This window comes from Salmonella sp. A7 (genome assembly GCF_020181675.1).
In the GTDB taxonomy this organism is placed as follows: domain Bacteria; phylum Pseudomonadota; class Gammaproteobacteria; order Enterobacterales; family Enterobacteriaceae; genus Salmonella; species Salmonella enterica.
This window is the reverse complement of sequence record NZ_CP084001.1, coordinates 1553299-1610969: the sequence shown is the minus strand read 5'-3', so window position 1 is coordinate 1610969 and position 57671 is coordinate 1553299. Positions and strand designations below refer to the sequence as shown.

The 57671-nt window shown below is 53.7% G+C and carries 51 protein-coding genes, 1 tRNA gene and 1 pseudogene (2 of these 53 only partly in view); 21 read left to right on the top strand and 32 right to left on the bottom strand.

Annotation, left to right across the window (positions count from 1 at the left end):
• The 3 genes in view from LCS67_RS07645 to yejF are tightly spaced (at most 1 nt apart) and all read left to right on the top strand, a layout consistent with a single transcriptional unit that may run on beyond the window.
• A protein-coding gene (locus LCS67_RS07645; RefSeq protein ID WP_000501623.1) for a microcin C ABC transporter permease YejB crosses the window boundary here: on the top strand, nucleotides 1-293 show its end. It extends 802 nt beyond the left edge of the window; the window shows 293 of its 1095 coding nt (coding positions 803-1095); the start codon falls outside the window, past its left edge; its stop codon occupies nucleotides 291-293.
• On the top strand, nucleotides 293-1318 hold the full coding sequence (locus LCS67_RS07640) for an ABC transporter permease (protein WP_031567693.1): 1026 nt from the start codon (nucleotides 293-295) through the stop codon (nucleotides 1316-1318). The genes LCS67_RS07645 and LCS67_RS07640 overlap by 1 nt, the downstream gene beginning before the upstream one ends.
• Nucleotide 1319: 1 nt before the next feature.
• Nucleotides 1320-2909 (top strand): microcin C ABC transporter ATP-binding protein YejF, encoded by a 1590-nt coding sequence (gene yejF, locus LCS67_RS07635; RefSeq protein WP_031567690.1) that lies wholly within the window; start codon nucleotides 1320-1322, stop codon nucleotides 2907-2909.
• 3 nt (nucleotides 2910-2912) lie between these two features.
• Here yejF and LCS67_RS07630 read toward each other — a convergent pair whose 3' ends face one another.
• The 3 genes from LCS67_RS07630 to rsuA all read right to left on the bottom strand — a co-directional run bounded on the left by LCS67_RS07630 (nucleotide 2913) and on the right by rsuA (nucleotide 5561).
• Nucleotides 2913-3257 (bottom strand): YejG family protein, encoded by a 345-nt coding sequence (locus LCS67_RS07630; RefSeq protein WP_001094639.1) that lies wholly within the window; start codon nucleotides 3255-3257, stop codon nucleotides 2913-2915.
• Between the two features lie 390 nt (nucleotides 3258-3647).
• The gene (locus LCS67_RS07625; protein WP_000213349.1) at nucleotides 3648-4838 is read right to left on the bottom strand and encodes a Bcr/CflA family multidrug efflux MFS transporter; all 1191 of its coding nucleotides are present in this window, start codon (nucleotides 4836-4838) and stop codon (nucleotides 3648-3650) included.
• Between the two features lie 27 nt (nucleotides 4839-4865).
• Nucleotides 4866-5561: a 16S rRNA pseudouridine(516) synthase RsuA gene (gene rsuA, locus LCS67_RS07620; protein WP_001234836.1), complete on the bottom strand. Its 696-nt coding sequence runs from the start codon at nucleotides 5559-5561 to the stop codon at nucleotides 4866-4868.
• 151 nt (nucleotides 5562-5712) lie between these two features.
• Between rsuA and LCS67_RS07615 the strand changes: the two genes are divergently transcribed.
• Nucleotides 5713-7473: a DEAD/DEAH box helicase gene (locus LCS67_RS07615; RefSeq protein ID WP_000578115.1), complete on the top strand. Its 1761-nt coding sequence runs from the start codon at nucleotides 5713-5715 to the stop codon at nucleotides 7471-7473.
• Nucleotides 7474-7597: 124 nt separating this feature from the next.
• Complete coding sequence (rplY, locus tag LCS67_RS07610) at nucleotides 7598-7882, top strand: 50S ribosomal protein L25 (RefSeq protein WP_000494192.1); 285 nt, start codon at nucleotides 7598-7600, stop codon at nucleotides 7880-7882.
• Nucleotides 7883-8002: 120 nt separating this feature from the next.
• On the opposite strand, the gene yejK is transcribed toward rplY, so the two are convergent.
• Complete coding sequence (gene yejK / locus LCS67_RS07605; protein ID WP_000050806.1) at nucleotides 8003-9010, bottom strand: nucleoid-associated protein YejK; 1008 nt, start codon at nucleotides 9008-9010, stop codon at nucleotides 8003-8005.
• Nucleotides 9011-9189: 179 nt separating this feature from the next.
• On the opposite strand from yejK, the gene LCS67_RS07600 reads away from it, so the two are divergent.
• The 5 genes and pseudogenes from LCS67_RS07600 to LCS67_RS07580 all read left to right on the top strand — a co-directional run bounded on the left by LCS67_RS07600 (nucleotide 9190) and on the right by LCS67_RS07580 (nucleotide 11604).
• A complete protein-coding gene (locus tag LCS67_RS07600) occupies nucleotides 9190-9417 on the top strand; it encodes a YejL family protein (RefSeq protein WP_001135904.1) in 228 nt (75 codons plus the stop codon).
• A gap of 31 nt (nucleotides 9418-9448) precedes the next feature.
• A complete protein-coding gene (yejM, locus tag LCS67_RS07595) occupies nucleotides 9449-11209 on the top strand; it encodes an LPS biosynthesis-modulating metalloenzyme YejM (RefSeq protein ID WP_001629999.1) in 1761 nt (586 codons plus the stop codon).
• 73 nt (nucleotides 11210-11282) lie between these two features.
• Nucleotides 11283-11359, top strand: a tRNA-Pro gene (locus LCS67_RS07590).
• Nucleotides 11315-11407: pseudogene (locus LCS67_RS07585) on the top strand (hypothetical protein); the annotation flags it as partial. The gene LCS67_RS07590 and the pseudogene LCS67_RS07585, both read left to right, overlap by 45 nt.
• Complete coding sequence (locus LCS67_RS07580) at nucleotides 11401-11604, top strand: DinI-like family protein (RefSeq protein WP_001110923.1); 204 nt, start codon at nucleotides 11401-11403, stop codon at nucleotides 11602-11604. The pseudogene LCS67_RS07585 and the gene LCS67_RS07580, both read left to right, overlap by 7 nt.
• A gap of 192 nt (nucleotides 11605-11796) precedes the next feature.
• On the opposite strand, the gene pagL is transcribed toward LCS67_RS07580, so the two are convergent.
• Nucleotides 11797-12360 (bottom strand): lipid A 3-O-deacylase PagL, encoded by a 564-nt coding sequence (gene pagL, locus LCS67_RS07575; protein ID WP_000281871.1) that lies wholly within the window; start codon nucleotides 12358-12360, stop codon nucleotides 11797-11799.
• Nucleotides 12361-13178: 818 nt separating this feature from the next.
• Between pagL and narP the strand changes: the two genes are divergently transcribed.
• Nucleotides 13179-13826, top strand: coding sequence for a nitrate/nitrite response regulator protein NarP (gene narP / locus LCS67_RS07570; protein WP_001115500.1), 648 nt, complete (start codon nucleotides 13179-13181; stop codon nucleotides 13824-13826).
• Between the two features lie 43 nt (nucleotides 13827-13869).
• On the opposite strand, the gene LCS67_RS07565 is transcribed toward narP, so the two are convergent.
• The 15 genes from LCS67_RS07565 to napF form a co-directional block, all read right to left on the bottom strand.
• Nucleotides 13870-14913, bottom strand: a complete 1044-nt coding sequence (locus tag LCS67_RS07565) for a cytochrome c-type biogenesis protein CcmH (protein WP_031571841.1) — start codon at nucleotides 14911-14913, stop codon at nucleotides 13870-13872.
• Nucleotides 14910-15467, bottom strand: coding sequence for a thiol:disulfide interchange protein DsbE (dsbE, locus tag LCS67_RS07560; RefSeq protein ID WP_000828293.1), 558 nt, complete (start codon nucleotides 15465-15467; stop codon nucleotides 14910-14912). The genes LCS67_RS07565 and dsbE overlap by 4 nt, the downstream gene beginning before the upstream one ends.
• Complete coding sequence (locus LCS67_RS07555; RefSeq protein ID WP_031571846.1) at nucleotides 15464-17395, bottom strand: heme lyase CcmF/NrfE family subunit; 1932 nt, start codon at nucleotides 17393-17395, stop codon at nucleotides 15464-15466. Before LCS67_RS07555 ends, dsbE begins: the two co-directional genes overlap by 4 nt.
• Nucleotides 17392-17871, bottom strand: a complete 480-nt coding sequence (gene ccmE / locus LCS67_RS07550) for a cytochrome c maturation protein CcmE (protein ID WP_001053601.1) — start codon at nucleotides 17869-17871, stop codon at nucleotides 17392-17394. Before ccmE ends, LCS67_RS07555 begins: the two co-directional genes overlap by 4 nt.
• Nucleotides 17868-18080: a heme exporter protein CcmD gene (gene ccmD / locus LCS67_RS07545; RefSeq protein WP_000074110.1), complete on the bottom strand. Its 213-nt coding sequence runs from the start codon at nucleotides 18078-18080 to the stop codon at nucleotides 17868-17870. The genes ccmE and ccmD overlap by 4 nt, the downstream gene beginning before the upstream one ends.
• Complete coding sequence (locus LCS67_RS07540) at nucleotides 18077-18814, bottom strand: heme ABC transporter permease (RefSeq protein ID WP_031571853.1); 738 nt, start codon at nucleotides 18812-18814, stop codon at nucleotides 18077-18079. The genes ccmD and LCS67_RS07540 overlap by 4 nt, the downstream gene beginning before the upstream one ends.
• 51 nt (nucleotides 18815-18865) lie before the next feature.
• Nucleotides 18866-19525 (bottom strand): heme exporter protein CcmB, encoded by a 660-nt coding sequence (gene ccmB, locus LCS67_RS07535; RefSeq protein WP_000990033.1) that lies wholly within the window; start codon nucleotides 19523-19525, stop codon nucleotides 18866-18868.
• A complete protein-coding gene (gene ccmA / locus LCS67_RS07530) occupies nucleotides 19522-20139 on the bottom strand; it encodes a cytochrome c biogenesis heme-transporting ATPase CcmA (protein WP_071624735.1) in 618 nt (205 codons plus the stop codon). The genes ccmB and ccmA overlap by 4 nt, the downstream gene beginning before the upstream one ends.
• A gap of 20 nt (nucleotides 20140-20159) precedes the next feature.
• Nucleotides 20160-20762: a cytochrome c-type protein NapC gene (gene napC / locus LCS67_RS07525; RefSeq protein WP_000431778.1), complete on the bottom strand. Its 603-nt coding sequence runs from the start codon at nucleotides 20760-20762 to the stop codon at nucleotides 20160-20162.
• Nucleotides 20763-20771: 9 nt separating this feature from the next.
• Entirely contained in the window at nucleotides 20772-21221 is a 450-nt protein-coding gene (gene napB / locus LCS67_RS07520; RefSeq protein ID WP_000835182.1) for a nitrate reductase cytochrome c-type subunit, read from the bottom strand.
• A 115-nt stretch (nucleotides 21222-21336) separates the two neighbouring features.
• Nucleotides 21337-22206: a quinol dehydrogenase ferredoxin subunit NapH gene (napH, locus tag LCS67_RS07515; RefSeq protein ID WP_023231230.1), complete on the bottom strand. Its 870-nt coding sequence runs from the start codon at nucleotides 22204-22206 to the stop codon at nucleotides 21337-21339.
• Nucleotides 22193-22888: a ferredoxin-type protein NapG gene (gene napG / locus LCS67_RS07510; protein ID WP_000091679.1), complete on the bottom strand. Its 696-nt coding sequence runs from the start codon at nucleotides 22886-22888 to the stop codon at nucleotides 22193-22195. Before napG ends, napH begins: the two co-directional genes overlap by 14 nt.
• A gap of 6 nt (nucleotides 22889-22894) precedes the next feature.
• Nucleotides 22895-25381 (bottom strand): nitrate reductase catalytic subunit NapA, encoded by a 2487-nt coding sequence (napA, locus tag LCS67_RS07505; protein WP_000778097.1) that lies wholly within the window; start codon nucleotides 25379-25381, stop codon nucleotides 22895-22897.
• The gene (gene napD / locus LCS67_RS07500; protein ID WP_001260056.1) at nucleotides 25378-25641 is read right to left on the bottom strand and encodes a chaperone NapD; all 264 of its coding nucleotides are present in this window, start codon (nucleotides 25639-25641) and stop codon (nucleotides 25378-25380) included. Before napD ends, napA begins: the two co-directional genes overlap by 4 nt.
• The gene (gene napF, locus LCS67_RS07495) at nucleotides 25631-26122 is read right to left on the bottom strand and encodes a ferredoxin-type protein NapF (RefSeq protein WP_000228072.1); all 492 of its coding nucleotides are present in this window, start codon (nucleotides 26120-26122) and stop codon (nucleotides 25631-25633) included. The genes napD and napF overlap by 11 nt, the downstream gene beginning before the upstream one ends.
• Before the next feature lie 413 nt (nucleotides 26123-26535).
• Here napF and eco point away from each other — a divergent pair, with 413 nt between their 5' ends.
• On the top strand, nucleotides 26536-27030 hold the full coding sequence (gene eco / locus LCS67_RS07490; RefSeq protein ID WP_001550295.1) for a serine protease inhibitor ecotin: 495 nt from the start codon (nucleotides 26536-26538) through the stop codon (nucleotides 27028-27030).
• A 208-nt stretch (nucleotides 27031-27238) separates the two neighbouring features.
• On the opposite strand, the gene LCS67_RS07485 is transcribed toward eco, so the two are convergent.
• From LCS67_RS07485 to LCS67_RS07465, 5 genes are all read right to left on the bottom strand, one after another.
• The gene (locus LCS67_RS07485) at nucleotides 27239-28882 is read right to left on the bottom strand and encodes a multidrug ABC transporter permease/ATP-binding protein (RefSeq protein ID WP_000421584.1); all 1644 of its coding nucleotides are present in this window, start codon (nucleotides 28880-28882) and stop codon (nucleotides 27239-27241) included.
• Between the two features lie 75 nt (nucleotides 28883-28957).
• A complete protein-coding gene (gene alkB / locus LCS67_RS07480) occupies nucleotides 28958-29608 on the bottom strand; it encodes a DNA oxidative demethylase AlkB (protein WP_000884991.1) in 651 nt (216 codons plus the stop codon).
• A 2-nt stretch (nucleotides 29609-29610) separates the two neighbouring features.
• Nucleotides 29611-30672, bottom strand: a complete 1062-nt coding sequence (gene ada / locus LCS67_RS07475; protein WP_000975967.1) for a bifunctional DNA-binding transcriptional regulator/O6-methylguanine-DNA methyltransferase Ada — start codon at nucleotides 30670-30672, stop codon at nucleotides 29611-29613.
• Between the two features lie 80 nt (nucleotides 30673-30752).
• On the bottom strand, nucleotides 30753-31805 hold the full coding sequence (gene apbE / locus LCS67_RS07470; protein ID WP_000784297.1) for an FAD:protein FMN transferase ApbE: 1053 nt from the start codon (nucleotides 31803-31805) through the stop codon (nucleotides 30753-30755).
• A gap of 114 nt (nucleotides 31806-31919) precedes the next feature.
• The gene (locus tag LCS67_RS07465; RefSeq protein ID WP_000865526.1) at nucleotides 31920-33056 is read right to left on the bottom strand and encodes a porin OmpC; all 1137 of its coding nucleotides are present in this window, start codon (nucleotides 33054-33056) and stop codon (nucleotides 31920-31922) included.
• Nucleotides 33057-33783: 727 nt separating this feature from the next.
• Between LCS67_RS07465 and rcsD the strand changes: the two genes are divergently transcribed.
• Complete coding sequence (gene rcsD, locus LCS67_RS07460; RefSeq protein WP_000083205.1) at nucleotides 33784-36453, top strand: phosphotransferase RcsD; 2670 nt, start codon at nucleotides 33784-33786, stop codon at nucleotides 36451-36453.
• Nucleotides 36454-36469: 16 nt separating this feature from the next.
• A complete protein-coding gene (gene rcsB / locus LCS67_RS07455; RefSeq protein WP_001061919.1) occupies nucleotides 36470-37120 on the top strand; it encodes a response regulator transcription factor RcsB in 651 nt (216 codons plus the stop codon).
• 102 nt (nucleotides 37121-37222) lie between these two features.
• Here rcsB and rcsC read toward each other — a convergent pair whose 3' ends face one another.
• The 4 genes from rcsC to LCS67_RS07435 all read right to left on the bottom strand — a co-directional run bounded on the left by rcsC (nucleotide 37223) and on the right by LCS67_RS07435 (nucleotide 45775).
• Complete coding sequence (gene rcsC, locus LCS67_RS07450; RefSeq protein ID WP_023225810.1) at nucleotides 37223-40069, bottom strand: two-component system sensor histidine kinase RcsC; 2847 nt, start codon at nucleotides 40067-40069, stop codon at nucleotides 37223-37225.
• A gap of 117 nt (nucleotides 40070-40186) precedes the next feature.
• A complete protein-coding gene (gene gyrA / locus LCS67_RS07445; protein WP_001281271.1) occupies nucleotides 40187-42823 on the bottom strand; it encodes a DNA topoisomerase (ATP-hydrolyzing) subunit A in 2637 nt (878 codons plus the stop codon).
• 409 nt (nucleotides 42824-43232) lie between these two features.
• A complete protein-coding gene (locus LCS67_RS07440; RefSeq protein WP_000705581.1) occupies nucleotides 43233-44435 on the bottom strand; it encodes a mandelate racemase/muconate lactonizing enzyme family protein in 1203 nt (400 codons plus the stop codon).
• Nucleotides 44436-44449: 14 nt separating this feature from the next.
• A complete protein-coding gene (locus LCS67_RS07435) occupies nucleotides 44450-45775 on the bottom strand; it encodes an MFS transporter (RefSeq protein WP_000098085.1) in 1326 nt (441 codons plus the stop codon).
• A 49-nt stretch (nucleotides 45776-45824) separates the two neighbouring features.
• Between LCS67_RS07435 and LCS67_RS07430 the strand changes: the two genes are divergently transcribed.
• From LCS67_RS07430 to yfaE, 5 genes are all read left to right on the top strand, one after another.
• Nucleotides 45825-46709, top strand: a complete 885-nt coding sequence (locus tag LCS67_RS07430; RefSeq protein ID WP_000944714.1) for a GntR family transcriptional regulator — start codon at nucleotides 45825-45827, stop codon at nucleotides 46707-46709.
• An 82-nt stretch (nucleotides 46710-46791) separates the two neighbouring features.
• Nucleotides 46792-47520, top strand: coding sequence for a bifunctional 2-polyprenyl-6-hydroxyphenol methylase/3-demethylubiquinol 3-O-methyltransferase UbiG (ubiG, locus tag LCS67_RS07425; RefSeq protein WP_001091009.1), 729 nt, complete (start codon nucleotides 46792-46794; stop codon nucleotides 47518-47520).
• Nucleotides 47521-47875: 355 nt separating this feature from the next.
• Nucleotides 47876-50161: a class 1a ribonucleoside-diphosphate reductase subunit alpha gene (nrdA, locus tag LCS67_RS07420; protein ID WP_001076491.1), complete on the top strand. Its 2286-nt coding sequence runs from the start codon at nucleotides 47876-47878 to the stop codon at nucleotides 50159-50161.
• A gap of 112 nt (nucleotides 50162-50273) precedes the next feature.
• A complete protein-coding gene (gene nrdB / locus LCS67_RS07415) occupies nucleotides 50274-51404 on the top strand; it encodes a class Ia ribonucleoside-diphosphate reductase subunit beta (protein ID WP_000332026.1) in 1131 nt (376 codons plus the stop codon).
• Entirely contained in the window at nucleotides 51404-51658 is a 255-nt protein-coding gene (gene yfaE / locus LCS67_RS07410; protein ID WP_000533921.1) for a ferredoxin-like diferric-tyrosyl radical cofactor maintenance protein YfaE, read from the top strand. Before nrdB ends, yfaE begins: the two co-directional genes overlap by 1 nt.
• Before the next feature lies 1 nt (nucleotide 51659).
• On the opposite strand, the gene LCS67_RS07405 is transcribed toward yfaE, so the two are convergent.
• The gene (locus LCS67_RS07405; RefSeq protein ID WP_000660247.1) at nucleotides 51660-52850 is read right to left on the bottom strand and encodes an MFS transporter; all 1191 of its coding nucleotides are present in this window, start codon (nucleotides 52848-52850) and stop codon (nucleotides 51660-51662) included.
• Between the two features lie 161 nt (nucleotides 52851-53011).
• Between LCS67_RS07405 and LCS67_RS07400 the strand changes: the two genes are divergently transcribed.
• On the top strand, nucleotides 53012-53890 hold the full coding sequence (locus LCS67_RS07400) for a LysR family transcriptional regulator (protein ID WP_000176719.1): 879 nt from the start codon (nucleotides 53012-53014) through the stop codon (nucleotides 53888-53890).
• A 115-nt stretch (nucleotides 53891-54005) separates the two neighbouring features.
• Here the strand turns inward: LCS67_RS07400 and glpQ are convergent, their stop codons facing one another.
• Both glpQ and glpT read right to left on the bottom strand, forming a co-directional pair.
• Nucleotides 54006-55076, bottom strand: coding sequence for a glycerophosphodiester phosphodiesterase (gene glpQ / locus LCS67_RS07395; RefSeq protein ID WP_000858943.1), 1071 nt, complete (start codon nucleotides 55074-55076; stop codon nucleotides 54006-54008).
• Between the two features lie 4 nt (nucleotides 55077-55080).
• Nucleotides 55081-56439, bottom strand: a complete 1359-nt coding sequence (gene glpT, locus LCS67_RS07390; RefSeq protein WP_000948739.1) for a glycerol-3-phosphate transporter — start codon at nucleotides 56437-56439, stop codon at nucleotides 55081-55083.
• A gap of 272 nt (nucleotides 56440-56711) precedes the next feature.
• On the opposite strand from glpT, the gene glpA reads away from it, so the two are divergent.
• On the top strand, nucleotides 56712-57671 hold the 5' portion of the coding sequence (gene glpA / locus LCS67_RS07385) for an anaerobic glycerol-3-phosphate dehydrogenase subunit A (RefSeq protein ID WP_000857205.1). It continues 669 nt past the right edge of the window; 960 of the gene's 1629 nt are visible here — the first part of the coding sequence; the start codon lies at nucleotides 56712-56714; its stop codon lies off the right edge, out of view.

Below are 57671 nucleotides of genomic sequence, written 5' to 3'. Positions count from 1 at the left end.
TGAGTGAAAAAAACATTCTCTGGAAACATGTTTTTCGTAACGCCATGCTGCTGGTGATCGCCGGGTTTCCCGCCACTTTTATCAGTATGTTTTTCACCGGCTCGCTGCTAATTGAAGTCATGTTCTCGCTCAACGGCCTGGGGCTGCTGGGTTATGAAGCAACCGTTTCGCGCGACTATCCGGTGATGTTCGGCACGCTTTATATCTTTACCCTGATTGGCTTATTACTGAATATCCTGAGCGATATCAGCTATACGCTGGTCGATCCACGCATTGATTTTGAGGGACGATAATGCCGCGATTAAGCCCGGTCAATCAGGCCCGCTGGGCGCGTTTCCGCCATAATCGCCGGGGCTACTGGTCACTATGGATTTTCCTGGTAGTGTTCAGCCTGAGCTTATGCGCGGAACTGATTGCTAACGATAAGCCATTGCTGGTGCGCTATGAAGGCCAGTGGTATTTTCCGCTAGTAAAAAATTACAGCGAGCGCGATTTCGGCGGCCCGCTGGCGACAACGGCAGATTATCAGGACCCCTGGCTACAACGGCAGCTTGAGAATCGGGGCTGGGTGTTGTGGGCCCCCGTACGCTTTGGCGCCAATACCATTAATTTTGCCACCACGCAGCCTTTCCCCTCCCCGCCTTCGGCGAAAAACTGGCTGGGCACCGATGCGAATGGCGGCGACGTTTTCGCCCGCATCCTGTACGGCACCCGCATTTCTATTTTATTCGGCCTGATGTTAACGATTTGCTCCAGCGTCATGGGCGTACTGGCGGGCGCGCTACAGGGCTATTATGGCGGCAAAGTCGATTTATGGGGGCAACGTCTCATTGAAGTCTGGTCGGGAATGCCGACCCTGTTTCTGATTATTTTACTTTCCAGCGTAGTGCAGCCTAACTTCTGGTGGTTGCTGGCCATAACCGTACTGTTTGGCTGGATGAGTCTGGTGGGCGTGGTGCGCGCCGAGTTTTTACGGACCCGCAATTTTGACTATATCCGCGCCGCGCAGGCGCTTGGCGTCAGCGATCGTGACATTATCCTGCGCCATATGTTGCCTAATGCGATGGTCGCTACCCTGACATTTTTACCGTTTATTTTATGTAGCTCCATCACCACCCTGACGTCGCTGGATTTTCTGGGATTTGGTCTGCCGCTTGGCTCCCCTTCTCTCGGCGAACTTCTTTTACAGGGGAAAAACAACTTACAGGCTCCCTGGCTGGGGATCACCGCCTTTCTGTCTGTCGCCATTCTGCTATCGCTGCTGATTTTTATCGGCGAAGCGGTACGCGACGCCTTTGATCCTGCTAAGGCGGTATAAGATGACATCTCCATTGCTTGCGATTGAAAATTTATCGGTAGGTTTCCGTCAGCAACAGCACGTACGTCCTGTCGTTAACGCCATTTCGTTACAGGTGAACGCCGGGGAAACGCTGGCGCTGGTCGGCGAGTCCGGGTCAGGAAAAAGCGTGACGGCGCTTTCCATTCTGCGTCTTTTGCCTACCCCTCCCGCCGTCTACCTCTCCGGCGATATTCGCTTTCACGGCGAATCATTGCTTCATGCCAGTGAGCAGACGCTACGCGGCGTGCGCGGCAATAAAATCGCCATGATTTTTCAGGAACCGATGGTTTCACTTAACCCGCTGCATACGCTGGAAAAACAGCTCTATGAAGTGCTGTCGCTCCATCGGGGAATGCGTCGGGAGGCGGCAAGGGCGGAGATGATCGGTTGTCTGGATCGGGTCGGTATCCGCCAGGCGAGCCAGCGTCTGCGCGATTATCCGCATCAGCTTTCCGGCGGCGAACGCCAGCGCGTCATGATAGCCATGGCGCTGTTAACACGGCCGGAATTACTGATCGCCGATGAGCCGACCACCGCCCTCGACGTCTCCGTACAGGCGCAGATTTTATCTCTACTGCGGGAACTCCAGCGCGAGCTCAATATGGGATTGCTGTTTATCACCCATAACCTCAGCATTGTAAAAAAACTGGCGGATTCAGTGGCGGTAATGCAACACGGCAAGTGCGTAGAGAACCAACACGCCGACACGCTGCTCTCCGCGCCGACCCATCCGTACACGCAAAAACTACTCAACAGCGAACCCACAGGCGATCCGGTTCCGCTCCCCGCCGGGCAGACGCCGTTGCTGGAGGTGGACAGGCTGCGCGTCGCCTTCCCGATCCGCAAAGGCATTCTGAAGCGCGTCGTGGATCATAATGTGGTGGTTAACAATATCAGTTTCACCCTGCATCCAGGCGAAACGCTGGGTCTGGTCGGCGAGTCAGGATCGGGAAAAAGCACCACCGGTCTGGCGCTGTTACGGCTTATCCGCTCCGAAGGCCGCATCGTGTTTGACGGTCAATCGCTGGATACGTTAAACCGCCGCCAGCTTTTACCTGTTCGCCACCGTATCCAGGTCGTATTCCAGGACCCGAACTCATCGCTAAACCCGCGTTTAAACGTGTTGCAAATTATCGAAGAAGGCCTGCGCGTCCACCAGCCTACGCTTTCAGGCGCGCAGCGCGAACAGCAGGTGAAAGCGGTCATGATGGAAGTCGGCCTGGACCCGGAAACACGGCATCGTTACCCCGCTGAGTTTTCCGGCGGCCAGCGTCAACGTATCGCCGTCGCCAGGGCGTTGATTTTAAAACCGTCGCTTATTATTCTGGATGAGCCGACCTCATCGCTGGATAAAACCGTTCAGGCGCAGATTCTTGCCCTCCTGAAATCGCTCCAGCAAAAGCACCGTCTGGCCTATATCTTCATTAGCCACGATCTGCATGTAGTACGCGCGCTGTGCCATCAGGTTATCGTGCTGCGACAGGGGGAGGTGCTTGAACAGGGGCAATGCGAGCGCGTGTTTACCGCACCGCAACAGGCCTATACGCGTCAGCTACTCGCGTTAAGCTGACGCCTAAAAAGGATTATTGTTAGAAAAAGGTTCCGCTATCGCCACGCCGAAATTTTTCAGCCGACAGGTGGCGGCAAACTCATCCTGACGATTAACGAACAGGCACGGTTCCCCTTCGCACTCCAGCACGGAGCAAGGAACTTCAATATCGCTTAGCGCCTGGCTGAGCTTATGCATCACTGACCACGCGCTATCGCCTGCCGGACTCAACAGTTTAAGCGCCACCAGACTATTCTCGGTGCTCTGCCCGTTTTGCGGAATCGGTTCAACCTTTGACCCCGCAAAACCCGCCGACCAGCGATAGTTTTGCGGCAGACGGTGAACAATTGAGAGCTGTAATGTATTCACTTTCTTTCCCCGGAAGCACAATTACTTCACAATTTAATTACATTTATATTAACACATCATTGACAACCCGTCCTTAAACAGATTGCTAACGCCCTACTCTCCGTCAGTGGCTCTACAGCAAGCGGGAGTTAAAATAGTTTTACCGACGCGGAGATAGCGGCGGGCTATATGTACCCGTTTCTGCGATCTAACTCAACCTTTTTAACTACAATGATGTGACTTTTTACATAAATGGATTTTACATAAAATAAACATAAATGAGGAAAATGATGAATTGGTAATTGATATGCATCAACTATGAAAGCCGTTTGGCTTTGCCATCGTGTAGCGGATAGCGCCCCCCAACGCCGCCTGCGCATTTTTCGGCGCCATTGAGGGACACCGCGCCCGTCACCGTTTTTTGGGACGGCTGGCGTAGAGATAAAACAGAATGGAACAGGCGGCGCAAAGCGCAATCGACCAGATCATCGGCCACGCACTGGTAAAGGTAGCCAGCGACAGCAACGCGCCGACGATAGCGCCAATACCAAAGCGGAAAGTGCCCGCCAACGAAGACGCCGTTCCGGCCATATGCGGAAACTCATCCAAAATGACCGCCATCGCATTGGACGAAACCATCGACACACAGCCGACAAACGCCGCAACGCCGACCACCAGCGCCCAGAATCCAATGCCCATCAGCGCACTGAAAACCATCCACACCGCCATCGCAAACTGAATCCATAGCCCGGCCCGAAACATGTTTAGCGCCCCTACCCGTCTGACAAAACGGCTGTTGATAATCGTCATCACAAACAGAAATACGATGTTCAACGCGAAGTAGTAGCCGAAATCCTGCGGCGGAACATGATTAATTTCGATATAAACAAACGGCCCCGCGCTCAAAAAAGAGAACATACCGGCAAAACTAAACCCGCTCGCCAGCATATAGCTCAGTACGCGTTTGTGGCGAAACAACGCGGCAAAGTTACCTATTGTGGTACGAATATGAAAAGGCTGACGCCGCTCAACGGGCAGCGTCTCTTTAATCAGAGCAAAGATCATGACTGACGCCAGAATCGCCGCAATGGCCAGTATCCAGAAGATATAGTGCCAGCTTAACCATACCAACACCCAGCCGCCGACAATGGGCGCCATTAACGGCGCTATCGTAGTGACCAGCATGACAAATGACATCATGCGCGAAAACTCTTCCTTTGGATAAATATCCCGCATCAGCGCATTGATGACGACGCTTGCCGCCGCGGCCGCTAAACCGTGGAAAAAACGCATCACGATCAGTTGATCGATAGTCTGCGCCAACGCACAGGCGACCGCAGCAGCGGCAAATACCAGCGTCCCGCCCAGGATGACCGGCTTACGCCCGAGGCTATCCGCCATCGGTCCATAGATAAGCTGACCCAGCGCAAACCCCAGAATATAGGTGCTGAGCGTCATCTGCGCGCTACCGGCAGGCACGCCGAATTGCGCAGAAATCACCGGCAGCGCTGGAAGATACATATCAATCGACAGCGGCATTAACATGGCCAACAGGCCAAGGATAAAGACAATGGCAAAGGAAGAGTGCTGCCGGGTGGTCACATCGAACTCCTGAAATTAACGAGATAGTTAGCCGACGCTGGCGATTTCTTCTTCAGTCAACGGGCGGTACTCGCCGGGAGCCAGATTCTCATCCAGCGTAATGGCGCCAATCCGTTCGCGGTGCAGTTCCACAACGCGATTGCCTACTGCGGCAAACATCCGCTTTACCTGATGATAGCGGCCTTCGCTGATGGTCAGACGGACCTGCACAGGCGTTATCACCTCCAGCGTAGCGGGTTTAGTGAGATCTTTTTCATTATGCAACTGCACGCCTTTCGCAAATTGCGCTGCCGTATCGTCGGCCACCGGCGACTCCAGGGTCACCAGATAGGTTTTTTCACAGTGATGGCGCGGCGACGTAATACGGTGCGACCACTGACCGTCATCTGTCATTAACACCAGACCGGTAGTATCGATATCCAGACGTCCTGCGGCATGCAGCTTATACGCCACCGGCTCATCCAGGAAATACAGCACCGTTGGATGATCGGGATCATCGGTTGAACAAACGTATCCCTGCGGCTTGTTAAGCATAAAATAGCGTGGCCCGTGTTGCTGCGCTAAGGGATTGCCGTCATACGCAACCGCATGTTCCGGGAGCAGTTTGAAGGCCGCATTTTTAATGATGTCGCCATCGACGGTAACGCGGTTACCACGAATTTCACGCCCGGCAATAGCGCGGCTGACGCCAAGCTGCTGAGCGATAAATTTATCAAGTCGCATGTGTGTGATTTAGCCTGTAATAATACGGAAATCGGGCATTCTACCCGAAAAAAGGGAATTGCTATCCGCTCAGTATAGCGGGCTAACTATATCCCTCAAGGGAAATGATTCATGGCATACTATTCCCGGAACCGTTTAACGTAGTGAGACCATGATTTTTACACTCCGCCCCTACCAGCAAGAAGCCGTAGACGCCACGCTCAGCCACTTTCGCCGCCACCGTACGCCCGCCGTGATTGTTCTGCCGACCGGCGCAGGTAAAAGCCTGGTGATCGCCGAACTGGCGCGCGTCGCCCGCGGACGGGTACTGGTGCTGGCGCATGTGAAAGAGTTGGTCGCGCAGAACCACGCCAAATATTGCGCGCTGGGGCTGGAAGCGGATATTTTCGCCGCCGGACTCAAACGTAAAGAGAGTCAGGGCAAAGTCGTGTTCGGCAGCGTACAGTCGGTGGCGCGTAATCTTGACGCCTTCCAGGAGGAGTTTTCGCTGTTGATTGTCGATGAATGCCACCGCATCGGTGACGATGAAGACAGTCAGTATCAGCAAATCCTCACTCACCTGAGTAAAGTTAATCCTCACTTACGTCTGCTTGGGCTCACCGCCACGCCCTTCCGCCTCGGAAAAGGCTGGATTTATCAATTTCATTATCACGGTATGGTGCGCGGCAACGACAACGCTCTGTTTCGCGACTGTATTTATGAACTGCCGCTGCGCTATATGATTAAACACGGCTATCTGACGCCGCCTGAGCGGCTTGATATGCCAGTGGTCCAATACGATTTCAGCCGCCTGCAGGCCCAAAGCAATGGGCTGTTCAGCGAAGCCGACCTGAACCGCGAGCTGAAAAAGCAGCAGCGGATTACGCCGCACATCATCAGCCAGATTATGGAATTTGCGCAAACGCGCAAAGGCGTGATGATTTTCGCCGCCACGGTCGAACATGCGAAAGAGATTGTCGGTCTGCTTCCGGCGGACGACGCGGCGCTGATTACCGGCGATACGCCAGGGCCCGAGCGCGACGCGCTGATTGATAATTTCAAGGCGCAGCGTTTTCGCTATCTGGTTAACGTCTCGGTGCTGACCACCGGCTTTGACGCCCCACACGTTGATCTCATCGCGATTCTACGTCCCACCGAGTCAGTTAGTCTTTACCAACAAATTGTCGGGCGTGGTCTGCGCCTTGCGCCGGGAAAGACCGATTGCCTGATTCTTGATTACGCAGGCAACCCGCACGACCTGTATGCCCCGGAGGTCGGTAGCCCGAAGGGAAAAAGCGATAACGTCCCTGTCCAGGTATTTTGCCCGGCCTGCGGCTTTGCCAACACCTTCTGGGGGAAAACCACTGCCGACGGCACGCTGATTGAACACTTTGGCCGTCGCTGCCAGGGCTGGTTTGACGATGACGACGGCCATCGCGAGCAGTGCGATTTTCGCTTTCGCTTCAAAAACTGCCCGCAGTGTAATGCCGAAAACGATATTGCCGCCCGACGCTGCCGGGAATGTGACGCCATTCTGGTCGACCCGGACGATATGTTAAAAGCGGCGCTCAGGCTCAAGGATGCGTTAGTCCTGCGCTGTAGCGGAATGACGATGCAGCATGGGCAGGATGAGAAAGGCGAATGGCTGAAAATCACTTACTATGACGAGGACGGCGCGGATGTCAGTGAGCGCTTCCGCTTGCACACGCCCGCCCAGCGTACCGCTTTCGAACAGCTATTTATTCGCCCGCATACCCGCACGCCCGGCGTTCCTTTACGCTGGATCACGGCGGCGGATATTGTCGCGCAACAGGCGCTGTTGCGGCATCCCGATTTTGTGGTCGCGCGGATGAAAGGCCAGTACTGGCAGGTGCGTGAAAAAGTGTTCGACTATGAAGGCCGCTTCCGCCGGGCGCACGAATTACGTGGTTAATTGTACTTTTCATTGATGTAACGGCGATTTGAGTATAAAATCCCGCCCGCCTTTGCATACGCAAAGCAGATCACTTACCTGTTGCTGGGTCGCCTGTAACAGGAATTATTAAAGAGAGATTTAAATGTTTACTATCAACGCAGAAGTACGTAAAGAGCAGGGTAAGGGTGCGAGCCGCCGCCTGCGCGCCGCTAACAAGTTCCCGGCAATCATCTACGGCGGTTCTGAAGCCCCGATTGCTATCGAACTGGACCACGACCAGGTGATGAACATGCAAGCTAAAGCTGAATTCTACAGCGAAGTTCTGACCCTCGTTGTTGACGGTAAAGAAGTAAAAGTTAAAGCTCAGGCTGTACAGCGTCACGCTTACAAACCGAAGCTGACTCACATCGACTTCGTTCGCGCGTAATCGCCTGGAAGTTGAAGAAAAACCCCGCCCCGGCGGGGTTTTTTTATGGAATTTAGTTCGCGGTAAAGATGAATCACACTTGCCGGATAAGGCGTTTCCTCCCCCATCCGGCAAGCGACTTTATTTCCCGCCCGACGTGCGTCGCTGCAACTGATCGCGCAAATTCGGCGGCGTCCCTTTGATAGTCAGGGTATCGGTCGCCGGGTCCCAGAAAATCCGCTCGCCCAGCAGCATCGCATCAAAGTTAATCGTTAACCCGCCGCCGCTGCCGGCATATTTGGTTAACTGGCGTAGCGTACTGCGATCCGCCGGGAAGCTCTCTTCCAGCTCATAGCCTTTTTCGGCGGTAAATTCGCTGAAGCTGACTTCACTGACGCCGGAAAGCTCTTTAGACAGCGATTCCAGCTCAATCTCTTCCCCGGCTTGTAACTGCTCGTTGCAGTAGCTGTACACCTGCTGGCGCACGTTCTGACGTTCTGCTTTATCCAACTGCGCTTCTGCGGTGAAATCATCCACTGCCTGCAACAGGCCGCGATTCTGCGCTTTGGCGTTCAACCCTTCGCTGGCGCCGAGGAAATCCATAAAGAAGTCAGCGACCTTGCGCCCTACCCGACCTTTCAGGAACGTCAGATAGCGGGTCGATTGCGGATTAGTTTCCCACTCGGTAAGATCGATACGTGCCACGATATCCGCATGGTTGATATCAAGATAATGCGTCGGGTTAATGTCCAGATTTTCATTGACCCGCATACTACTCAGGTTGTTCAGTACCGTAACCAGCAGATACTCCACCGCCAGGTAGCGATAATGGCAGAACAATACAATGCCGCCGTCCGCAAAGGGATATTTCGCCAGTTCGTCACGCAGGCGTCCGGTCGCCGCCCGGCTAAAGGCAAGAAAATCTTCTTCCCCCTGACGTTGCAACCGCAGCGCTTGCGCCAGTTCACTCTCTTCATTAAACAGGCCATACGCCTTATTCTTGGCGCTATAGACCCGATGCAGTTCAGCCACCATCTCGACAACGGTGGTTGTCGGCTCCAGCAATGAATCGCGCAAGACCAGCTCAAGATTTTGCTCATCGCGCTTGATAAGCTGGTGCAGGGCAATCTGGTTGATATCCAGACTCATGATAAACTCTCCTTTAAGACCGGGCGGTATTCAACCACCGCCTGCCGGAAGACGCAAGCAATCGCCCTGCCATTTCAGGCGTTATCCGTAACGCGAATGATTTAGGGGATAAAAATGCAGAAAAAAAACTGTTGCTACGGTAATATGTTGCCCTTTCATGAACAAACAGATTTTGATTTATGCCACAACTCTCCCGCTATAGTGATGAACATGTTGAACAACTGCTGAGCGAACTGCTCAGTGTACTGGAAAAACATAAGGCGCCGACCGATCTTTCCCTGATGGTGCTGGGAAATATGGTCACCAACCTTATCAACACCAGCGTTGCGCCGGCTCAACGCCAGGCGATTGCGAACTCTTTTGCCCGCGCCTTGCAGTCTTCGATTAGCGAAGACAACGCGCACTAAAAAGCCGACTCCGGAGAAACAAGCGACAGGTATGGTAACTCATCGTCAGCGCTACCGTGAAAAAGTCTCCCAGATGGTTAGCTGGGGGCACTGGTTCGCTCTGTTCAATATACTGTTGGCTACGTTGCTCGGCAGCCGTTACCTGTTTGTCGCCGACTGGCCGACAACGCTTGCGGGTCGCATATACTCCTACCTGAGCATTGTCGGGCACTTTAGCTTTCTGGTGTTCGCCACCTATTTGCTTATTCTTTTTCCGCTCACGTTTATCGTGATGTCCCAGCGGCTGATGCGGTTTTTATCAGCCATTCTGGCGACCGCGGGTATGACGTTGTTGCTTATCGACAGCGAAGTCTTTACCCGTTTTCACCTGCATCTTAACCCCATTGTCTGGGAGCTGGTCATCAACCCTGACCAGAACGAAACGGCGCGCGACTGGCAGCTTATGTTTATTAGCGTGCCGGTTATCTTATTGATTGAGATGCTATTTGCGACATGGAGTTGGCAAAAGCTGCGCAGTCTCACGCGCCGCCGCCATTTCGCAAGGCCGCTTGCGGCATTCTTTTTCGTCTCCTTTATTGCATCGCATCTTATCTACATCTGGGCAGACGCTAATTTTTACCGGCCGATTACCATGCAGCGGGCAAACCTGCCGCTCTCTTATCCGATGACGGCGCGACGTTTTCTTGAAAAACACGGTCTGCTGGATGCGCAGGAATATCAGCGCCGTCTGGTAGAGCAAGGCAATCCGGAAGCGGTCTCCGTACAGTACCCGCTCAGCAATTTGCACTATCGCGATATGGGCACCGGTCAGAATGTGCTGCTCATTACCGTAGACGGCCTGAACTATTCTCGCTTTGAGAAGCAGATGCCGGAGCTGGCTACATTTGCCGAACAAAATATCGACTTCACCCGTCATATGAGTTCAGGGAATACCACTGATAACGGTATTTTCGGCCTGTTCTATGGCATATCGCCAGGCTATATGGATGGCGTGTTATCCACCAGAACCCCTGCGGCGCTCATTACCGCGTTGAATCAGCAAGGCTACCAACTGGGACTGTTTTCTTCGGATGGTTTCGCCAGCCCGCTTTACCGTCAGGCATTACTGTCCGATTTCTCGATGCCGGCAGCGCAGACGCAGTCTGATGCGCAAACGGCCAGCCAGTGGATAGACTGGCTTGGGCGCTACGCACAGGAAGATAACCGCTGGTTCTCATGGGTATCGTTTAACGGTACTAACATTGATGACAGTAATCAGAAGAATTTTGTTAAGCGTTACGCCAGCGCCGCCAGCGACGTGGATGCGCAAATCAATCGGGTTCTGAACGCGCTGCGAGAGGCCGGTAAATTCGACAATACCGTCGTGATCATTACCGCAGGACGCGGCATACCGTTGACGCCGGAAGAAAATCGCTTCGACTGGTCGCAAGGTCATCTGCAAGTACCGCTGGTGATCCACTGGCCGGGGACGCCTGCGCAGCGTATTAATGCGCTTACCGATCATACCGATGTAATGACCACGTTGATGCAACGCCTGTTACATGTCAGCACGCCAGCGAACGAATATTCACAGGGCCAGGACATCTTTACCGTTCCACGTCGCCATAACTGGGTAACGGCGGCAGACGGCAGTACGTTGGCAATCACGACGCCGCAAATGATCCTGGTGCTCAATAATAACGGTCATTATCAGACCTATAATTTACACGGCGAGAAGATCAAAGATCAGAAGCCGCAGCTCAGTCTGCTGCTGCAAGTGCTAACAGAAGAGAAACGTTTTATCGCTAACTGATTAATTATAAATCAGTTAGCACCGTTTCCCCTTGCATTCGCGTTGGAAAGAGGTAGTATTAGCACCCACAAGTCGGCACGTAGCGCAGCCTGGTAGCGCACCGTCATGGGGTGTCGGGGGTCGGAGGTTCAAATCCTCTCGTGCCGACCAAAATTCCCCTTAAAAACCAGCCTCTCAGGGCTGGTTCTTTTATGCCTGCAATTAAAAAGTTAGCTGATGCCAGAGACGTTATTTTGCATGAACTGATTTTGCATGAACTGATCGGACATCTTTCCTGTGCAGTGGTCACAGTAAAGTCAATGCAGGCAAATAACGTAAACCATGTTTGTACTAAAACAGAAAAAGCGCATCTACACCCTATGCTGGAAGAAATGTTCGCAGTGGCAGGTAAATGAGTAAGCAATCTGTCGCAGCAATAATAAAACGTTCTGGTAAGGTAAATGGCTTACCACTTCTTTGTCACTAACAATTAGCCTCCCTGTCGCCATAGGGCCGATAACGATCGGCTAGTCACAACACGTTTTTGTAGACAACGTACTGTGATTAATTACTCCTTCAGCCAGCAACTCGCTAATTGTTATTCAACTTTAGAAATTATAACTAATTGAAGCACCTACAAAATTATGCCCTGAATTTTTATCCGTGAGTGATCCATTCGAGAAATGCCGAATATAAGCTTCTGTAGAAAAAGCCCCAAAGTTCCAACCAAGAAACGCTTTTTCCCCAAAGGTAAATGCAGAATTGACACGCATATCATCTCGCGACTTAGATTTTATATAAGCCCCCAGACCAATACCGGTATAGATACCAGCGAAATGAACCAGCGCCACATCCTTCGAGATACCCAATACGCCCTGGTTATATTTATTGCAGGGAACGCTGCCAGAATGTTTACTGCAATCATCGTTCCCCTTAGCCTTAAATCCTCCTAACTCCAGATTATTTCTTGCCTGTAAAAAGAAAAAATCGCTGGGTTCACTGTATGTCAGAAAAGCCGTATATAAGTGCTCAACCCCTCCTCTCCTTATACTTTCTCCCCCAGCAAAAGAGATCTGATGTTTGTTTCCCTTACCAAAAAAAACATTATCATTAGCAGAACATGCGAATGCACAAAGTAATAATAGATATATAAATATTCTCTTCATATACACTCCATCACCATTTCAATGTCAATAGCTATTTTTAACCGACTAATATATTTAAAATTTTCTACGCCACGCTTACGCTCACAGAAACGGCTGATATAGCAGCCAGTATTAATATTATTTTCATAATTACTCCAACCAGCATTATTGATGCAAACAGGCTGGACATGGACTGTGTGCAGACATCGAAACATACTCACTACGCTTTCCCCTTGAGTCGCCCCAATGGGTGCTCAAAACGCCGCGAGTGTTGTTCAGGCACATCCAGGATAAGTTATAAGTGAACGACTCTCATTCCTGACCACATTTTCATTTATGATAAGAATATCGTCAGAATCTCTTTATCGCATAAAAATATCTCTACTATTGACTTGATATTTAATTTAACAGATGTCGCGGTTTATTCGTTCTGCTCAGATGTATTTCATTGACATTAATAAAACAATAAATAAATTCAATTAAAATAATTTGTTAATAATGACAAGCTTTAGACGCCATGACTTTTAATAAGGAATTTCCTGTCAGTAAAGATAGTCTGGACTTACGGGTGCAAGGGCGCAGCAACATATGCCACACTTCTGTTATGTCACATTGTCCGAAAAAAGCGTCCAGACCAGTATTCAACCTCAGGGAGTATTCTGTTTTCTCTCACAACGGGTTGTTTTATCCTTTCTATCGTTCAGCTAATTACTCGCCTGTCACAGGTTTTACTACTTACCCATGCACTAATTAGGGTAAAATTTACACGCTTGACAATGTGGCAAATCTGGACGATTTCCGCGCTGAAAACAATAATCATTCTAATAAAACTCAGGAGATATAGCATGCCTGAAGTAACACCTTTTCAGGTGCTTATTGTGGACGACCATCCACTTATGCGGCGAGGTATTCGTCAATTACTGGAACTGGATCCGGCTTTTTATGTCGTTGCCGAAGCGGGTGACGGGGCGAGTGCGATCGATCTGGCGAATCGCATTGAGCCCGATCTGATCCTGCTGGATCTGAATATGAAAGGTCTGAGCGGGTTAGATACCCTGAACGCGCTACGCCGGGATGGTGTGACAGCGCAAATTATTATTCTTACCGTCTCGGATTCCGCCAGCGACATCTACGCGCTGATCGACGCCGGTGCCGACGGTTATCTGCTCAAAGATAGCGATCCAGAAGTGCTGCTGGAGGCCATTCGCAAAGGCGCTAACGGCGGTAAAGTCTTTAGCGATCGGGTCAATGAATATCTGCGTGAGCGCGAACGGTTTGGCGCGCAGGAAGATCCCTTTAGTATCCTGACCGAACGAGAGTTAGATGTCTTGCATGAGCTGGCGCAGGGGCTTTCTAACAAACAGATTGCGTCAGTACTGAATATTTCTGAGCAGACGGTTAAGGTGCACATTCGTAATCTACTTCGCAAACTAAACGTGCGCTCGCGCGTCGCGGCGACCATTCTATTTTTACAAACACGCGGAATGCAGTAACAAGCCAGGCCCGGTGGCGCCACGCCACCGGGCCGTCAGGGCATTATTTCTCCTGCGCCAGCCGGATACTGCGCTCTATCACCGCCCGCCGGGCGTCACCCGCCGGCAGCAGCTTCAGCATCATCTCCCAGGCCGCCACCGCCTCGCCAAAGCGCTGCTGCTCAAAGGCGCTGAACGCATACAGGCTTAACACCCGGATATCCGTGTGGTCGCGGCTCACCAGCCGGCGCAGCAGCTCCCCGCCGCGGCGGTTATCCTCCGGGTCGGACGAGCGCGTCAGCGCCTCCGCGTAGCCCAGCGCCGCATCGCTGTTTTTCGGGTCCAGGCGACAGGCGTTCGCATACGCCCCGGTGGCGGTACCGGCATTACCCAGTACCATACCGATGCGCCCCAGCATGAGCCAGCCCTCAACATTGCCGGCATCATTCTGCAGGCGGGTGCGCAGCCCCAGCGCCAGCCGCGCCATCTCCTCTTCATTCAGCGGCTGCGCCTGCGGGTCCAGCGCCCGCGCCAGCAGCCCGGGCGTCTGCGCCGTCGCCTGCTGCCAGGCCCTGACCTGCTGATAGCTGCCGGTCTGTGAGTAACTGATGGCGGCCACGACCAGCGCCATAACCACGCCCGGAAGATACACCCCCACCCCTGCGCGTGGTCCCGCCGCCGGAATGGCGTCAGCCAGGACGTCCTGTCTGATACGCACCCGCCGGCGCGTGCGGGCAACGATTATCCACCCGCCCGCCACGATGGCGGCCAGCGGCAGCACCCACAGCAGCACCGTCAGCGGGGTCAGCGGCGGGTCGTAGGTGACAAAGTGGCCGTAGCGCGCCACCATGTAATCGATGATTTCCTGGCGGCTCTTCCCCTCCTGCATCAGGTCATACACCCTGCGGCGCATGTCGGTGGCTATCATCGCGTTCGAGTCCGCAATGCTGTTGTTCTGGCATTTCGGGCAGCGCAGCTGCTCCGTGAGCTGGCGGAACTGCTGCTCCTGTGCTTCATCTTTAAACGGCATCACGTCGGTGGTCGCCCGCGCTGACCCGGCGATAACCAGCGCCAGCATCAGCATCACCATGCCCGGTAACAGTCTCATTGCGCCGCCTCCCGGCTGTATCTGTCCCACAGCGGTTTCAGTTCACTTTCCCATACCCGGGCATTCAAATCGCCCGCATGGCGGTAGCGGATAATCCCCCTGCCGTCGATGAGGAAGGTTTCCGGCGCGCCGTACACGCCCAGGTCCAGCCCCAGCATCCCGTCGCTGTCCGATAAACTCAGCGCATACGGGTTGCCCAGTTCTTTTAACCAGGCCACCGCCTTCGCCCGGTCGTCCTTATAGTTCAGCCCGACCACCCGGATACCCTGCGCAGAAAGCTGGTTCAGGTACTGATGTTCGGCGCGGCAGGTCGGGCACCAGGTGGCCCAGACGTTAAGCAGCACCGGTTTCCCCTGCGTCAGCACCTCCGCCTCATAGTACTGACCCGGCGTCTCCAGCGATTCCAGGCGGAACGCCGGCACCGGCTTTCCGGTCAGCGCCGATTCGAGATTCGTCGGGTCATCGCCCTGCGCGTTGCGCGCCAGCTGCCACAGCAGCGCCGCGGCAATCAGCAGAAAAATCAGCAGCGGTAATAACAGTACGTTGCGTTTCATCCGGCCTCCGGCAATGGTTTACGGCGGCGGTAGCGCGGGTCCGCCAGGCACAGCAGCCCGCCCAGCGCCATCAGCAGCCCCCCGGCCCATATCCAGCGGACAAACGGTTTGTAGTACAGGCGCACGGCCCACGCGCCGTTGTCCAGCTCCTCCCCGAGCGCGGCGTACAGGTCGCGGGTCAGCCCGCCGTCAATCGCCGCCTCGGTCATCACCATCCGGCTGGTGTTGTAGAGCCGTTTCTCCGCGTGCAGCACCGCCTCCGGCTCGCCGTGGCGCGTCACCCCGATGAGGGCCACCCCGCCGCGGTAGTTGGGGCCGGTGATGTCCCGCACCTCCCGGAAGGTGAAGCGGTAGTCGTGAATGGTCACGCTGTCGCCCGCCCGCATCCGCACGTCACGCTCCACGCTGTAATTCTGGCTGAAGGCGATGCCGGTAATCGTCACCGCCAGCCCGAGGTGCGCCGCCACCATTCCCCAGTAGCTGAGAGAGGTTTTCGTGCCGCGGGACACGCGCTGTACGGCTTCGGCCACCGCCAGCACCGTAATCCAGCAGGCCATCGCCATCCCGGCCACCGCCATGGCGGCGATGCGGTCCTGCAACAGCCACGGCAGCAGTACCGACAGCGCCAGGGTGGAGACCAGGGCGGTGAGCAGCAGCGCCCTGATGTTACGCGGCCGGTCCCGGCCCCAGCGCACCAGCGGCCCCACCCCCAGCAGCAGGGCAAAGGGGACCATCAGCCAGGTGAACATGGTGTTAAAGAACGGCTCCCCCACCGAAATGCTGCCCAGCCCCAGCTGTTTGTGCACCAGCGGCAGCAGGGTGCCCAGCAGCACCACCAGCATGGCGGCCATCAGCAGGACGTTGTTGCCGAGCAGCAGCGACTCGCGCGACCACAGCGTGTTGTTCACCCGCGAACGCACCCTGTGCCCGCGCACGGCGAACAGCAGCAGCGAGCCGCCGGTGACCAGCACCATAAAGGCGAGGATAAACATCCCGCGCGCCGGGTCGGAGGCGAAGGCGTGCACCGACACCAGCACCCCGGAGCGCACCAGGAAGGTGCCCAGCAGGCACAGCGAGAAGGCGCAGATGGACAGCAGCAGCGTCCACGCCTTAAAGCCGGCGCGCTGTTCCGTGACCGCCAGCGAGTGCAGCAGGGCGGTACCCGCCAGCCACGGCATAAAGGAGGCGTTCTCCACCGGGTCCCAGAACCACCAGCCGCCCCAGCCCAGCTCGTAGTAGGCCCACGCCGAGCCGAGCACGATGCCCAGCGTCAGGAACACCCACGCCGCCAGCGTCCACGGGCGGGCAAAACGGGCGAACGCGCTGTCCAGACGCCCGCTCAGCAGCGCGGCGATGGCGAAGGCGAAGGCCACCGAGAAGCCGACATAGCCCATGTACAGCAGCGGCGGGTGGAAAATCAGCCCCGGGTCCTGCAGCAGCGGGTTCAGGTCGCGCCCCTCCACCGGAAAGGCCGGCAGCGTGCGGGCGAACGGGCTGGAAGTGAACAGGATGAACACCAGAAAACCGGCGCAGACCATTCCCATCACCGCCAGCACCCGGGCGACGATATCCGCCGGCACCCGCCGGCTGAACACCGCCACCGCCAGGGTCCAGCCGCTCATCAGCAGCACCCACAGCAGCAGCGAGCCCTCGTGCGCTCCCCAGGTGGCGGCCACCCGGTACCACACCGGCAGCTGCGTGTTCGAGTTGCCGGCGACATAGGCCACGGTGAAGTCGTTAACCACAAAGGCGTGCACCAGCACGAAAAACGCGCCCGCCACGCAGATGAACAGCAGCCAGGCGAACACCCCGGCCGACGCCATCATCCGCGCGTCGCCGCGCGCCACGCCCCACAGCGGGTAAACGGACAGCAGCAGCGCCACGCCGAGCGCCAGGCACAGCAGCGCGGTGCCGTATTCAGGCATCATGATGAGGTGTCCTTATCAGCGCGTTGCGGGCGGCGGTGGTTTTCCTGCATCGCCTTTTCCACTTCCGGCGGGGTGTAGTTCTCGTCATGCTTGGCCAGCACCTCCTGCGCCAGGACGTGGTTGCCCTTCTCCAGGGTGCCCTGCACCACCACCCCCTGCCCCTCGCGGAACAGGTCCGGCAGTATCCCCTCATAGCTCACCGTCACCGACCCCTCGGCGTCGTAGAGGCTGAAGTTCACCTTCAGCGAGTCCGGGTCGCGCCTGACGCTGCCGGGCATCACCATCCCGCCGACGCGCAGGCGCTGGCCCGCCGCCGGCAGCTGCTGCGTCTCGCGCTTGCCGTAGAGAATTTCGCCGGGGGTATAGAACAGGTCGATATTCGCGCGCAGCGCGTACAGGACCAGGGCGGTGGTCAGCGCCAGGCCTGCCAGCACCGCGCAGACCACCCATAGCCGGTTTTTACGTCGCAGGTTCACGCCGCCTCCTGTTGCGCCTGTGCGGCACGCATCCGCGCCTCGCGCGCCCGCTGCTGCGCCACGCCGCGCAGAATGGCCCGGCGCTGCAGCACCGTGTGCAGCGCCAGCAGCGCCAGCGGCGCCACGGTCATCGCCACCGCCAGCCAGACAAAAAAGGCGTACCCGCCCATGGCGAAAAAATCGCTCCACGATGAAAATGCCGGACTCACCGGTGCCCCCTTTTCAGTATCAGTTCGCTCACCCACGGGCGGCGTTTTTCCATCAGTAAAATCAGGTTGCGCATCCGCATCAGCGACAGCGTCATAAAGAGCAGCAGGTAGCCGGCGATGGCCCAGCGCAGCGGCGAGCGCATCGCCGGGTCGATACTCTGCTGCATCTGCGTCGAGCCCTGGTGCAGGGTGTTCCACCACTCGACGGAATAGTGGATAACCGGCAGGTTCACCACGCCGACCAGCACCAGAATGCCCGCCGCGCGCCCGGCCATTTTACGGTCGTCAAAGGCGTGCCACAGGGCGATGACCCCGGCGTAGAGAAACAGCAGCACCAGCTCCGAGGTCAGGCGCGCGTCCCACACCCACCAGGTGCCCCACATCGGTTTGCCCCACGCCGCGCCGGTGACCAGCGCGATGAAGGTGTACACCGCCCCCACCGGCGCCATCGCCGCGACGGCAAGGCTGGCCATTTTCATCTGCCAGACCAGCCCGGTAAACGCCGCCACCGCCATCGCCGCATAGATACCCATTGACCAGATGGCCGCCGGGACATGCAGGTACATAATGCGGTAGCCCTCCCCCTGCTGGTAGTCCGCCGGGGCGAAACCAAAGCCCCGGATCCAGCCGGTGGCCAGCGCGATGATGCCGGCCGCCGCCAGCCACGGCACGAGCCTGCCGCAAATCTGATACAGCCGGGGCGGCGCCGCCAGCTGATGAAGGGTTTTCCACATAGTCGTCACCTGACCTCCTGAAACCAGTAAAATGTCCGTCGCGCCGGGGCGCTACTGCACGCTGAGGCGCAGCGCCGCTGCGGTGGCGAACGGGCTTAACGTTGCGCTGCCCGCCAGCAGCGCCCCCAGCACCGCCAGATAGCCGTCAGCGGGTAAATGCATCGATGCCGCGTCCATCGCCGCAGCGGCGAAAATCAGCACCGGGACACTCAGCGGCAGCACCAGAATGCCCAGCAGGACACCGCCGCGCCGCAGGCCGGCCGTCAGCCCGACGCCCGGCGCGGCGAGAAACCCCAGCGCCGGCGTGCCGAGCAGCAGCGTCAGCGCCATGATTTTCCAGCCGTACACGTCCATCCCCAGCAGCAGCGCCACCAGCGGGGAGAGCATAATCAGCGGCAGGCCGGTCACCGCCCAGTGGGCCAGCACCTTCGCCAGCACCACCGCCGGCAGCGGCACCGGCAGCAGCATCAGCTGCTCCAGGCTGCCGTCCTGCAGGTCGTCGCGAAACAGCCGCTCCAGCGCCAGCAGCGAGGCCAGCAGCGCCGCCACCTGGATGATGCCCGGCGCGATACGCGCCAGCAGCTGCGGCTGCGGCCCGACGCTTAACGGAAACAGGGTGATGACCATCAGGAAGAACCACAGCGGGCCGGCGATGTCCGCGCCGTGGCGGAACGCCACGCGCAGCTCGAGACAGAAGACACGCCACATCACAGCCCTGCCTCCCCGCCGGTCAGCGCCAGGCGGCGGACGGTGTCCGCGGCCCCCGGCAGCGGCTGGTGGGTGGTGAGAATGACCATCCCGCCCTGCGCCGTGTGCGCCGCCATCCGCCGGGTGAGGCGCGCCACGCCGTTAACGTCAATGGCGGTGAACGGCTCGTCGAGTACCCACAGCGCGGCGCGGGTCAGCCACAGGCGGGCCAGCGCCACCCGGCGCTGCTGCCCGGCCGAGAGCCGGGCGACCGGCACGTCCTCAAATCCCGCCAGCCCGGCCTGCGCCAGCGCCTCCGGGAGGCGCGCGCCGTCGCCGGGGTGGAAGAAGTGCAGGTTCTCCCGCGCCGTCAGGCGGGATTTAATCCCCGGCTGGTGCCCTATCCACAGCAGGCCGGAATGGAAGCTGTCGCGCACGCGGCGCAGGGGTTCGCCCTGCCAGTACACCTCCCCGCCGTCCGGGCGCGCCAGCCCGGTCAGCAGGCGCAGCAGGGTGGTTTTTCCCGCGCCGTTGCCGCCGGTGACCTGCACCCACTCCCCGGCGTCCACGGTGAACGACAGCCCGCGAAACAGCGTCCTCTCGTCCCGCTCGCAGTACAGATCTCTGGCTTCAAGCATTCCCACTCATCAACGTCCTGTCAGAAACCTGGTTTAACATCACGCATATCCGGCAGTTTATGCGCGATCCCTTTGTGGCAATCGATACAGGTCTGTCCATCTTTTACCGCCTGATCGTGCATTTTCGCCGCGACGCCTTTTTGCGCGGTCAGATCCATAAAGTCGAAATTGTGGCAGTTACGGCATTCCTGCGAGTTGTTGTCTTTCATGCGCCGCCACTCATTTTGTGCCATTGTCAGGCGATGAGCTTCAAATTTCTGCGGTGTATCTATCAGCCCAAATACCTTCGCATACAGCTCTTTACTGGCTTTGATCTTACGGATCATCTTCGGCCCCCACTCATGCGGCACATGGCAGTCAGGACAGGTGGCACGAACGCCGCTACGGTTGTTGTAGTGGACGGTTTCCATATACTCCTCATACACCGTGTTGCGCATTTCATGGCAGCTAATACAAAACTCTTCGGTGTTAGCCTTTTCCATTCCGGTATTGAAGCCGCCCCAGAAGATGATGCCGCCGATAAAACCGATTAACAGCAGCGTCCCCAACGCCAGGCGGCTGGGGCTGCGCCACCATCGCCAGACGCGCTTTATCCAGCCAGGTTTACGGTTAGAATTTTCCATAATGACCTCTTATTTCCCGTAACCTTGCGAGGGGGTAAAGGTATTGTCGATAATCGGCGCGGTATCAGACTGCGGTACGTGGCACTGCAGGCAGAAATAACGACGCGGCGCGACGTTGCCCGACACTTTACCGTCGCTGTCCATAAAGTGCGTCGGACTGATACGCGGCGCGCCCGTCGTACGATAACTTTCCACGCCGTGGCATTGCAGACAGCGGTTGGTATTGGTCGTCACCTGGTAGCCCTCGACGCTGTGCGGGATCATCGGCGGCTGGTTGACGTAATTTAGCGGCATACGTTCCTGCTCTTTCGGCATACGAATCGCCCCTTCCTGCGTCCCGGATACTTCCGGCGACTGGCTCAGATCCACTCCGTTTGCCGCCCAAACCGCACCACTTACCACCAGGGCAAGCGTGGCCATCCATTGACACAGCGCTTTCATCAGGTCATGGCTTTTCATTGTTTCGCTCCCGAACTCCATCGCATTTACACTTCATCCTTCGAGCTGCCTCTTTGTTGGCTGCGCTCGAAAATCCCAGTCACATCGTTATCTATGCTCCCGGGGATTTCCTCGCTTACCGCCGCGATGCATCCCGAATGATGTTGTGTATCGTTATTGTAAAAACATCCTCAGAACAGACATCCACGCAGCGACCGCAGGTCATGCAGTCGCGGTGAGTGACCTGCGCCGGGCCTTGCTCATCCAGCACCGGCGCACGTAGCACATGCGGTTCCGGGCAAACATGAAAACAATCCATACAGCGATTACATTTCTCACGTTTTTTGGCCGTCACGGTCACTACGCCTTTACTGCCCAGCACGCCATACAGCGCGCCCATCGGGCAAATATGACCGCACCAACCGTGCTCAACGACTAATAAATCAAATAAAAACAAAGCAATAATCAGCAACGCGCCGCTACTAAATCCCATAACCAGACTACGGCCTAACAGCGACACGGGATTAATCCATTCCCACAGCAGCGTGCCGGTCAACGCCGAACCGATTAACACCACCACCAGAAGGACGTACCGTATATGGCGTGGAATCGTCGCAGACTGGTTCAGGTCAAATTTCCTGCGCATCCAGTTAGCCAAATCGGTAACGGGGTTTAGCGGGCAAACCCAACTGCAAAATAATCGCTTTCCCGCCAGCGCATACAGCACAGCGATAATCACTGCTCCCGTCAGCGCCACGGTAGCGGGAAGATGCCCACTGGCGAGACTTTCCAGGGTAATCAGCGGATCGGTCAACGGGAGGGTATCGAACAGCAAACTACTGCTGTAGTTGCCATGCAAAACCCAAAAGCCCAGCCATGGGCCGCTGAGAAACATCCCCAGCACCATAAACTGGCTGATACGGCGTAACACCAGCCAACGGTGGCTACGCCACCAGCCTTTTTTCGCCCGCGCTTCTCGCCCGGCGTCGCGTTTACGATTTGCCATCTTTCCCCTCCAGCCAGCCGAAGCGGTAATGGTGTCCTAACTCCCCTTTCGCCAATGACAACGGCAACACTTTTATCGCTGGTTGCTCCAGTACGCAGACTTTTTCGCATTTGCCGCAGCCGGTACAGGCGTCGCTGTGTACGGTGGGCAGAAAGCGCGCATGTTTGCCGGTGCGCATGTTGCGATCCAGCTCCAGCGTGATGGCCTCATCGATTTTCGGGCATTCGCGGTAGCAAACATCGCAGCGCAGCCCCTGAAAGTTGAGGCAGTTTTCCTGATCCAGCAGCACCGCCAGCCCCATGCGCGAGTCATCAATGGAGGCGATATCTTTATTCAGCGCCCCGCTGGGGCAGACTTTGGCGCACGGAATGTCTTCACACATTTCGCAGGGGATGTCGCGAGCGACGAAATAGGGCGTGCCTGCCGATAGCCCGGAGGCCAGCGTCGCCAGTTTTAGCGTGTCGTATGGACACGCCTGAACGCACTGCCCGCAGCGCACACAGGCGCTGGCGAAGACATTTTCATTCAGCGCGCCAGGCGGACGCAGCCGCACGCCCGTTGCGCGCGCGGTTTGCTGTTGCAAGCCCAGCGCCACGCCAACCGCCGCCAGCCCGCCCGCAGTGCGCACAACATCACGCAGAAAGCGGCGGCGGCCATTTTGGGGTTTCGCTGTACGGGACATAACGCGTTACACCTTCGCCAGCTTAACGGCGCACTTCTTGAAGTCCGTCTCTTTAGAGAGCGGGTCCGTCGCATCCAGCGTCAGGTTGTTCACTAGCTGAGCGGCATCGAAGAACGGCATATACACCAGTCCCTGCGGCGGACGGTTACGTCCACGCGTTTCGACAATCGAAATCACTTCGCCGCGGCGGGACGACACTTTAACCTTATCCCCACGACGCAGATCGCGCGCTTTCGCATCCAGCGGGTGAATAAAGACCACCGCTTCCGGGAAGGCGCGATGCAATTCAGGCACGCGGCGCGTCATACTGCCGGTATGCCAGTGTTCCAGCACGCGACCGGTGGAAAGCCACAGATCGTACTCGTTGTCCGGCGACTCCGCCGCGGGTTCAAATGGCAGCGCGAAGATCACCGCTTTGCCATCCGGTTTACCGTAGAATTTGTACCCTTCCCCCGCTTTTACATACGGGTCGTTGCCTTCGCTGTAACGCCATTGCGTCTCTTTGCCTTCGACGACCGGCCAGCGCAGACCGCGCGCGTTGTGGTAATCGTCGAACGGCGCCAGATCGTGCCCGTGGCCACGTCCAAACCAGGCGTATTCTTCAAACAACCCTTTTTGCAGATAGAAGCCCAGTTCACGAGACTCATCGTTTAACTGATCCTCTTTCAGCTCGCTCAGCGGGAATTTGCTGACCGCCGGCGTGGCGAACAGAACGTCATACAGCGTTTTACCGCGCAGCTCCGGCTTCTGGGCCAGCAACGCCTCCGGCCAGACCTCCTCGGTTTTAAAACGACGGGAGAACTGCACCAGTTGCCAGAGGTCGGATTTAGCTTCGCCCGGCGCTTTAATTTGCTGACGCCAGAACTGCGTGCGGCGTTCGGCGTTGCCGTAAGCGCCTTCTTTCTCAACCCACATGGCGGTCGGCAGGATCAGATCCGCAGACAGCGCGCTCACCGTCGGGTAAGGATCGGAGACAATGATGAAGTTACGCGGATCGCGCCAGCCCGGCATCCGATCTTCATTGATGTTCGGCCCGGCCTGCATATTGTTATTACACATTACCCAGTAGACGTTCAGCTTGCCGTCTTTCAACGCGCGATCCTGCGCCACCGCGTGTAAACCCACTTTTGCCGGAATAGTGCCAGCAGGGATCTGCCAGTGTTTTTCGCAGATATCACGGTGTTTTTCGTTCGTCACGACCATGTCTGCGGGCAGACGGTGTGAGAAGGTTCCCACTTCACGCGCCGTACCGCAGGCGGAAGGCTGGCCGGTCAGCGAGAAAGGACCGCAGCCAGGCTGGGAGATTTTTCCGGTCAGCAGATGGAGGTTGTAAACCAGGTTATTCGCCCACACGCCACGGGTATGCTGGTTAAAACCCATCGTCCAGTAAGAGATCACGCGCTTATTCGGATCGGCGTAGAGCTGCGCCAACTGTTCCAGCTGATCTTTCGGCACGCCGGTCATTTCAGCAGTCTTGTCCAGCGTATATTCCGCCACGAAGGCTTTATACTCGTCGAAGCTCATCGGTTCGGAAGCGTCGGAGCCCGGATTCTTCGCCGCTTTTTCCAGCGGGTGCGTCGGGCGTAAGCCGTAGCCGATATCCGTCGCCCCTTTACGCAGATTCACATGCTTTGTGAAGAAATCCTGATTTACCGCGTTGTTCTGAATAATGTAATTCGCGATATAGTTAAGGATCACCAGATCGCTTTGCGGGGTAAAGACAATACCGTTGTCCGCCAGCTCAAAGCTACGGTGCTGGAAGGTGGAGAGGACCGCGACTTTCACATTCGGGTCGGACAAACGGCGGTTAGTGATGCGCGACCATAAAATCGGGTGCATCTCCGCCATGTTGGAACCCCACAGCACAAACGCATCGGCCTGCTCAATATCGTCGTAGCAGCCCATCGGTTCATCCATGCCAAAGGTGCGCATAAAGCCCACCACCGCCGAGGCCATGCAGTGACGCGCATTCGGGTCAATGTTGTTAGAGCGGAAACCAGCCTTGAACAGTTTCGCGGCGGCATAGCCTTCCCAGATGGTCCATTGACCCGATCCAAACATGCCGATCGCTTCTGGTCCTTTCTCTTTCAGAGAGGTTTTAAACTTCTCTTCCATCACATCGAAGGCCTGTTCCCAGCTCACCGGCGTAAACTCGCCGTCTTTGTGATAGCTGCCGTCTTTCATGCGCAGCATCGGCTGCGTCAGACGATCTTTACCGTACATGATTTTGGGCAGGAAGTAGCCTTTAATGCAGTTCAGACCACGGTTGACCGGCGCGTCGGGGTCGCCCTGGCAGGCGACCACACGGCCCTGCTGCGTGCCCACTAACACACCGCAACCCGTTCCGCAAAAACGGCACGGCGCTTTATCCCATTTGATGGCTTCCTGCTGCCCGACAACGGCGCGGGCGACGCCCGGCACGCTCAGACCGGCAGCCGCCGCAGCGGCCGCAACGGCGTTAGCTTTCATAAAGCTACGACGACTGAGTTTCATGGTGTTTCCTCACCTTGCTCATCCTGCTGGTGATAAACCAGCGACACCGCCAGTACGCCCTCGACATTGCGTACTGACTCAATTGTTTGCATCAGCGTTTCACTCTGATCTGCTTCCGCCACCACGATCAGTTGCCCGCTTTCAACGTCGCTTAACGCGACTTCGCAACCCGGCAACGTGTTCAACTGTGGGCCAATGGCGGCGATGTTCTGACTTTTGGCCTGCACGACCAGGCTACAGACCTGCCAGTTAGTGCGCATGGTGGTTCTCCGCTTTGATGGCTGACACGGGACAGATAGCCACACACGCCCCGCATCCGTTACAGGCCTGCGAGTCAAGCTGCGGCTGGTAAATGCCGGATAGCGTGGGACGAAAGGTAATGGCCATAGGTTCACAACTGTCCTGGCAACGATGGCATTCAACCGATTGCCTGGCGAGGCAGTTTTCCGTGAGTGTAAAAATCAGATCCCAGGCCCTGGTGTGGCGCGGAAGAAAAAGCGATTCAGTACAGGCCTGCGCGCAGGCATAACAAAAGCTGCACTCGCCCCGTTTGAAATCTACGCTCGGATATCCCCCCGTCCCTCGCTGCAGGATGTCGGCCTCACACGCCTGGATGCAGGCGTCGCAACGCAGACAATGTGCGAGAAAATAGGTTGTTTCTCTGGCCCACGGCGGAAGAATCCCATTGCTGGCGTTGCGCCAACTGCCGGTCAACATGCTTCGACGGGATAAATCAACCATGATATCGCCCTTCCATAACGACACGCTTCCATAGGGAGTGAATGCCAATAAAAACCGTACAATTTATGAGTAGTTATTTTTGTAAATAAGATATTTCAGGATGTGTAAGAGATGCATACCCCGATAGAGGTAAATGCTGTTGCCGGATCAAAAGAGTGCCGGGTAAAGACCCGTAAACGTGCTTTTTCTCACATTTCAATGAGTTATATAGCTATCTATATAACGAAAGCCACTAATAGCTGATAATTCCATTTACATTATCAATATCGGAATATTCCACTATATAAAAAGACGCTATTTTATTAATAATCTTGAAAATATGAGTAAATACAGATTAATAGATGATATGAATGTGTTAATCTGTTGTCCGTGCATACCGAAAACAGCAGAAAGGAAATACTGTGAACAATCAAATGAAGATGTTTGTCCCTGCCGTCGTCTTCGCCGCCCTCGCCAGCGCCTCTGCCTGGGCTAACAATAGCGATACCGCCCAGCCGCTGGAGAAAATCGCCCCCTATCCGCAGGCGGAAAAAGGAATGAAGCGGCAAGTGATAACCCTTACCCCTCAGCAGGATGAATCTACCCTCAAAGTGGAACTGTTGATTGGCCAAACGCTGAATGTGGATTGTAACCAGCATCGCCTCGGCGGCACGCTGGAAACAAAAACGCTGGAAGGCTGGGGCTATGACTATTATGTCTTTGATAACGTCACCTCTCCGGTATCAACCATGATGGCCTGCCCTGAAGGTAAGAAAGAGCAAAAATTCGTCACCGCCTGGCTGGGTGAAGACGGGATGCTGCGCTACAACAGCAAGCTGCCGATCGTGGTGTATACCCCGGCGAATGTAGACGTGAAATACCGCATCTGGAAAGCGGACGCTAACGTACAGAACGCCGTCGCGCGATAATGTTACGCTGCCCGGTCACACTTACCGGGCATCTGAACACGCCGGCTCACGCAGCGCTCCGGGGTTCTTTTTAAAACACGTCTGGAAATCCGCTCGCCCGCCGCAAAAAATACCCCGATGCCTGGTGGCGACGCGTGGCATCTTATCAGGCCTACCCGCGTGCGGACGTAGGGCTGCCATCAGGTGGTTCATCCGGCGCCATAGTCCATTACGCAGTACGCGCAACCGCATCACGCGAGGCGGCGTCACGTTCGTCGCCGGTGAGTTCGGTTAGCTGTCCGTTACGCATTTCAAGCAGACGATCAGCGTGAATAAAATAGTGATCATCATGGCTGATGGCGAAAATGGTTTTGCCCATTTCCTGCATTAACGGCAACAGCACCTGATAAAACTCCCGGCGGAAATGCGGGTCCTGATCGGCGGCCCACTCATCCAGCAAAATAATATCGCGCTCTTCCGCCAGCGCCAGCAGCAGCGCAATGCGCTTTTTTTGCCCTTTCGACAGTTTAAGATTCAAAATGCGCCCATCGTTTAGCTCCAGCTTGTGCGTCATTTTCAGGTGCTCAAGCCACTTTTCGACCAGAGCGGGATTGGCGGGTTTCCCCTGCGGCCCCAGCAGGCGGTCGAATAACCACACATCGGTGAACACCGCAGAAAACAGTTTGCGATAATCTTCCGGCTGCCCGGCGGCAATAGGTTGACCATCAAGTAAAATCGTTCCCGATTGCGGCTGGTATAATCCGGTCAATAACATGGCCAGCGTCGATTTCCCGCTACCGTTGCCGCCAATTAAAAACAGCAGTTCGCCGCGGTGAATCGTCAGGTTGATGGGCCCCACGGAAAACGCGTTATCCTGATAGTGAAAAACCACGTTGCGCAGCTCCAGCGTCTTCCAGTCGGGAAAGGCTTTCGGCTGTGGAAAATCAGGCTTATACGGGGCGAGCGCGAATTTATTCAGTTTATTAAACGCCACCTGGGCGGTCAGTAGCGTTGGCAACGCCCCTACCGCAGACAGCAGCGGCGTGCGCAGGAACAGCAACGTCAGTGAATAAGTCGCCGCGACGTTGGTATCCGCCCAGCCGAGACTATTCGCCATCCAGAAAACCAGGCCTATCGCCCCCAGCATCATGATATTCGACCAGTTGACGGCGCTCAGGTGAAAAGTATCGGCACGGATAATGTGATGACGATACTCTTTGGCGTCCGGGATATAGCATTGCTGAAAAATCTGCTCCGCACGCTCGCGGTTTAGCGTCAGCTCTTTGCGTCCTTCCAGCACCGTCTGATAGTCGTTGTACAGCTTATCTTCGGTCTCGCGCAGGGTCGCCATATGCTGGTAAACCCGCGCCACCAGCACGAATCCGCCCCAGATAGTGACCGCCATCCAGATAGCCGTAACCAGCAGCATTTTTGTCGATAGCATCGCCAGATACGCCGCCGAGCCGACGGTGAGGATAATGCCCTGCACCAGCTCAGGCAGACGCACAAAGGCGATAGTAATATTGCGAATATCGCTGGTCAGACCGGCCAGTAAAGAGGCGCTGCCCAGTTGCTCAATGCGTTCAACGTGCGTATCCAGAATGCGCTTGATAAATTCGCTGCGCAGGCGGTAAACGAAATGGTGTCCCAGAGTGGTGAGCGCCAGTTGGGAACCTAATGTGACGACCATTAGTAACAGGAGCAGACCGAGAAATTCCGGCAGCACCATGACGGTGGTGTCCACCGTTTCAATCAGGCGCTGATTGATAAACGCGATCAGGCCAATCCCCAGCGCCGCGCTGGCGAGGCTCAGCGCCATCACGCTAATAAATGGCCAGCGGTACTGCCGCCAGACAAGAATAAGAAGTTCCATGCATACAACCCGGACCGATAATAACAGCCCGCAGTTTAACTAACTCCACCTGCACAGCAATAATAATTCTTATTTTTATTCTTTTTCAGCCGCCTGACGGAAGGTGAGATTGTAACGAAATTCACCGGTCATGGGATGAAAGCCCGCTTTAAGCGGCTGGATACCATGATAAAACAGCCGGGACTCGCCGCCCCAGACCACGATATCGCCATGCTCCAGTAAGATCCGCTGGAGCGGATCGCTGCGACGCAGGCCGCCAAACTGAAAAACCGCCGGCACCCCCAACGAAACTGAGACGATAGGCGCGCGCAGATCCGGCTCGTCTTTATCCTGATGCAGCGACAGTTTTGCGCCGGGCGCGTAGCGATTGATCAGGCAGGCGTCCGGTTGGAAGCTCGCATACCCTGCCGCGATTGCCGCCTGACGACATACGCTGGCAAACGATAACGGCAGCGCAGGCCAGGGTTTATCGGTCAACGGATCGCGCACGGCATAACAATAACCGTGACGATCGGTGGTCCACCCTAACGCGCCGCAGTTGGTCATCGCCACCGACATGGTGTAGCCGCCCGGCGTCACCATCTGACGAAACGGAGACTGACTGGCGACAAACCCGATATCGTCTAATAGCGACTGCGCCGCGCGAAACGCAAAGCGGCGCAACACCACCGCGCCAGGCGCCAGGGGCTCTTGCCAGGGCGCTTCATCAGCAAATAGATCCAGCATTGCTACTCCTCTTTTTGCGCTTCTCGCTTTAATAGCTGCGCTTTTCGACGCACGCCCCAACGATAACCGGAGAGCGCGCCATCGCGACGCACGACCCGATGACACGGGATCACCATCGCCAGTTTATTCGCGCCGCACGCGCTGGCGACCGCGCGTACTGCCGTGGGTTTGCCGATAGTCGCGGCAAGCTGTTGATAGCTTACGGTTTCGCCGCAGGGAATTGCGCATAACGCCTGCCAGACCTGCTGTTGAAACGCGGTTCCCTGGATATCCAGCGGCAACGAGAGCAGCACATCGCGTGTGTTGATAGCCGCGACAACCTGCCGCACCCGTTGCTGAAAAGGCGCGTCAGCAGGTGCGTGGCGGGCCGCCGGGAAAAGGGTGTGTAATTCAGCCAGTAGCGCATCGTCGCTATCACCGGGGAGAATCGCGCAAATCCCCCGCTCGCTCTCCGCCACCAGGCACCGTCCGTAAACCCAGTCCGTCAGCGCATAGCGAACGGAGACATTATCGCCGCCTTTGCGAAACTGTTTTGCCGTCATGCCCAGCGTCTGGTCGGCATGACGGTAGTAGCTACTGCTATCCGGGAAGCCGGCGCGGTAAATAGCCGCCGTGATCGGCTCTCCTTTCGCCAACGCCTCACGCAGCCGCCGGGCGCGCCACGCCTGCTGCCACCCTTTCGGCGTCATGCCGGTGCTCGCTTTAAACAGACGGTGCAGATGAAACGGGCTCATCGCCACCGCCTGCGCCAGAGACGCCAGCGTTACCGGCGTCTCCTGCTCAAGTAAACGGCAGGCGCAGGCAATCTTATCCAACCGCCGTTGCTGCGCGCGCGCATTATCCGGCTGACAGCGCTTGCAGGGGCGAAAACCGGCGTCCAGCGCCTGCTGCGCGTTGGCAAAAAAGCGAACATTTTTACGTAATGCCCGCTTCGAGCGACAAGAAGGGCGGCAAAAAACGCCGGTAGTTCGCACCGCAAAAACGAAACGCCCATCCGCGCTGGCATCGCGCGCCTGCACCCGCAGCCAGCATTCATCATCGGTAAGTAACGCTTTTTTCATCATAGACTCCTTCATTAAGCATAGTGCTTGCTTACATGCAGTGTGTCCGTAAATCCGCCCACAAAAACCCGTAATCTTGCGTTTTAATTCTTATCGCTCACCAGGAACGTTTTGAACTGCGGCGACATCCAGGTTTTAAAGCCCTCACCTTCTTTCATGATCATAAAGACCGCCAGCCCTTCCCGCCGCACGACCTCTTGCGCCTTTTGCGTACCGAGCACCATCAGGCCGGTATCCCAGCCGTCCGCTTCCAGCGCCGTTGGCGCAATGACCGTAACCGATACCAGGTTGTGTTCAATGGGGCGCCCCGTTTGCGGATCGATAACGTGCGAGACACGCTTGCCATCCAGCTCATAATAGTTACGGTAGCTGCCGGAGGTGCTGATGCCATACCCGTTGATATCCACAATCGCCTGCACCGCGTTTTCCCGGTCGGTCGGCTTCTGAATCGCGACGCGCCACGGCAGCCCTTGCGCATTCATCCCGCGACTGCTTAATGCGCCGCCCACCGAGACCAGATAACGCGCAATGCCCTCCTGCTCCATCAGACGCGCCAGATGATCCGCCGCATAGCCCTCCCCGACCGTGGAGAGATCGACATAAAGATCCGGCAGATCTTTTTGCAAAAACTGATGTCCAGCCCTGTCGATAACCTGCAAATGTTGCAGGCCTGTTTTCGCTTTTGCCGCATCGATTTGTGCTGGTGTTGGGATATGCAGCGGCTGCCGATCCGGTCCAAACCCCCACAGATTGACCAGCGGGCCCACGGTGATATCCATCGCGCCATCCGTCTTCGCGCCAATACGCAGCGCCGAGGTCACGATATCCGCCATGGCTTCGCTGACCGGCCAGGGCGCAAGACTGCGTGAATGGTTAAAACGCATCAGCGCGGAGTCATTTTTATAGGTAGAAAGCAACCAATCATCAGCATCAAGCTGAGTCTGGATTTTAGTCTGTAGCTCTGCGGCGCGTTTCGCATCGATGCCAACCACGCTCACCCGCCAGATAGTCCCCATCGTCTTACCTTCCAGCACCTGAGCGGCAGGTGACGCTGTTGTCGTTTCGGGAGCCTCATCGCAGCCCATAAGTAAAAAAGCCGCCGCCAGACACACGGCCCGGCAAAAAGTCATTTTCATCGCTGTTTATCCTCATTCGAATGGACGCAAGCGTATATCAAAACGTCGTATTTGTACGCCGGAATAAGGCATGAAAAAAGGGCCCGCAGGCCCTTTAGCAACATCTTTTGCTGATTAGAACTGGTAAACCAGACCCAGCGCTACGATGTCGTCGGTGTTGATGCCCGCATCGCGGGTAAAGTCGTTTTTATCCAGCAGGTTGATTTTGTAATCAACATAGGTGGACATGTTTTTGTTGAAGTAGTAAGTCGCGCCGACATCAACATATTTTACGATGTCCTGGTCGCCATAGCTGGCGCCGTAGCCGTTGCTGATGTCCTTACCTTTAGACTGCAGGTACGCCACAGACGGACGCAGACCAAAGTCGAACTGGTACTGAGCAACCACTTCAAAGTTCTGCGCTTTGTTGGCAAAACCGTAAGAGGTGGACGGGTTGCTGCCGTTAGAGGTACCAAAACGGGTTGCGTTATAGGTCTGAGAATACTGCGCTGCCAGATAGATGTTGTTCGCATCGTATTTCAGGCCGCCGGTGTAAACCGTGGCGCGATCGCCGTTACCATACAGGCGAGCGTTAGCGGTGTTGTTCTGATCGGCAGTACGTTTAGACGTGGTGATAGCGCCACCGACAGAGAAGCCTTCGCCGATTGCATAGGTCAGCGATCCGCCGTAACCGTCGCCGTTCTGGTTCAGCAGGCTGCGACCGTTGGTGTTTTCACCGCTCACGCTGCCGTTTTTGCCCTGATACTGCAACGCGAAGTCCAGACCATCCACCAGGCCGAAGAAGTCGGTGTTACGGTAAGTGGCATAGCCGTTACCACGCTGCTGCATAAAGTTGTCAGCGCCGTAGGTGTCGCCGCCGAACTCCGGCAGAACGTCGGTCCAGGAGGTCACATCATAGGTTACGCCGTAGTTACGACCATAATCGAAGGAACCTGCGTCAGCGAATTTCAGACCCGCAAACGCCACACGCGTCCAGGAGTCGTTGCTGCCTTCAGTCTGGTTGCCCTGAATCTGATATTCCCACTGGCCATAACCGGTCAGCTGATCGTTAACCTGCGTTTCGCCTTTGAAGCCGATACGCATGTAGGTCTGGTCGCCGTCGCTGCCTTTGTCGTCAGAGAAGTAGTGCAGGCCATCAACTTTACCAAACAGGTCTAATTTGTTGCCGTCTTTATTATAAATTTCAGCCGCATTCGCTGCGCCCGCCACCAGCAGAGCTGGTACCAGGAGGGACAGTACTTTAACTTTCATGTTATTAACCCTCTGTTATATGCCTTTATTGCTTTTTTATGCCACTGCTTACTGGTTAACCCTCATTAACCAGTCGGCAAGTCCATTCTCCGCAAAAATACAGAATAATCCAACACGAATATGATACTAAAACTTTTAAGATGTTACAGTTATCTACATAGATGTTTCAAAATATGAATTTTACGGAACTTTTTTAAAGCAAAAATCAAGTAAAAATAAGCACAAATCGACAAAATATATTCACGAGACTTTTAAAATCAATGGGTTAAATTGATGAAATTCATAGCACTGAATGATAAAACAGAATCTTCATTCGCAACTAAAATAGTGACCGCTATCATCATTAACTTTATTTATTACCGTCATTCACTTCTGAATGTCTGTTTACCCCTATTTCAACCGAATGCTTCGCATTCGGTTTTTTTTACCCTTTTTCAGACACACCCGGCAGATTTATGCTACCTGCCTAAAACTATCACGGTTATTCACTACCCCCCCTGCTCTACCGTTCGTAAGACATTAGCAAATAATTTCTTGATATTTAGTGCTAAACATTTATAAGTAGTCTTTATATTTGTACCGTTCTGCGAAGGTTGTACGCTTTTCCCGTCCCGCCAACGGAGCGCGTGTTAAGTTGCCCGGCATGACGTAAGAGTCTGGAAATTCATTCATTACCCTTTATACTGCCCTTCACCTTCAGCGTTGCTTTTACAGGTCGTAAACATAAATGAGTCAGTCTGACACAACGGTCTCTACCCGATTCTCCCTTCTACCGGGAAGCATTACCCGTTTCTTCTTATTGCTGATCATTGTGCTGCTGGTAACGATGGGCGTTATGGTACAGAGCGCCGTCAACGCCTGGTTGAAAGACAAAAGCTATCAAATTGTCGATATCACCCACGCTATTCATAAACGCGTGGATACCTGGCGGTATGTTACCTGGCAAATTTATGACAACATCGCCGCGACCACTACGCCATCGACAGGTGAAGGACTTCAGGAAACGCGTCTGAAGCAGGATGTGTATTATCTTGAAAAGCCGCGACGTAAAACTGAAGCGCTGATTTTCGGTTCCCATGACAGCGCCACGCTGGAAATGACGCAGCGTATGTCAACTTATCTGGATACGCTGTGGGGCGCGGAAAACGTGCCGTGGTCAATGTATTACCTCAACGGACAGGATAACAGCCTGATTCTTATCTCTACCCTACCGTTGAAAGATCTCTCTTCCGGCTTTAAAGAGTCCACTATTGGCAATATCGTCGATTCCCGCCGGGCAGAGATGTTGCAACAGGCGAATGCGCTGGATGAGCGCGAAAGTTTCTCCTCATTGCGAAAACTGGCCTGGCAAAACGGTCACTATTTTACGCTACGCACGACCTTCAATCAGCCAGGACATCTGGCGACCGTGGTGGCGTTTGATCTGCCCATTAATGATTTAATCCCGCCGGGAATGCCGCTGGACAGTTTTCGGATAGAGCCTGACGCAACCCAGGCGACGGGGCGAAGCAGTGAAAAGGAAGCGCCTGATAGCGTCACGATTAGCTTTAACGGTTCAAAAATTGAGATCTCCTCAGCGCTTAACTCTACCGGAATGCGCCTGATCTGGCAGGTACCGTTCGGTACGCTTTTGCTTGATACGCTGCAAAATATTTTGCTGCCTTTACTGCTGAACATCGGGCTGCTGGCGTTGGCGTTATTTGGCTACGCCACGTTCCGTCATCAGCCGGGACGGACGACAGAATCGACATCCGGCAACGCGGCGAATAACGAGCTTCGCGTCTTACGCGCCATTAATGAAGAGATCGTTTCTCTGCTGCCGCTGGGTCTGCTGGTCTACGATCAGGAAGGAAACCGCACCGTGATCAGCAATAAAATCGCCGATCATCTGTTGCCGCATCTTAACCTGCAAAATATTACCAGCATGGCGGAACAGCATCAGGGCGTGATTCAGGCGACAATTAATAACGAACTGTATGAGATCCGTCTGTTTCGCAGCCAGATCGCCCCCCGCACGCAGATCTTTATTATCCGCGATCAGGACCGGGAAGTGCTGGTGAATAAGAAGCTTAAACAGGCGCAGCGTTTGTATGAGAAGAATCAGCAGGGCCGTGCCGCCTTTATGCAAAATATCAGCAACACGCTTAAAGAGCCCGTACGCCAACTGGCGGTTAACGCCGCGGCAGTCACCACGCCGGAAAGCCTGAAACTGGCGGATCAGGCGGATGTATTGGTACGTATGATCGATGAAATCCAACTGGCGAATATGCTGGAAAATGACGCATGGAAAAGCGAAGCCACGCTGTTCTCCCTTCAGGATCTTATTGACGAAGTCGTGCCGGAAGTGCTGCCCGCCATTAAGCGTAAAGGGCTGCAACTGCTGATTAATAACCATCTTAGCGGCAACGATGAACGCTGGGGCGATCGCGACGCCCTGCGCCGGATTTTGCTGCTGTTGATTCAGTATGCCGTCACGACGACCGCTATGGGTAAAATTACGCTTGAAGTCGAGCAAGATGAATCTATCGCGGAGCGTCTGACTTTCCGTATTCTGGATACGGGCGAAGGCGTAACGTTAAACGAGATTGATAATCTGCATTTCCCGTATATGAATGAAACGCAGGGCGACCGTTACGGCAAAGCGAATCCGCTCACCTTCTGGCTGTGCAATCAACTGGCGCGCAAACTGGGCGGTCATCTCAACATTAAAGCGCGGGAAACGCTGGGCACGCGCTATACCGTTCATGTCAAAATGCTTCCTCACGATCAGCATACCCAGGTCGAAGAGCGCCTGCTGGACGACGTGAGCGTGATGGTCGATGTGACGTCCAACGAGGTTCGCGCGATTGTGCTGCGTCAGTTAGAAAACTGGGGCGCCACCTGCATCACGCCGGATGAAAGGCAGATAAGTCAAGAATATGATCTCTTTTTAACGGATAATCCGTCTAATCTTACTGCCTCGGGCTTGCTTTTAAGCGATGATGAGTCAGGCGTGCGGAAAATTGGCCCGGGTCAGTTGCGCGTCAACTTTAATATGAGCAATGCTATGCAGGAAGCTGTACTACAACTTATCGAAGAGCAGCTGGCGCAGGAAGAGATTCCCGCCTCCCCGCTCGGCGGAGATGAAAATGCCGAGCTTCATGCCAGCGGCTATTATGCGCTATTTGTAGACACAGTACCGGATGATGTTAAGAGGTTGTATACTGAGGCGGCAACCAGCGATTTCGCTGCGCTGGCCCAAACGGCCCACCGCCTGAAAGGGGTGTTTGCCATGCTTAATCTGGTACCCGGCAAGCAGTTATGTGAAACGCTGGAACATCTGATTCGTGAGAAAGATGCTCCAGGTATAGAAAAATATATCAGCGACATTGACGCCTACGTCAAAAGCTTGCTGTAGCAAGGTAGCCCAATACATGAACAATATGAACGTAATTATTGCCGATGACCACCCGATTGTACTGTTCGGTATTCGCAAATCACTTGAACAAATCGAGTGGGTGAATGTTGTCGGCGAATTTGAAGATTCCACAGCATTGATCAACAATCTGCCGAAATTAGATGCGCATGTGTTGATCACTGACCTCTCCATGCCGGGAGATAAATACGGCGATGGGATCACCTTGATCAAGTACATCAAGCGTCATTTTCCGAGCCTGTCTATTATCGTTCTGACCATGAACAACAATCCGGCGATCCTGAGCGCCGTGTTGGATCTTGATATTGAAGGGATCGTACTCAAGCAGGGTGCGCCAACCGATCTGCCTAAGGCGCTGGCCGCGCTGCAAAAAGGCAAAAAATTCACCCCAGAAAGCGTTTCTCGTCTGCTGGAGAAAATCAGCGCAGGCGGTTACGGCGACAAGCGCCTGTCGCCAAAAGAGAGCGAAGTATTACGCCTGTTCGCCGAGGGCTTCCTGGTCACCGAAATCGCCAAGAAGCTCAACCGCAGCATTAAGACCATCAGCAGCCAGAAGAAATCGGCGATGATGAAACTGGGCGTAGAGAATGATATCGCGCTGCTCAACTATCTCTCTTCCGTTACCCTGAGTCCGACAGACAAAGAATAAATCGCTTTTACGTTACCCAGCCTGATGGCGCTACGCTTATCAGGCCTACCAGTCGACTCATCTTTTGCAGGCCGGACAGGCGACGCCGCCATCCGGCATTTTTTATGCCCGCGTTTTACGTACCCGCTCGGCATACACCGCCAGCGTCTGTTTCAACACATCCAGCGTCACAGGCTTCGACAAACAGCTGTCCATACCGGACTCCAGGCAACGTTGTTTCTCTTCCGCCAGCGCGTTCGCCGTCACGCCGACGACCGGCAGCGTCAGCCCAAGCTGACGGATACGCTGCGTCAGGCGGTAGCCGTCCATGTTCGGCATGTTCACATCGCTCAGAACAATATCGATAGCATTTTTACTCAGCACATTCAGAGCGTCCACGCCATCATTGGCTGTCTTACACTGATATCCCAGCGATCCCAATTGATCGGCCAGCAAGCGGCGATTGATCGGATGATCGTCAACGACCAGAATCATCATGTCGTCATTTGAATCTGCGGTTTTATCCGTCGTCGGCAATGCGCTGGAAAGCGCTTCACTATCCAGCTCAATACTATAGATACGCGCCAACAGCGCGGGCAACTCATGCACCGACGCCACACTATGCACCCACTCGCCCGGCGCTCTTTCCAACGGAATCCCGATATGGCGGCGGCAAAAGACGACCGCCGCCCTCCCCTGCCAGGTATGCTCCAGCGCGTCATCGACAATCAAAATATCGTCCGCGGCGGGTTCTTGCCCTTCATAACGCTGCGTATGAACGCCGCTACGCGCCAGACTGGTCTCAATAAACTGGCACAAAGAAGTATTGCGCACCGCCAGCCAACAGCAGGTTCCGGCGAGTCCTTCCACGCCCTTTTTCACAGGGTATTGCGCACCATAAAGCGGGATGCGCAGTGTAAACTGGCTTCCCATGCCCGGCTCCGAATCGACGGAAATATCGCCGTCCATCATGCTGATCAATTTTTCGCAAATCGCCAGCCCCAGACCGGTCCCCTGAAAGTTACGCTGTACGCCGGTTCCCACCTGGAAGAAGGGATCGAACAGGCGAACCACCTCTTTTGCCGGAATACCGACGCCGGTATCCCGCACGCGAATGCTGAGATAATCCCCATCACAGCGCACATGCAGCACGATGCAGCCAATATCGGTAAACTTAATGGCGTTGCTCAACAGGTTTGAAATGACCTGCTGTAAACGCATCGGGTCGCCGTTCAGCGATACCGGCACGTCAGGCTCAATAAAACAATACAGGCCGAGCTGCTTACGCACCACCAACGGCAGATAATTGGCGGTGATATGGTTCATCACCTCTCGCGGTGAAAATTCGCGCGGCTCAATCTTTAGCTGTTCCGACTCAATTTTCGAGAAGTCGAGAATGTCGCTGATAATTTTCAGCAACAGACTGGAGGAGTTATTCATCGCCGTGACCAGACGATCCACGCCTTTTGGCAACTCTTTGGTTTGCAGCAGATCGAGATTGCCGATGATACCGTACAGCGGTGTGCGCAATTCATGGCTGACCGTTGCAAGGAACATGGATTTAGACTGGCTTGCCTGTTCCGCCGCCTGCGCCATCTCCTGCAGCGACTCTTCCATTTTGACGCGCGTACTCACATCTACCAACACGCAAATCGCGACGTTTTCATTACGATAGCGGGAATGGACGAAGCTAATTTGCAAATTGGTATTATTGCTGGTCAATACATCGACGAAGTTAACCTGCTGGCCGCAAATGATTTGCGTCAGGCGCTGTCTGTCTTCATGCGTGAGCATGTTCAGGTAGGTGTGCGCCAGTTCGTTACTCAGAATATTGACGCCATCAATAGTGCGCAGAATACAGATCCCCACCGGCGCGGAGGCGACGATTTTACGGTTGAACTGTTCATGCTCTTCCAGACGCTGGGCATCGCTCTCCGCCGGAATAAAAATTCGCCGCTCATACATCCGCGCAAGCGTAAACAGCCCTGCGCCCACCAGCACGTTCAGCAGGATAGCGTTCAGGATAAGAATACGAATACGCTCCAGGACTAAATCTACAGGCACAGAATAGACAATACTGAGCGAGGATGGCGGCAGGCTTTTTTTGAGTACCAGTTCGCGAAAACCTGGCGTATAACCAAACCAGGAGCGCTCCTGCATCCAGCGCGGCTCCGCTTTAATAATGCCGTCAGGACCGGCCAACGAAATCAGCGAATGGCCGTTCTCATCAATAATGGTGACGCCCATCGGCAAACTGCCCGGCGTGAAAAAATTTTCCATGCGGATGGACTGCTCGACGCCCAGCAGCGCCTGCAGACGGTTGGCCAGATACACCGGCGTCAGCGCATAAAAGTAGCCCACGCCCTGACGCGCGCCCTGGCTTATCCAGAAAAGGTTATTCCCACTTTCTTCTTGCGGCGCGTTGCGGTATTTCATAATCCGCTCATGTAACGCTTTTAACGCATCATCGCGCTCCACGGGCATTTCACGCAGGCCGAAATTCGCCATACAGAGGTTATCGCTGCCAATCAGGAAAACGCGGTTAAGATCATACGCTGCTGAAAAGTTGTCGCGCCAGTAACGCATAAACCAGGCCAGCGACTCCAGCGATCCGCGCCATGCGGAGCCCATCGCCGCACAGTCTGAGTCGGCGAATAGCGGTTCAAAGTCCGGCACCACCATTTTGTCATCACGCGCACGCGACGACATAACGCCGTTTTCCGCCGTTAAACGGTTCTCGGCAATATATTTGAGCTCTTTCATCACATCCGATGTGCGCTGGATAAAACGCTGCGCCTGATCGGAGCTAAGGTTGAACTCCTGACGAATTTCAGATTCCCGCTGGTGCAGGGCATTGACGATGTAAAACACCGAAACAAAGGCGATTAAGAGCCAAATGAGTAACGCTAACGCTCTGAATAAGTAGCGCGAGACTTTCAGCGTAGTTCGAAAGGAAGCAAGGTATTTCAAAGGGGCGAAGCTCCGCCTCAGGATGTAAATAGAGTGTGACTAAGGTAGCGGTAAATGACGTAGCCCGCAACGGCAAAGAAAAAGGGCCGGATATCCGGCCCTCGCACAGCAATAACATTACTCGTCAGCGTCATCCGCAACGTCGTCATCGCTTTCCGCTTCCGGGGCGATATCCTCATCCCCTTCCGCCACGCTGCCGTCGATAGCGTCGAGTTCTTCGTCATCTACCGGTTCAGCAACGCGTTGCAGACCCACCACGTTTTCATCTTCCGCCGTGCGGATAAGGATAACGCCCTGGGTATTACGTCCCACTACGCTGATCTCGGACACACGGGTACGCACCAGAGTACCGGCATCCGTGATCATCATGATCTGGTCGCAATCGTCCACCTGTACCGCGCCAACAACGGAACCGTTGCGCTCGGTCACTTTGATAGAGATAACGCCCTGCGTCGCGCGAGACTTGGTCGGGTACTCGTCCGCTGCGGTACGCTTCCCGTAGCCGTTTTGCGTTACGGTCAGAATAGCGCCTTCGCCGCGTGGGATGATCAGAGAGACGACTTTATCGTCTCCCGCCAGCTTAATACCGCGCACACCGGTCGCGGTACGCCCCATCGCACGGACGGCGTCTTCTTTGAAGCGCACCACTTTACCCGCGGCCGAGAACAGCATGACTTCGTCAGAACCAGAAGTCAGGTCAACGCCAATCAGCTCGTCGCCGTCGTTGAGGTTCACCGCGATAATACCGGCGGAACGCGGACGGCTGAATTCGGTCAGCGCCGTTTTCTTCACGGTACCGCTGGCGGTCGCCATAAAGACGTTGACGCCCTCTTCGTACTCACGAACCGGCAGAATCGCGGTGATACGTTCGTTCGCTTCCAGCGGCAGCAGGTTGACGATCGGACGACCGCGCGCGCCACGGCTGGCTTCCGGCAACTGATAGACCTTCATCCAGTACAGACGGCCCCGGCTGGAGAAGCAGAGGATGGTGTCATGGGTGTTGGCCACCAGCAGGCGGTCGATAAAGTCTTCTTCTTTAATACGCGCGGCAGATTTACCTTTCCCACCACGACGTTGCGCTTCGTAATCCGTCAGCGGTTGATACTTGACGTAACCCTGGTGAGACAGCGTCACGACAACATCTTCCTGGCTAATCAGATCTTCGATATTAATATCGGCGCTGTTGGCGGTGATTTCGGTACGACGCTCATCGCCGAACTGATCGCGAATTAACTCCATCTCTTCGCGAATCACTTCCATCAGGCGATCGGCGCTGCCCAGAATGTGCAGCAGTTCAGCAATCTGCTCCAGCAACTCTTTGTATTCGTCGAGCAGTTTTTCATGCTCCAGGCCGGTCAGTTTCTGCAAACGCAGATCCAGAATCGCCTGCGCCTGCTGTTCAGTCAGGTAGTACTGACCGTCACGCACGCCAAATTCTGGCTCCAGCCATTCCGGACGCGCGGCGTCATCACCGGCGCGCTCCAGCATCGCAGCAACGTTACCCAGATCCCACGGACGCGAAATCAGCGCCGCTTTCGCTTCTGCCGGCGTTGGCGCGCGGCGAATCAGTTCGATAATCGGGTCGATGTTAGCTAGCGCAATCGCCAGAGCTTCAAGGATATGCGCGCGGTCACGGGCTTTACGCAGTTCAAAAATAGTCCGACGCGTCACCACTTCACGGCGGTGGCGCACGAACGCTGAAATGATGTCTTTCAGGTTCATGATCTTCGGCTGGCCGTGATGCAGCGCCACCATGTTAATACCGAAGGAAACCTGTAGCTGGGTCTGGGAGTAGAGATTATTAAGCACCACCTCGCCCACCGCATCGCGTTTTACTTCAATCACGATGCGCATACCGTCTTTGTCGGATTCGTCACGCAGCGCGCTGATGCCTTCCACGCGTTTATCTTTCACCAGCTCGGCGATTTTCTCGATCAGGCGCGCTTTGTTCACCTGATAGGGAATTTCATGGACGATGATGGTTTCACGGCCCGTTTTGGCGTCAGCTTCAACTTCCGCGCGGGCGCGGATGTACACTTTGCCACGACCGGTACGGTAGGCTTCTTCGATACCACGACGACCGTTGATGATCGCGGCGGTCGGGAAGTCCGGACCCGGAATATGTTCCATCAGCCCTTCAATGCTGATGTCTTCGTTGTCGATATACGCCAGGCAGCCGTTAATCACTTCCGTCAGGTTGTGCGGCGGGATATTCGTCGCCATACCTACTGCGATACCGGAAGAACCGTTCACCAGCAGATTCGGAATTTTGGTCGGCATGACGTCCGGAATTTTTTCCGTACCGTCATAGTTATCCACGAAATCCACCGTCTCTTTTTCGAGATCGGCCATCAGTTCGTGGGCGATTTTCGCCAGACGGATCTCCGTATAACGCATTGCCGCCGCGGAGTCGCCGTCAATAGAACCGAAGTTACCCTGACCATCCACCAGCATGTAACGCAGCGAGAATGGCTGCGCCATACGAACGATGGTGTCATACACTGCGGAATCGCCGTGGGGATGGTATTTACCGATTACGTCACCAACGACACGGGCAGATTTTTTATAGGCTTTGTTCCAGTCATTGCCCAATACGTTCATGGCGTAAAGTACGCGACGGTGTACCGGCTTCAGGCCATCTCGGACATCCGGCAGCGCACGGCCAACAATGACCGACATCGCATAATCCAGATAGGAGCTCTTCAGCTCTTCCTCAATGTTGACCGGTGTAATTTCTCTCGCAAGGTCGCTCATCTAACCGCTATCCCTCTACTGTATCCCGGATTCAAAGGTCGCAAATTATAACACATTCGCCCACGTACTGGTAAACGGAATGCAGCCAGACAATGCTTTATTCAGGTGCCGCATGCTCTCTTCATTTATAACCGTGGTCTCGGCGTTTATCGGCGATCGGCTTCAGAGGCGACACAGGGGAGATCGGGGCCTGGCCAGGAAGAGGTTAGAAAATCAATACCTCCCGTGTATACCCGTCATACTTCAAGTTTCATGTGCGTTGGCAGCGAGTTACTCGGCCCATCCCTGGGCCTCTCCCCGTCGCGGTTAGCGCAAGCGCTGTTCAAGACGGTTAACCATTTTATCCTGCAACTCGAATTATTTAGGGGATATGCCGGGAGGCATAAACCATAATCAGTATCACCAGATGCTATTTAATCACATAGGCCAGGTATTCTTTCACTACCTCATCGTTTAATTCCTGACCCAATCCGGGCTGTTCCGGCGCGACATAATAGCCATTTTCCGGCTGATAATCGTGGGTACAAAGTTCCCGAATAGATGCTTTCATCGCATTGGTATGATGCTCATGAATAATAAAGTTGGGAATTGCTGTTTCCATATGCAGCGCGGCTACCGTGGAAACAGGACCGCCGCAAACATGCACCTGTACAGTGGTGTCATAAATATTAGCATAGTCACAGATTTTCTTTCCTTCGGTAATTCCGCCGCAGAGACACAAATCAGGTTGCGCTACGGCAATAGACTGCTTCTCCAGTAATTCCCTGTATCCCCATCTTGTGTAGGAACGCTCACCAGTGGCGATTGGAATCGTTGTTGAACGGGAAACTTTCTGCATATTATCAGAATTTAATGGATGGATCGGTTCTTCATAAAGAAAGATACGATACTTTTCTATCGCCTTCGCAAATTGAATAGCTGAGTTTGTACCGAGAAGAGAATGGATTTCCACGATAATATCAGCATCATCCCCCATTGCTTCACGCATAGCGGCAATTCGCGCTTCCCCCATTTTTAATTGATCGGCCAGTAACAATCCTGAATAGTTACGATTTTTATTCTGAAAAACACAGTCATCGCCATTACGATCGATTTCGAGTGGATCCACTTTAATCGCATCATATCCATCGTCAAGAGCCGCACGCGCCGCCTCAGCATATTCATCAGGTGTCACTAATATCTGGCGTTTATCCCCCCAACCAAATTGTAACTGACTAGCATAGGTTCTTAATTTTTCATTAGTTTTCCCGCCAAGGAGCTGATAAACAGGTACACCTAAATATTTACCTTTGATATCCCAAAGAGCAATATCAATAGCGCTCATTCCGGCATAAAAAACGTTTCCGCCCCCCATCCCCCAAAAAGTCTTTCTGAAAAAGAACTCCCAAATTTTTTCGATATTTAGTGGATCTTCACCCACAATCAATGGCGCCAGATCTCTGATGATCCCTACGCCAGCTTTAGCGCCTGCGCCATAGGCCAGTCCTACTTCGCCAATACCACTTAATCCTGAGTCGGTATTCACCCGGATAAGTACTGGATTATAGGAGGACATCGTTTGATCTCTTTTTTTTAATTCACAGTCAAAAACTTCAATAGACGTAATTTTCATAATTTCTCCATTTATCAGGTTCGTGATACAACATTTGTTTGTTGGCTTTTTTCTTTTTTCACATCAATTTTCATTAACGCCAGAACGGCTACCGCAGCGAAGCAAAGTATTGCCTCTACAATAAATATCCCTGTCGCACCATAATGAGTAGAAACGAATCCCAGTGACTTATTAATCAGGAATCCGCCAAGACTTGAACATGAGTTAATAAACGCAATGCTGATAGCTAACCCTGACGGCGACAATAATGCAGAAGGCAGCGCCCAGTAAGGTCCGTAATAGCTGAGGATCCCAACACCATAGAACGTTAGCCCCAGCATTCTCAGCGACATTGAGGGGACAAGAGCAATCATCAGAAAACCACAGCCCGCCAGAAACATGGGTAATGCAGCATGCCATTTTCGTTCATTCTTTTTATCGGAATGCCAGCCCCACCAGGGCATGCTGAACATAGCGAAAATAAACGGAATACTCATGATTAAACCAACGTCAGTATCCGTAAAATCAGCTGAAAATCCCTTCACCAACCCCGGCAACCAGTAGTTTGCCGCCAGAGCAGCCGCCTGAATCAACATGTAGGCGAAAGAAAGCTGAAGCAAAACTGGATTTTTGATTACGGAAAGAAAGGATGAGTTGGTATTTTTATTTAATGCAGCTGCGGTTTCATTGTCAGTGCGTAATTTATTAACTAAGGCCGATATCTGCTGTGGCGTAAGCCATTTAGCCTTTTCTGGACTGTCAGGCAGTAAATAAAATGTCAGGATGCCAAGGAATACGGTTGGGATACCTTCAATAGCAAAAAGCCAGCGCCAGCCTTCATAATCCGGGGTATTCAAATGCTCGATGATCCAACCAGACATCGGTGCAGCCAATACCGATGCTACAGCAATAGATAACATGAAGAAACTATTGACTTTTCCGCGTTCACGAGCCGGAAACCAACATGCAAGATAATAAACCATGCCCGGGAAAAAGCCAGCTTCAAATACCCCCAAAAAAATGCGAGCCAGCAAAATATATTGAGTATCTTTAGCAAAAAAAATCAGCCCAGTTACCGCTCCCCAGCCGATAATAATGGAACTAATCCATTTTCTTGCGCCAAGCTTTTGCAAGCCAATGCTACTCGGAATTTGAAAGATTAAATATGATATGAAGAATATAGAAGAAATATTAGCGAAATCCTCAGGCGTAATACCGAGAGATTCATTCATGCGTAATGCAGCAAACCCAATATTGACACGATCCATATAGTTAAAAAAGTAAAGAATAAAGGCCAAAGGAATGATTTTCCTTTTTACAATACGAATTGCATCGTATAAATTTTCTTGTGGACTACTCATTTTGCATCACCTTTTATGATTCAATGAATAAGGGTATTGACCGGAATCGATGTTACGTAAAAAACAATACAATTCAAAAGCTAATGTGTCATATCTGATATATCAGCAAGCAAACTTAATGAAATATACAATAACAACAATAAAGTATGTAAATTTTCTTATATCTGATATATTAGATCCGTTAATTTTGAATAAATTAATTACAATGGAGCCGGGTTTAACCATGGAGGAGAAGAAAATGAAAAATAGATTAAAGCGTGACTTTAGTCACATATCAATTGAAATACCCAAATCCATCACCCAGGTGATTAAAGAGAAAATAAGGGAGATGATTATCCATGGCGATTTCGATCTTGGGCAAGCGATCAGTGAAAATGAACTATCAAATATTCTGATGGTAAGTAAAACACCAATTCGTGAAGCTTTTATTTGGCTGAGCTATAATGAAAACCTGGTCAACATCATTCCCCGCAGTGGGACATTTGTTTTTTCTGTCACCGACGAGGATATCAATGATCTCATCAAAATGAGGGTTATCCTTGAACAGGGCGCAATTCGTGAAGCGATGGAGAAAAATGCTAACAATGTCATAGTCGAATTAAGCAATATTTTATCGAAGTCAGCAAAAATTAATGCAGAGCGAGATACGCAAGCTTATCTCAAACTGGATCATGATTTTCATTATGTTTTTGTGAAATATGCCGATAATAAATACATTTCGCAAGCACACCTGTTGATCTCAGCACGTTTATTGGCAATTCGCTACAGACTGGATTTTACCGCTGAATATATCACCAGCTCTAACCGGGGACATGCCACTATTTTGGATATGTTAAAAAACAACAACGTCGAGGGCGTCTGTAATTTTATCACGCACCACATCGGTAGCGGTTTTACAGAACGCGCAAGAAAACTTCTTGCGCTGAAAGCGTAATAAAGACGGCAGCAGATATAACGCAGCGACTTTGCACCTGCTATACTGCCCCGATAGATCAATAGCGGAATCTCATGTACTCATGAACACTGAAAAACCGTCGGTAGCTCACAACGTTGACCATAATGAAATCGCCAAATTCGAAGCCGTCGCGTCGCGCTGGTGGGATCTGGAGGGCGAATTCAAGCCATTGCATCGCATCAACCCTCTACGCCTTGGCTACATTACTGAACGCTCAGGCGGCCTGTTTGGTAAAAAGGTACTCGACGTCGGCTGCGGCGGCGGCATTCTGGCGGAAAGTATGGCACGCGAAGGCGCAACCGTCACCGGGCTGGATATGGGCTTTGAGCCTTTGCAGGTCGCCAAACTGCATGCGCTGGAAAGCGGCATCGAGGTAGAGTACGTGCAGGAGACGGTTGAGGAACATGCGGCAAAACACGCTCAGCAATACGACGTCGTCACCTGTATGGAAATGCTGGAGCACGTTCCCGATCCGCAATCGGTCGTCCACGCCTGCGCCCAACTGGTTAAACCCGGCGGCGAGGTGTTCTTCTCAACGTTGAACCGCAATGGGAAATCCTGGCTGATGGCGGTCGTCGGCGCTGAGTATATTCTGCGCATGGTGCCAAAAGGCACGCACGACGTGAAGAAATTCATTAAGCCTGCTGAACTGTTAAGCTGGGTAGATGAAACCGTCCTGAAAGAGCAACATATCACCGGACTGCACTACAACCCGATAACCAATACTTTCAAACTCGGTCCCGGAGTAGACGTTAACTATATGTTGCATACCCGCGCTAAAAAAGCCTGACATCAAAGAATTTTCCTATAAGGGTTGCGTTAGATCATCGGGCGCAACCTTTCTCTTCGATGAAGAAATCAGCATTCGATCAAATTTTGATTTTTTTTTATGAATTGTTGACATCCTCTCCAGGCCTTATCAGACGCGCATTTAGCGATTCTTACGCTTTTACAACCGCAATTTAACGCCAAAATCAACTCTTGTACTCAAAAGAATCCCTACTAGAATACTCACCATATAGCGTTTCACTTATCGATTACCCCCTATATATAGTATTTATCCACAGAGTTAGTCACAACGTGACGTTGTGGATAAGCGGGGGGATATTTTTCTTTCACGGACAGGTAAACAGGTAGAAAACCACATGAATCAGAGTCTGCTGGTGACAAAGCGTGACGGCCGTACTGAGCGCATCAATCTCGACAAAATTCATCGCGTGCTTGATTGGGCGGCAGAAGGACTGAATAACGTATCGGTTTCTCAGGTCGAGCTACGCTCGCATATTCAGTTTTATGATGGGATTAAGACCTCCGATATCCATGAAACTATCATTAAGGCCGCCGCAGACCTGATCTCTCGCGATGCGCCGGATTATCAATACCTGGCTGCGCGTCTGGCGATTTTCCACCTGCGTAAGAAAGCCTTCGGCCAGTTTGAGCCGCCCGCACTTTACCACCATGTGGTAAAAATGGTTGAGCTTGGCAAATACGACAATCATCTGCTGGAAGACTACACGGAAGAAGAGTTCAAGCAGATGGATTCGTTTATCGTTCACGATCGCGATATGACCTTCTCCTACGCTGCCGTTAAGCAGCTGGAAGGGAAATATCTGGTGCAAAACCGCGTGACCGGCGAAATCTATGAAAGCGCGCAGTTCCTCTACATTCTGGTAGCGGCCTGCCTGTTCTCTAACTACCCGCGTGAAACGCGTCTTGACTATGTAAAACGTTTTTACGATGCGGTCTCTACGTTCAAAATCTCGCTGCCGACGCCCATCATGTCCGGTGTGCGTACCCCAACCCGGCAGTTCAGCTCCTGCGTACTGATCGAGTGTGGCGACAGTCTGGATTCCATCAACGCCACCTCCAGCGCTATCGTGAAATACGTTTCTCAGCGCGCCGGTATCGGTATCAACGCGGGACGCATTCGTGCGCTGGGCAGCCCGATTCGCGGCGGCGAAGCCTTCCACACCGGCTGTATTCCGTTCTACAAGCACTTCCAGACGGCGGTGAAATCCTGTTCGCAGGGCGGCGTGCGCGGCGGCGCGGCGACACTGTTCTACCCGATGTGGCACCTGGAAGTGGAAAGCCTGCTGGTACTGAAAAACAACCGTGGCGTGGAAGGCAACCGCGTACGTCACATGGACTACGGCGTACAGATCAACAAACTGATGTATACCCGCCTGCTGAAGGGCGGCGACATTACGTTGTTCAGTCCGTCCGATGTACCCGGGCTATACGATGCGTTCTTCGCCGACCAGGACGAATTCGAACGCCTGTACGTGAAATATGAAAACGACGACAGCATCCGCAAACAGCGTGTGAAAGCGGTCGAACTGTTCTCGCTGATGATGCAGGAACGCGCCTCTACCGGTCGTATCTATATCCAGAACGTTGACCACTGCAATACTCACAGTCCGTTCGATCCGGTTGTCGCCCCGGTACGCCAGTCTAACCTGTGTCTGGAGATTGCCCTGCCGACCAAACCGCTGCACGATGTCAACGATGAAAACGGCGAAATTGCGTTGTGTACGCTGTCTGCATTCAACTTGGGCGCCATTAAAACTCTGGACGAGCTGGAAGAACTGGCTATTCTGGCAGTACGCGCTTTGGATGCTCTGCTCGATTATCAGGATTACCCGATTCCGGCTGCCAAACGCGGCGCAATGGGCCGTCGTACGCTGGGCATTGGCGTGATTAACTTCGCCTACTGGCTGGCGAAAAACGGTAAACGTTATTCCGACGGCAGCGCCAATAATCTGACGCATAAAACCTTCGAAGCCATTCAATACTATCTGCTTAAAGCGTCCAACGAACTGGCGAAAGAGCAAGGCGCCTGCCCATGGTTCAACGAAACCACCTATGCAAAAGGCATTTTGCCGATCGACACCTACAAAAAAGATCTGGATGCGATCGTCAACGAACCGCTGCACTACGACTGGGAACAGCTGCGTGAGTCGATCAAAACCCACGGTCTGCGTAACTCCACGCTATCGGCGCTAATGCCGTCGGAAACGTCGTCCCAGATCTCCAACGCCACCAACGGCATTGAGCCGCCGCGCGGCTACGTCAGCATCAAGGCCTCGAAAGACGGTATTTTGCGTCAGGTCGTGCCGGATTATGAGCATCTGAAAGACGCTTACGAACTGTTGTGGGAGATGCCGAACAACGACGGTTATCTGCAACTGGTGGGTATCATGCAGAAGTTTATCGATCAGTCGATTTCCGCCAATACCAACTACGATCCGTCACGTTTCCCGTCAGGAAAAGTGCCGATGCAGCAACTGCTGAAAGATTTGCTCACCGCGTATAAGTTTGGCGTGAAAACTCTGTACTATCAAAATACCCGCGACGGCGCGGAAGATGCGCAGGACGATTTGGCGCCTTCTATTCAGGACGATGGCTGCGAAAGCGGCGCTTGTAAGATCTGATGAATAGTGCCGGGTAGCGCTATGCTTACCCGGCCTACGATTGTACGGTTTGTAGGCCGGATAAGGCGCTTGCGCCGCCATCCGGCGCTCATCCCATAAAGGATTCACTTCAATGGCATACACCACTTTTTCACAGACGAAAAACGATCAGCTCAAGGAACCCATGTTCTTTGGCCAGCCGGTCAACGTTGCACGCTATGACCAGCAGAAATATGACATCTTCGAAAAACTGATCGAAAAACAGCTCTCTTTCTTCTGGCGTCCGGAAGAGGTCGACGTCTCCCGCGATCGTATCGATTATCAGGCGTTGCCGGAGCACGAAAAACATATCTTCATCAGCAACCTCAAATACCAGACGCTGCTGGATTCCATTCAGGGACGTAGCCCGAACGTCGCCCTGCTGCCGCTCATTTCCATCCCGGAGCTGGAGACGTGGGTAGAGACCTGGGCGTTTTCTGAGACGATTCACTCACGATCCTACACCCACATTATTCGTAACATCGTCAACGATCCGGCGGTCGTGTTTGACGATATCGTGACCAATGAGCAAATTCAGAAGCGCGCCGAAGGGATCTCCGCCTACTACGACGAACTTATTGAGATGACCAGTTACTGGCATCTGCTCGGTGAAGGCACCCATACCGTTAATGGCAAAACGGTTGTCGTAAATCTGCGTGAGCTGAAGAAAAAACTGTATCTGTGCCTGATGAGCGTGAACGCGCTGGAAGCCATCCGCTTCTACGTCAGCTTCGCCTGCTCTTTCGCATTTGCCGAGCGTGAACTGATGGAAGGCAACGCCAAAATTATCCGTCTGATCGCCCGTGACGAAGCTCTGCATCTGACCGGCACGCAACATATGCTGAACCTGTTGCGTAGCGGCGTGGACGACCCGGAGATGGCGGAAATCGCCGAAGAGTGTAAACAGGAATGTTATGACCTGTTCGTGCAGGCGGCGCAGCAGGAAAAAGAGTGGGCGGACTATCTGTTCCGCGACGGTTCGATGATCGGCCTGAATAAAGATATCCTGTGTCAATACGTTGAATATATTACTAATATTCGTATGCAGGCGGTAGGGCTGGATCTGCCGTTCCAGACCCGCTCCAACCCAATCCCGTGGATCAATACCTGGCTGGTGTCCGATAACGTTCAGGTCGCGCCACAGGAAGTGGAAGTTAGCTCTTATCTGGTCGGACAAATCGATTCGGAAGTCGATACCGACGATCTGAGTAATTTCCAGCTCTGATGGGACGCGTCACGCTGCGTATCACTGGCACACAACTGCTGTGCCAGGATGAACACCCTTCTCTGCTGGCCGCGCTGGAATCGCATAACGTTGAGGTGGAGTATCAGTGCCGCGAAGGATATTGCGGCTCCTGTCGTACCCGGCTGGTTGCCGGTCAGGTTGACTGGATTACGGAACCTTTAGCGTTTATCCAGCCGGGAGAGATTTTGCCCTGCTGCTGCAGGGCAAAAGGCGATATCGAAATCGAGATGTAACTCAGTGCAACTCGCTGGTGGAAACCAAAGGCATCACGCCACGTTTTTTCATCTGCACGGCATACAGAGCGCCAGCGAGTACCACCAGCACCGCGCCAGCGACATAAATCATACGATAGCCAACCGACTCAACCATCATTCCCATGATAAAGGCGCCAATCGCCATTCCGGCATCCATCGCGTTAAAGAACAGTGAATTCGCCACGCCGATTTTATGCGGTTCAACCGAGCTGATAATTTGCGTCTGGAAAACCGGCGTGACCGAACCGTAGCCGATACCGATGAGACCGCCGGAAATAATCATCATGATGCTGCCATTGGTGTAGCCCAGCGCCACCAGACCGATGGTAAAAGCCAACAGACATGGGAAAACAACGTATTTCGGCCCTTTTTTATCACAAATATTCCCGGTGAAGGTACGGCATATCATCAGGAAAATCGCGTAGCACAGCAGGAAATTACTGGCCGCCGCCATTAAATCCAGCTCACGCGCATACAGCGCCAGGAAAGCCGATACGCCGGCATAGGAGAAAGTCATAAAAAAGGTGACCAGCGCAAAAGGCAAGGCGGCGCGGTCAAACATCGCGGCAAAACCCAGATTCGGCTTCGAACCATCGGCATGACGAATTACCGGAGGGACCGTCACAATCAGAGAAAGCACAATCCCTAACGCCGCTACAGCGGAACAAAGCCAGAATGCGGCAGTGAACGCGTTCCAGCGGGCCATATTCAAACCGATCCACGGTCCGACGACCATCGCCAGGCCCATCGCTAAAGAGAAAAAGCTGATGCCCTCTCCACGTCGGGAGGCCGGAATTAACCGCGCTGAAATAGTTCCTTTTACCGTGGTAATAACACCAAACGTAATCCCATGAAGTACGCGGATAAAGAGCAGCGACTCGATAGAATGGCAAACCGGATACAGCGCGGTAATCACCAAAAAAGCCAGAGAAGAGAGCACCAGAATCTTTTTATTCGAATATTTTCCCACCCACTGTCCGGCAAATGGCCGAATAACAATTGCCGCGGCCAGGAAACATGTCACTAACAGCCCGGCCTTATCTGCAGAAGCATGCAGGCGGTCAGCGATATAAATGGGTAATAAAGTTAGCAGTACATAAAAAACAAAAAAGATAATAAAACTGACTATGGTGATTGCCCAAAAATCCTTCGTCCATAATTTTTCTTTCATTCTTAACGACCCGTTCAGATGGCGCACGCAGGCAACGCTCAGCTCAACTGAACACCTATCAGGTGCGTCAAAATGTGATGTATTCGATAGAATCACAGTATAAACAAGTGCACTCTATTAGGAAAATTAATCGTTTTAATTATATTGATTAGGTTTTACTAATGACACTAACCCAAATCCACGCCCTGCTTGCCGTACTGGAGTACGGCGGATTTACCGAAGCCAGCAAACGGCTATACATGACGCAATCCGCCGTCAGCCAGGCCATCTCCGCGCTTGAGGAGGAGCTCGGCGTTGACATATTGATTCGTGAGCGTCGTAAAGAGATTGAGCTTACCGCCGCCGGTAGCCGCATCGTCAGGCACTTACGCGCGATCCAGCGCGACGTCAACGCGGTAAAAGAGATTGCCGAACAAGAAAAAAAGAACCCGGCCCGTACGCTACGGATTGGCTGTTTTCCCAGCGCCTGCGCCTGCATTTTACCCGGCGTCATTCGCTATTTTGAAAGCCATCATCCAAATGTAAAAATTATCCCCTATGAAGAGAACAGTACGGCTATTATTGATTCGCTGCAGGACGGAAGTATTGATGCCGGTTTCGTTCCTTTTCCGGTCAACGGTATGTATTGCGTCCCCATTTACCGGGATAAATTCACCGTAGTGGTGCCTGAAAATCATCCCCTGGCGGCCAATAGTACAGTAACGGTTGAAGAACTGATGGACGAACCCCTTATTGTCAGTAAAGGTCGTTATGAATTAAGCATTATGGCGTTGTTTAAAGAAAAGGGTATTGAGCCGATATTTAAATATGAATTTAACCATCCCGATACTGCGCTGAATTTTATTCGCCAGGGATTAGGTATCGCCTTATTGCCAGAATTAACCTTAAAAGCCACGACAGGAAAATTATGTTCCGTGGCGCTGGAACCCACCTTTTATCGACAAATTTCCCTGTTAGCAAAAGAACCGCCAGTAGAAGGAAGCCCGCTATTTTTATTACAAAAATGTATGGAAACACTGACCGATGAGGGGTTGCTATAAAACAACACCGCCTGATGGCATTGCGTTTACCAGACTTACGCTGGCAAACGTTGCGCCAGGCCGGATGAGGCGTTTATGGCCTCATCCGGCGCGTCACTTCGACTATGGCAAACCTTTAGTCATTTTTTTGCAGGAACATGACCGCCTTATCCGGGAAGTCAGTGAACAGCCCGTCGACGCCCGCCTTGTTATACAGGATGTCGTACAACTGATTGACGTCTGTGGCATAGTCCGGCAATTGATCGGCACGCACAGTGTAAGGATGCACTACCATCTTATTCTGATGCGCGTCTTGCACCATTCCAGTCAGCTTGATATTCCCTTTCGTTGAGCCTTCCGCGACCAGCATATGGTAATCCGGACCAATACCGTCCGCATATTCCGCCACCTGCTTCATAGCGCCCGGCTTAAACATCCAGTCGTAGTTGTAATTTACCCAACGACCGTCCGGCTGTTTCTGCTGTGTTTCATTCCAGTCGGTATACGCAATAAGTTGAACCAGATTGAGATCCATCCCCATTTTGGGTTCCAGTTCATTCTTAATACGTTTCAGTTCAGCGACATCAAAACACTGCAAATAGACATTGTCCTGCTTGCCGGTGTAACCATACTTCTTCAGCACTTCCAGCGTTTTCGCGGCAATATCTTTCCCTTCCTGATGATGGAACCACGGCGCTTTAATTTCCGGATAAATACCGATATTTTTACCGGTAGAGTGATTTAATCCCTGAACGAATTCAATTTCCTCTTCAAAGGTATGAATGCGGAAATCAGATTTTCCCATCGGGAAACGGCCCGGATAAGTTTGTACTTTTTTGCCGTTTTCAATATCAAACCCTTCGGTAAACTTCAGGGATTTAATTTCATCCAGCGTAAAATCGATAGCGTAATAGCGCCCATCTTTACGCGCCCGGTCCGGAAAACGGTCAGCGACGTCAGTCACCCGGTCAAGGTAGTGGTCATGGAGGACGACCAGATGGTCGTCCTTTGTCATCACTAAATCTTGTTCCAGATAATCTGCCCCTTGCGCATACGCCATCGCTTTCGCCGGTAGCGTATGCTCCGGCAGATAACCGCTGGCGCCACGGTGGGCGATAACGACTTTTTCAGCCGCCACGGCACAGCTTCCGATGGCCATTCCTGCCAACATCAACGCCACGCTAAGGTTTTTCAGTGTGGTTTTCATGTTATTAGCCTCCGTTGCGTTTTAACTGCAGCTCATCATGATGGCGTTTTTCGCCAATCATCACGACCACCAGCAGGATTACCGCCAGAATGCTGCCGCCAATCATCACCATAAAGCCGCCATCCCAACCGAAGAAGTCAACGGTATAACCCACAATGGCGCTTGCAGCGACAGAACCGCCCAGGTAACCAAACAGACCGGTGAAGCCCGCCGCCGTACCCGCCGCTTTTTTCGGCGCCAGTTCCAGCGCGTGCAGACCGATCAACATTACCGGGCCGTAGATCAGGAAGCCGATGATAATCATACAAGCCATATCAACGTTCGGGTTTCCTGCCGGGTTCATCCAGTAAACGATGGTCGCGATAGTCACCAGGGTCATAAAGAACACGCCCGTCGCACCGCGGTTGCCGCGGAAGACTTTATCCGACATCCAGCCACACAGCAGCGTGCCCGGAATACCCGCGTATTCATACAGGAAATATGCCCAGGAGGATTTATCCAGTGCGAAATGCTTCACTTCTTTCAGGTAGGTCGGCGACCAGTCGAGGATGCCGTAGCGCAGCAGATAAACAAACACGTTGGCGATGGCGATGTACCACAACAGTTTGTTTGGCAGTACGTACTGCATGAAGATCTGCTTCGCAGTCAGCTCTTCTTCCGCTTTTTCGTTGTAGTCATCCGGATAGTCGTTTTTATACTCTTCGATAGGCGGCAGACCGCAGGATTGCGGCGTATCGCGCATCATTGCGAAAGCGAACAGCGCCACCACAATCGCGCCAAAGGCTGGCATATAGAGCGCCGCTTTCCAGTCGTTAAACCACGCCATCCCCAGCAGGAACAGCAGTGGCGGGATCCCGCCGCCGACGTTATGCGCACAGTTCCAGACCGACACAATGCCGCCGCGCTCTTTCTGCGACCACCAGTGAACCATCGTACGTCCGCACGGCGGCCACCCCATCCCCTGGAACCAGCCGCAAAGGAACAACAGCACAAACATCACGGCGATGCTGGATGTCGCCCACGGTACAAAGCCCATAAACAACATGACTGCTGCGGCCAGAATCAACCCTGCCGGCAGAAAAACGCGCGGATTCGAGCGATCGGACACCGAACCCATTATAAATTTCGAAAAACCATAAGCGATGGAAATCCCGGACAGCGCAAAGCCCAGATCGCCGCGTGAAAAACCCTGTTCTACCAGGTAGGGCATCGCGAGGGCAAAGTTCTTGCGCACCAGATAATACGCGGCATAGCCAAAGAATATCCCCAGGAAAATCTGCCAGCGTAATCGGCGATAGGTCGGATCAATCTCCGCCGCTGGCAAGCGCGCTTTATGCGGCGCTGGTTTAAAAATACTCAACATATTGTAGCCTCCGTGGCCCGTATTTTATTTAGAGGTAAACACCGCAGTTTGTTCAAACAACCCCGCTGCTCCCAGTGTGGCCGCGATGTTAAGTAAAGATACGTCACGTTAATGTGAATTACAGCACATATTGTTACAGTTTTATGACTAATGTTCAGAAAGGCGCACGAAATCACGTTTCATTTTCGAATAGTGAGCGATTATGCGCGAAATCAAACATTCCATATGATTTGTATGGCTAAATGATAAAAAACGAACTGTGAGGAAAAACAATGAAAACTCGCGACTCGCAAGCAAGTGACGTGATTATCATTGGCGGTGGAGCAACAGGCGCAGGGATCGCCCGCGACTGCGCGCTGCGCGGTTTACGTGTCATTCTGGTGGAGCGGCATGATATAGCGACCGGCGCGACCGGGCGTAACCACGGGCTGCTGCACAGCGGCGCTCGTTATGCGGTTACCGACGCGGAATCCGCGCGCGAGTGCATTAGTGAAAACCAGATTTTAAAACGGATCGCCCGCCATTGCGTCGAACCGACGGATGGTCTGTTTATTACGTTGCCGGAAGATGATCTTGCGTTTCAGGCCACCTTTATTCGCGCCTGTGAAGCGGCAGGCATTCGCGCTGAAGCCATCGATCCGCAGCAGGCTCGCATCATCGAACCTTCCGTTAACCCTGCGCTCATCGGTGCGGTAAAAGTGCCGGATGGCACCGTGGACCCTTTCCGCCTTACCGCCGCCAATATGCTGGATGCCAGAGAACATGGCGCAATCGTGTTAACGGCGCATGAAGTGACCGGGCTCATTCGTGAAGGCGCAACGGTCTGCGGCGTCCATGTGCGCAACCATCTCACTGGCGAAACCCAGACGCTTCACGCGCCGGTGGTGGTCAATGCGGCAGGTATCTGGGGGCAACGGATCGCCGAATACGCCGACCTGAGTATTCGCATGTTCCCGGCGAAAGGCTCGCTGTTGATCATGGACCATCGGATCAACCAGCATGTCATTAACCGCTGCCGGAAACCATCGGATGCCGACATTCTGGTACCTGGCGATACGATTTCACTGATCGGCACCACCTCTACCCATATTGATTACAATGAGATAGACAGCAACCGCGTCACCGCAGATGAAGTCGATATCCTGCTGCGTGAAGGGGAAAAACTGGCCCCTGTCATGGCGAAGACGCGTATTCTGCGCGCGTATTCCGGCGTCCGCCCGCTGGTGGCCAGC

What these genes read in the sequence shown, in the direction of transcription:
- ada (WP_000975967.1), bottom strand. Translation starts at nt 30,672, where the DNA reads ATGATGAAAAAAGCGTTACTTACCGATGATGAATGCTGGCTGCGGGTG.
- LCS67_RS07615 (WP_000578115.1), top strand. Translation starts at nt 5,713, where the DNA reads ATGATTTTTACACTCCGCCCCTACCAGCAAGAAGCCGTAGACGCCACG.
- LCS67_RS07485 (WP_000421584.1), bottom strand. Translation starts at nt 28,882, where the DNA reads ATGGAACTTCTTATTCTTGTCTGGCGGCAGTACCGCTGGCCATTTATT.
- gyrA (WP_001281271.1), bottom strand. Translation starts at nt 42,823, where the DNA reads ATGAGCGACCTTGCGAGAGAAATTACACCGGTCAACATTGAGGAAGAG.
- LCS67_RS07435 (WP_000098085.1), bottom strand. Translation starts at nt 45,775, where the DNA reads ATGAGTAGTCCACAAGAAAATTTATACGATGCAATTCGTATTGTAAAA.
- LCS67_RS07405 (WP_000660247.1), bottom strand. Translation starts at nt 52,850, where the DNA reads ATGAAAGAAAAATTATGGACGAAGGATTTTTGGGCAATCACCATAGTC.
- rcsD (WP_000083205.1), top strand. Translation starts at nt 33,784, where the DNA reads ATGAGTCAGTCTGACACAACGGTCTCTACCCGATTCTCCCTTCTACCG.
- yejK (WP_000050806.1), bottom strand. Translation starts at nt 9,010, where the DNA reads ATGAGTCTGGATATCAACCAGATTGCCCTGCACCAGCTTATCAAGCGC.
- yejF (WP_031567690.1), top strand. Translation starts at nt 1,320, where the DNA reads ATGACATCTCCATTGCTTGCGATTGAAAATTTATCGGTAGGTTTCCGT.
- narP (WP_001115500.1), top strand. Translation starts at nt 13,179, where the DNA reads ATGCCTGAAGTAACACCTTTTCAGGTGCTTATTGTGGACGACCATCCA.
- ccmA (WP_071624735.1), bottom strand. Translation starts at nt 20,139, where the DNA reads ATGCTTGAAGCCAGAGATCTGTACTGCGAGCGGGACGAGAGGACGCTG.
- nrdA (WP_001076491.1), top strand. Translation starts at nt 47,876, where the DNA reads ATGAATCAGAGTCTGCTGGTGACAAAGCGTGACGGCCGTACTGAGCGC.
- yejM (WP_001629999.1), top strand. Translation starts at nt 9,449, where the DNA reads ATGGTAACTCATCGTCAGCGCTACCGTGAAAAAGTCTCCCAGATGGTT.
- napA (WP_000778097.1), bottom strand. Translation starts at nt 25,381, where the DNA reads ATGAAACTCAGTCGTCGTAGCTTTATGAAAGCTAACGCCGTTGCGGCC.
- rcsB (WP_001061919.1), top strand. Translation starts at nt 36,470, where the DNA reads ATGAACAATATGAACGTAATTATTGCCGATGACCACCCGATTGTACTG.
- glpQ (WP_000858943.1), bottom strand. Translation starts at nt 55,076, where the DNA reads ATGAAAACCACACTGAAAAACCTTAGCGTGGCGTTGATGTTGGCAGGA.
- napD (WP_001260056.1), bottom strand. Translation starts at nt 25,641, where the DNA reads ATGCGCACTAACTGGCAGGTCTGTAGCCTGGTCGTGCAGGCCAAAAGT.
- LCS67_RS07440 (WP_000705581.1), bottom strand. Translation starts at nt 44,435, where the DNA reads ATGAAAATTACGTCTATTGAAGTTTTTGACTGTGAATTAAAAAAAAGA.
- ubiG (WP_001091009.1), top strand. Translation starts at nt 46,792, where the DNA reads ATGAACACTGAAAAACCGTCGGTAGCTCACAACGTTGACCATAATGAA.
- napC (WP_000431778.1), bottom strand. Translation starts at nt 20,762, where the DNA reads ATGGAAAATTCTAACCGTAAACCTGGCTGGATAAAGCGCGTCTGGCGA.
- LCS67_RS07400 (WP_000176719.1), top strand. Translation starts at nt 53,012, where the DNA reads ATGACACTAACCCAAATCCACGCCCTGCTTGCCGTACTGGAGTACGGC.
- apbE (WP_000784297.1), bottom strand. Translation starts at nt 31,805, where the DNA reads ATGAAAATGACTTTTTGCCGGGCCGTGTGTCTGGCGGCGGCTTTTTTA.
- LCS67_RS07540 (WP_031571853.1), bottom strand. Translation starts at nt 18,814, where the DNA reads ATGTGGAAAACCCTTCATCAGCTGGCGGCGCCGCCCCGGCTGTATCAG.
- yfaE (WP_000533921.1), top strand. Translation starts at nt 51,404, where the DNA reads ATGGGACGCGTCACGCTGCGTATCACTGGCACACAACTGCTGTGCCAG.
- alkB (WP_000884991.1), bottom strand. Translation starts at nt 29,608, where the DNA reads ATGCTGGATCTATTTGCTGATGAAGCGCCCTGGCAAGAGCCCCTGGCG.
- LCS67_RS07465 (WP_000865526.1), bottom strand. Translation starts at nt 33,056, where the DNA reads ATGAAAGTTAAAGTACTGTCCCTCCTGGTACCAGCTCTGCTGGTGGCG.
- LCS67_RS07430 (WP_000944714.1), top strand. Translation starts at nt 45,825, where the DNA reads ATGTTACGTAAAAAACAATACAATTCAAAAGCTAATGTGTCATATCTG.
- LCS67_RS07580 (WP_001110923.1), top strand. Translation starts at nt 11,401, where the DNA reads ATGCCTGCAATTAAAAAGTTAGCTGATGCCAGAGACGTTATTTTGCAT.
- napF (WP_000228072.1), bottom strand. Translation starts at nt 26,122, where the DNA reads ATGGTTGATTTATCCCGTCGAAGCATGTTGACCGGCAGTTGGCGCAAC.
- napB (WP_000835182.1), bottom strand. Translation starts at nt 21,221, where the DNA reads ATGAAAAGCCATGACCTGATGAAAGCGCTGTGTCAATGGATGGCCACG.
- rsuA (WP_001234836.1), bottom strand. Translation starts at nt 5,561, where the DNA reads ATGCGACTTGATAAATTTATCGCTCAGCAGCTTGGCGTCAGCCGCGCT.
- glpT (WP_000948739.1), bottom strand. Translation starts at nt 56,439, where the DNA reads ATGTTGAGTATTTTTAAACCAGCGCCGCATAAAGCGCGCTTGCCAGCG.
- LCS67_RS07640 (WP_031567693.1), top strand. Translation starts at nt 293, where the DNA reads ATGCCGCGATTAAGCCCGGTCAATCAGGCCCGCTGGGCGCGTTTCCGC.
- napH (WP_023231230.1), bottom strand. Translation starts at nt 22,206, where the DNA reads ATGGCAAATCGTAAACGCGACGCCGGGCGAGAAGCGCGGGCGAAAAAA.
- eco (WP_001550295.1), top strand. Translation starts at nt 26,536, where the DNA reads ATGAAGATGTTTGTCCCTGCCGTCGTCTTCGCCGCCCTCGCCAGCGCC.
- rplY (WP_000494192.1), top strand. Translation starts at nt 7,598, where the DNA reads ATGTTTACTATCAACGCAGAAGTACGTAAAGAGCAGGGTAAGGGTGCG.
- LCS67_RS07555 (WP_031571846.1), bottom strand. Translation starts at nt 17,395, where the DNA reads ATGATGCCTGAATACGGCACCGCGCTGCTGTGCCTGGCGCTCGGCGTG.
- nrdB (WP_000332026.1), top strand. Translation starts at nt 50,274, where the DNA reads ATGGCATACACCACTTTTTCACAGACGAAAAACGATCAGCTCAAGGAA.
- dsbE (WP_000828293.1), bottom strand. Translation starts at nt 15,467, where the DNA reads ATGAAACGCAACGTACTGTTATTACCGCTGCTGATTTTTCTGCTGATT.
- LCS67_RS07565 (WP_031571841.1), bottom strand. Translation starts at nt 14,913, where the DNA reads ATGAGACTGTTACCGGGCATGGTGATGCTGATGCTGGCGCTGGTTATC.
- LCS67_RS07600 (WP_001135904.1), top strand. Translation starts at nt 9,190, where the DNA reads ATGCCACAACTCTCCCGCTATAGTGATGAACATGTTGAACAACTGCTG.
- napG (WP_000091679.1), bottom strand. Translation starts at nt 22,888, where the DNA reads ATGTCCCGTACAGCGAAACCCCAAAATGGCCGCCGCCGCTTTCTGCGT.